Annotated in this window: 41 protein-coding genes (1 of these 41 cut by a window edge); 23 read left to right on the top strand and 18 right to left on the bottom strand. The window is 62.4% G+C overall.

Going from position 1 to position 57671, the window contains the following annotated elements; all coding sequences use genetic code 11:
• The 12 genes from G3N95_RS05605 to G3N95_RS05550 form a co-directional block, all read left to right on the top strand.
• On the top strand, window positions 1–498 hold the end of the coding sequence (locus G3N95_RS05605; RefSeq protein WP_205969061.1) for an efflux RND transporter periplasmic adaptor subunit. It extends 687 nt beyond the left edge of the window; the window shows 498 of its 1185 coding nt (coding positions 688–1185); the start codon falls outside the window, past its left edge; it ends in the stop codon at window positions 496–498.
• A 12-nt stretch (window positions 499–510) separates the two neighbouring features.
• Window positions 511–3669, top strand: a complete 3159-nt coding sequence (locus tag G3N95_RS05600) for an efflux RND transporter permease subunit (RefSeq protein WP_205968989.1) — start codon at window positions 511–513, stop codon at window positions 3667–3669.
• A gap of 11 nt (window positions 3670–3680) precedes the next feature.
• On the top strand, window positions 3681–5192 hold the full coding sequence (locus G3N95_RS05595; protein WP_205968988.1) for an efflux transporter outer membrane subunit: 1512 nt from the start codon (window positions 3681–3683) through the stop codon (window positions 5190–5192).
• Between the two features lie 189 nt (window positions 5193–5381).
• Entirely contained in the window at window positions 5382–6527 is a 1146-nt protein-coding gene (locus G3N95_RS05590) for an efflux RND transporter periplasmic adaptor subunit (protein ID WP_205968987.1), read from the top strand.
• Between the two features lie 27 nt (window positions 6528–6554).
• Complete coding sequence (locus G3N95_RS05585) at window positions 6555–9734, top strand: efflux RND transporter permease subunit (RefSeq protein WP_205968986.1); 3180 nt, start codon at window positions 6555–6557, stop codon at window positions 9732–9734.
• Between the two features lie 10 nt (window positions 9735–9744).
• Window positions 9745–12867 carry an efflux RND transporter permease subunit gene (locus tag G3N95_RS05580; RefSeq protein WP_205968985.1) on the top strand — a complete coding sequence of 1041 codons (3123 nt, stop codon included), beginning with the start codon at window positions 9745–9747 and terminating at the stop codon, window positions 12865–12867.
• The gene (locus G3N95_RS05575; RefSeq protein WP_205968984.1) at window positions 12864–14357 is read left to right on the top strand and encodes an efflux transporter outer membrane subunit; all 1494 of its coding nucleotides are present in this window, start codon (window positions 12864–12866) and stop codon (window positions 14355–14357) included. Before G3N95_RS05580 ends, G3N95_RS05575 begins: the two co-directional genes overlap by 4 nt.
• 128 nt (window positions 14358–14485) lie before the next feature.
• Window positions 14486–15304, top strand: a complete 819-nt coding sequence (locus G3N95_RS05570; protein WP_205968983.1) for an ABC transporter substrate-binding protein — start codon at window positions 14486–14488, stop codon at window positions 15302–15304.
• Window positions 15305–15311: 7 nt separating this feature from the next.
• On the top strand, window positions 15312–16043 hold the full coding sequence (locus G3N95_RS05565) for an amino acid ABC transporter permease (protein WP_205968982.1): 732 nt from the start codon (window positions 15312–15314) through the stop codon (window positions 16041–16043).
• Window positions 16040–16780 carry an amino acid ABC transporter permease gene (locus G3N95_RS05560; RefSeq protein WP_205968981.1) on the top strand — a complete coding sequence of 247 codons (741 nt, stop codon included), beginning with the start codon at window positions 16040–16042 and terminating at the stop codon, window positions 16778–16780. The genes G3N95_RS05565 and G3N95_RS05560 overlap by 4 nt, the downstream gene beginning before the upstream one ends.
• On the top strand, window positions 16758–18035 hold the full coding sequence (soxC, locus tag G3N95_RS05555; protein ID WP_205968980.1) for a sulfite dehydrogenase: 1278 nt from the start codon (window positions 16758–16760) through the stop codon (window positions 18033–18035). Before G3N95_RS05560 ends, soxC begins: the two co-directional genes overlap by 23 nt.
• Complete coding sequence (locus G3N95_RS05550; protein ID WP_205968979.1) at window positions 18028–18630, top strand: cytochrome c; 603 nt, start codon at window positions 18028–18030, stop codon at window positions 18628–18630. Before soxC ends, G3N95_RS05550 begins: the two co-directional genes overlap by 8 nt.
• A 44-nt stretch (window positions 18631–18674) precedes the next feature.
• Here the strand turns inward: G3N95_RS05550 and G3N95_RS05545 are convergent, their stop codons facing one another.
• The 8 genes from G3N95_RS05545 to phoU all read right to left on the bottom strand — a co-directional run bounded on the left by G3N95_RS05545 (window position 18675) and on the right by phoU (window position 26456).
• Complete coding sequence (locus tag G3N95_RS05545; RefSeq protein ID WP_346778359.1) at window positions 18675–20045, bottom strand: LLM class flavin-dependent oxidoreductase; 1371 nt, start codon at window positions 20043–20045, stop codon at window positions 18675–18677.
• A 49-nt stretch (window positions 20046–20094) separates the two neighbouring features.
• Window positions 20095–20952 (bottom strand): ABC transporter ATP-binding protein, encoded by an 858-nt coding sequence (locus tag G3N95_RS05540; protein ID WP_205968978.1) that lies wholly within the window; start codon window positions 20950–20952, stop codon window positions 20095–20097.
• Window positions 20953–20978: 26 nt separating this feature from the next.
• Complete coding sequence (locus G3N95_RS05535) at window positions 20979–21878, bottom strand: ABC transporter permease (protein ID WP_205968977.1); 900 nt, start codon at window positions 21876–21878, stop codon at window positions 20979–20981.
• 23 nt (window positions 21879–21901) lie between these two features.
• Window positions 21902–22759 (bottom strand): ABC transporter permease, encoded by an 858-nt coding sequence (locus tag G3N95_RS05530; RefSeq protein ID WP_205968976.1) that lies wholly within the window; start codon window positions 22757–22759, stop codon window positions 21902–21904.
• 11 nt (window positions 22760–22770) lie between these two features.
• On the bottom strand, window positions 22771–23853 hold the full coding sequence (locus G3N95_RS05525; RefSeq protein WP_205968975.1) for an ABC transporter substrate-binding protein: 1083 nt from the start codon (window positions 23851–23853) through the stop codon (window positions 22771–22773).
• 52 nt (window positions 23854–23905) lie between these two features.
• On the bottom strand, window positions 23906–24715 hold the full coding sequence (locus G3N95_RS05520) for a methyltransferase domain-containing protein (protein ID WP_205968974.1): 810 nt from the start codon (window positions 24713–24715) through the stop codon (window positions 23906–23908).
• A 208-nt stretch (window positions 24716–24923) separates the two neighbouring features.
• Window positions 24924–25544, bottom strand: coding sequence for a response regulator (locus tag G3N95_RS05515; protein ID WP_205968973.1), 621 nt, complete (start codon window positions 25542–25544; stop codon window positions 24924–24926).
• Between the two features lie 204 nt (window positions 25545–25748).
• The gene (phoU, locus tag G3N95_RS05510) at window positions 25749–26456 is read right to left on the bottom strand and encodes a phosphate signaling complex protein PhoU (protein ID WP_205968972.1); all 708 of its coding nucleotides are present in this window, start codon (window positions 26454–26456) and stop codon (window positions 25749–25751) included.
• Window positions 26457–26899: 443 nt separating this feature from the next.
• Here phoU and G3N95_RS05505 point away from each other — a divergent pair, with 443 nt between their 5' ends.
• Complete coding sequence (locus tag G3N95_RS05505) at window positions 26900–27115, top strand: hypothetical protein (protein WP_012406395.1); 216 nt, start codon at window positions 26900–26902, stop codon at window positions 27113–27115.
• A 180-nt stretch (window positions 27116–27295) separates the two neighbouring features.
• Here G3N95_RS05505 and katG read toward each other — a convergent pair whose 3' ends face one another.
• Window positions 27296–29560, bottom strand: a complete 2265-nt coding sequence (katG, locus tag G3N95_RS05500) for a catalase/peroxidase HPI (protein WP_205968971.1) — start codon at window positions 29558–29560, stop codon at window positions 27296–27298.
• 468 nt (window positions 29561–30028) lie between these two features.
• Between katG and G3N95_RS41000 the strand changes: the two genes are divergently transcribed.
• The gene (locus G3N95_RS41000; protein ID WP_205968970.1) at window positions 30029–30580 is read left to right on the top strand and encodes a PAAR domain-containing protein; all 552 of its coding nucleotides are present in this window, start codon (window positions 30029–30031) and stop codon (window positions 30578–30580) included.
• A 109-nt stretch (window positions 30581–30689) separates the two neighbouring features.
• On the opposite strand, the gene G3N95_RS05490 is transcribed toward G3N95_RS41000, so the two are convergent.
• From G3N95_RS05490 to G3N95_RS05455, 8 genes are all read right to left on the bottom strand, one after another.
• The gene (locus tag G3N95_RS05490; protein ID WP_205968969.1) at window positions 30690–31046 is read right to left on the bottom strand and encodes a DUF4150 domain-containing protein; all 357 of its coding nucleotides are present in this window, start codon (window positions 31044–31046) and stop codon (window positions 30690–30692) included.
• Window positions 31047–31088: 42 nt separating this feature from the next.
• Window positions 31089–32408 carry a DUF2169 domain-containing protein gene (locus tag G3N95_RS05485; RefSeq protein ID WP_205968968.1) on the bottom strand — a complete coding sequence of 440 codons (1320 nt, stop codon included), beginning with the start codon at window positions 32406–32408 and terminating at the stop codon, window positions 31089–31091.
• A 55-nt stretch (window positions 32409–32463) separates the two neighbouring features.
• Complete coding sequence (gene tssI / locus G3N95_RS05480; RefSeq protein WP_205968967.1) at window positions 32464–34668, bottom strand: type VI secretion system tip protein TssI/VgrG; 2205 nt, start codon at window positions 34666–34668, stop codon at window positions 32464–32466.
• Between the two features lie 86 nt (window positions 34669–34754).
• Window positions 34755–35792, bottom strand: coding sequence for a type VI secretion system ImpA family N-terminal domain-containing protein (locus G3N95_RS05475; RefSeq protein ID WP_205969059.1), 1038 nt, complete (start codon window positions 35790–35792; stop codon window positions 34755–34757).
• 89 nt (window positions 35793–35881) lie between these two features.
• The gene (tssG, locus tag G3N95_RS05470) at window positions 35882–36943 is read right to left on the bottom strand and encodes a type VI secretion system baseplate subunit TssG (RefSeq protein WP_205968966.1); all 1062 of its coding nucleotides are present in this window, start codon (window positions 36941–36943) and stop codon (window positions 35882–35884) included.
• On the bottom strand, window positions 36943–38835 hold the full coding sequence (tssF, locus tag G3N95_RS05465) for a type VI secretion system baseplate subunit TssF (RefSeq protein WP_205968965.1): 1893 nt from the start codon (window positions 38833–38835) through the stop codon (window positions 36943–36945). The genes tssG and tssF overlap by 1 nt, the downstream gene beginning before the upstream one ends.
• Before the next feature lie 27 nt (window positions 38836–38862).
• Window positions 38863–39339, bottom strand: coding sequence for a type VI secretion system baseplate subunit TssE (tssE, locus tag G3N95_RS05460; RefSeq protein WP_205969058.1), 477 nt, complete (start codon window positions 39337–39339; stop codon window positions 38863–38865).
• Between the two features lie 94 nt (window positions 39340–39433).
• Window positions 39434–39907, bottom strand: a complete 474-nt coding sequence (locus tag G3N95_RS05455) for a TagK domain-containing protein (RefSeq protein ID WP_205968964.1) — start codon at window positions 39905–39907, stop codon at window positions 39434–39436.
• Between the two features lie 368 nt (window positions 39908–40275).
• Here G3N95_RS05455 and tssH point away from each other — a divergent pair, with 368 nt between their 5' ends.
• The 9 genes from tssH to G3N95_RS05410 all read left to right on the top strand — a co-directional run bounded on the left by tssH (window position 40276) and on the right by G3N95_RS05410 (window position 57176).
• Window positions 40276–43002 carry a type VI secretion system ATPase TssH gene (gene tssH, locus G3N95_RS05450; protein WP_205968963.1) on the top strand — a complete coding sequence of 909 codons (2727 nt, stop codon included), beginning with the start codon at window positions 40276–40278 and terminating at the stop codon, window positions 43000–43002.
• Between the two features lie 25 nt (window positions 43003–43027).
• Entirely contained in the window at window positions 43028–43591 is a 564-nt protein-coding gene (gene tssB / locus G3N95_RS05445; protein ID WP_205968962.1) for a type VI secretion system contractile sheath small subunit, read from the top strand.
• A gap of 38 nt (window positions 43592–43629) precedes the next feature.
• Window positions 43630–45132: a type VI secretion system contractile sheath large subunit gene (gene tssC / locus G3N95_RS05440; protein ID WP_205968961.1), complete on the top strand. Its 1503-nt coding sequence runs from the start codon at window positions 43630–43632 to the stop codon at window positions 45130–45132.
• A gap of 75 nt (window positions 45133–45207) precedes the next feature.
• Entirely contained in the window at window positions 45208–45690 is a 483-nt protein-coding gene (locus tag G3N95_RS05435) for a type VI secretion system tube protein Hcp (protein WP_205968960.1), read from the top strand.
• A 79-nt stretch (window positions 45691–45769) separates the two neighbouring features.
• Window positions 45770–46282, top strand: coding sequence for a type VI secretion system lipoprotein TssJ (gene tssJ / locus G3N95_RS05430; protein WP_205969057.1), 513 nt, complete (start codon window positions 45770–45772; stop codon window positions 46280–46282).
• Window positions 46283–46295: 13 nt separating this feature from the next.
• Entirely contained in the window at window positions 46296–47642 is a 1347-nt protein-coding gene (gene tssK, locus G3N95_RS05425) for a type VI secretion system baseplate subunit TssK (protein ID WP_205968959.1), read from the top strand.
• 147 nt (window positions 47643–47789) lie between these two features.
• Window positions 47790–49031 (top strand): type VI secretion system protein TssL, long form, encoded by a 1242-nt coding sequence (gene tssL / locus G3N95_RS05420; RefSeq protein WP_241018275.1) that lies wholly within the window; start codon window positions 47790–47792, stop codon window positions 49029–49031.
• Between the two features lie 46 nt (window positions 49032–49077).
• Entirely contained in the window at window positions 49078–52959 is a 3882-nt protein-coding gene (tssM, locus tag G3N95_RS05415; RefSeq protein WP_205968957.1) for a type VI secretion system membrane subunit TssM, read from the top strand.
• Window positions 52890–57176 carry an RHS repeat-associated core domain-containing protein gene (locus G3N95_RS05410; protein ID WP_205968956.1) on the top strand — a complete coding sequence of 1429 codons (4287 nt, stop codon included), beginning with the start codon at window positions 52890–52892 and terminating at the stop codon, window positions 57174–57176. The genes tssM and G3N95_RS05410 overlap by 70 nt, the downstream gene beginning before the upstream one ends.
• Window positions 57177–57456: 280 nt before the next feature.
• Here the strand turns inward: G3N95_RS05410 and G3N95_RS05405 are convergent, their stop codons facing one another.
• Window positions 57457–57642, bottom strand: a complete 186-nt coding sequence (locus tag G3N95_RS05405; RefSeq protein ID WP_205968955.1) for a hypothetical protein — start codon at window positions 57640–57642, stop codon at window positions 57457–57459.
• Window positions 57643–57671: the final 29 nt, after the last annotated feature.

Below are 57671 nucleotides of genomic sequence, written 5' to 3'. Positions count from 1 at the left end.
AGCGGCCCGAACGCGGCGAAAGTCACGCTGATTCTCGAAGACGGCCGTCCGTACGTCGGCACGGGCAAGCTCGAATTCTCCGACGTGACCGTCGATCAGACGACGGGCTCCGTCACCGTGCGCGCGCTGTTCGGCAACGCGCAGCGCGTGTTGCTGCCTGGCATGTATGTGCGCGCGAAGATCGAAGAGGGTGTCAACGAACAGGCGTTCGTGGTGCCGCAACAGGGCGTCACGCATGACCAGAAGGGCGATCCGACCGCGCTCGTCGTTGGCGCGGACGGCAAGGTAGCGATGCGGCAACTGGTGACGTCGGGCACGTACGGTGCGAACTGGGTTGTCGAAAGCGGCCTGCAAACGGGCGACCGCGTGATCGTGCAAGGTGTCGACAAGGTGCGCCCCGGCATGAGCGTAAAGACAGTCGCGGCACAACTGCCCGCCGCCGATACGGCCACGCAGACGGCGGCAACGCCCGCGTCCGGCGCGCAGAACGCGCAGTAACGAGGACGCGCAATGGCAAAGTCTTTTATCGACCGGCCCATCTTTGCGTGGGTCATTGCAATCATCCTGATGCTCGCGGGCATCGCCTCCATCTTCAACCTGCCCATCGCGCAGTATCCGACCATCGCGCCGCCTGCCGTGCAGATCAGCGCGACGTATCCGGGCGCATCGGCGAAAACCGTTGAAAACACCGTCACCCAGGTGATCGAACAGCAGATGAGCGGTCTCGACCATCTGCTCTACATGTCGTCGAGCAGCGATGACTCCGGCAACGCGACCATCACGCTGACCTTCGCGGCGGGCACGAACCCGGACATCGCGCAGGTGCAGGTGCAGAACAAGCTGCAACTCGCGACGCCGCTGCTGCCCGAAAGCGTGCAGCAGCAGGGCACCAAGGTCACGAAGTCGAGCAGCAGCTTCCTGCTGGTGATGGCGTTCGTGTCGACGGACGGCAGCATGGACCGCTACGACCTCGCGAACTATGTCGCGTCGCACGTGGAAGACCCGGTGAGCCGCGTCAACGGCGTCGGCACCGTACAGCTGTTCGGCTCGCAGTTCGCGATGCGCGTCTGGCTCGACGCGAACAAGCTGAACCAGTACAGCCTCACACCCGTTGATGTCGAAACCGCGTTGACCAATCAGAACGTGCAGGTCGCGGCGGGCTCGCTCGGCGGCACGCCTTCGGTGCCAGGCCAGGTGCTGCAGGCAACCATCACACAGGCGACGCTGCTGCAAACACCCGAGCAGTTCGGCAACGTGCTGCTGAAGGTGAGTCAGGACGGCTCGCAGGTGCGCGTGAAGGATGTGGCGCGTATCGACCTGGGCGGCGAAAACTACAACTTCGACACCAAGTACAACGGCCAGCCGACGGCTGGCTTCGGGATCCAGTTGGCGACGGGCGCGAACGCGCTCGAAACGGCGAAGCTGGTGCGCGCGAAGATCGATCAGTTGTCGAAGAACTTCCCGCACGGCCTGGTCGTGAAGTATCCGTACGACACGACGCCGTTCGTGAAGATGTCGATCGAGGAAGTGGTGAAGACGCTGCTCGAAGGCATCGTCCTCGTGTTCCTCGTGATGTACCTGTTCCTGCAAAACCTGCGCGCCACGCTGATCCCGACGATCGCGGTGCCCGTGGTGCTGCTCGGCACGTTCGCGATCATGAGCGCGGCCGGCTTCTCGATCAACACGCTGTCGATGTTCGGTCTCGTGCTGGCGATCGGTCTGCTGGTGGACGATGCGATCGTGGTCGTGGAGAACGTCGAACGCGTGATGTCGGAGGAAGGCTTGTCGCCAAGGGAAGCGACGCGCAAGGCAATGGGCCAGATCACGGGCGCACTGGTCGGCGTGGCACTCGTGCTGTCGGCGGTGTTCGTGCCCGTGGCGTTCTCGGGCGGGTCGGTCGGTGCAATCTATCGACAGTTCTCGCTGACGATCGTCGCCGCGATGGTGCTGTCCGTGCTGGTCGCGCTGGTTCTCACGCCCGCGTTGTGCGCGACGATTCTCAAGCCGATACCGAAGGGGCATCACGGCGCGAAGACGGGCTTCTTCGGCTGGTTCAACCGTACGTTCGACAACGGCCGCGACCGCTATCACAGCGGCGTGCAACATGTGATCCGCCGCTCGGGACGCTGGCTCGTGCTGTATCTCGTCGTGATTGTCGCCGTCGGCTTCCTGTTCATGCGTCTGCCTAAGTCGTTCCTGCCCGATGAAGATCAGGGCACGATGTTCGTGCTGGTGCAGACGCCGCCCGGCTCGACGCAGGAAACCACGGCGCGCACGCTGAAGAACGTCACCGACTATCTGCTCAACGACGAGAAGGACATCGTCGAATCCGTCTTCACCGTGAACGGCTTCAGCTTCGCCGGCCGCGGCCAGAACGCGGGTCTCGCGTTCGTGCGGATGAAGGACTACTCGGTGCGCCAGCATGCGAACCAGAAGGTGCAGGCGCTGGTGGGCCGCGTGTACGGTCACTACGCGTCGTACAAGGACGCGACCGTGCTCGCCGTGAATCCGCCGTCCATTCCGGAACTGGGCACCGCATCGGGCTTCGATTTCGAATTGACGGACAACGCGTCGCTCGGTCACGAAGCCTTGATGGCGGCGCGCAACCAATTGCTCGGCATGGCCGCGAAAGATCCGTCGCTGGCGCTCGTGCGTCCGAACGGACTGTCCGATACGCCGCAGTTCAAGATCGATATCGATCGCGAAAAGGCGCAGGCGCTCGGCGTCACGGTGTCGGACATCGACCAGACGTTCTCGATTGCATGGGCGTCGGCGTATGTGAACAACTTCCTCGATACCGATGGACGGATCAAGAAGGTCTATCTGCAAGGGGACGCGCCGTTCCGCATGACGCCGGAAGACATGAGCAAGTGGTACGTGCGCGGCAGTTCGGGAACCATGATGCCGCTGACGTCGGTGGCGTCGGGCCACTGGATCTACGGCTCGCCGAAGCTCGAACGCTACAACGGCATCTCATCCGTCGAAATTCAGGGCCAGGCCGCGGCGGGCAAGAGTACGGGCCAGGCAATGTCCGCGATGGAAGCGCTGGCCACGAAGCTGCCGCAAGGCATCGGCTACGAATGGACGGGCCTGTCGTTCCAGGAGCGCCAGTCGGGCTCGCAAGCGCCGATTCTGTACGGCATTTCGATTCTCGTCGTGTTCCTGTGTCTCGCCGCGCTGTATGAAAGCTGGTCGATTCCGTTCGCGGTGATTCTGGTGGTGCCGCTCGGCGTGATCGGCGCGCTGCTCGCCGTGACGATGCGCGGGCTCGAAAACGACGTGTTCTTCCAGGTCGGCTTGCTGACCACGGTCGGTTTGTCCGCGAAGAACGCGATTCTGATCGTCGAGTTTGCGCGCGAGTTGCAGATCAAGGAAGGCATGACGGCCGTGCAGGCCGCGCTCGAAGCGTCGCGTCTGCGGCTGCGCCCGATCCTGATGACGTCGCTTGCCTTCGTGCTCGGCGTGCTGCCGCTCGCGATCAGCAACGGCGCCGGTTCGTCGAGCCAGCATGCGATCGGCACGGGCGTGATCGGCGGGATGCTGACGGCCACGTTCCTCGCCGTTTTCATGATCCCGATGTTCTACGTCGTGATCCGCTCGAAATTCTCGCGCGACGGCGCGACACCTAACAGCACGGAGCCGGACGTCGAAGAGGAAACGGCTCAGTGAGGACAAAGCAAATGAACAGAACGATACTGACGGCGCTCGCCGCAGCGCTCTTCGCGAGCGGCTGCACGCTCGCGCCGACTTACGAACGGCCGGCCGCGCCCGTCACGGCGACGTACCCGCAAGGCGGCGTCTACGATAACCAGCCGGCGAAAGGCACGGCCACGCGCACGGCCAACGATCATGCCGCCACCGACATCGGCTGGCGCGAATTCTTCGTCGATCCGCGCCTGCAACGCCTGATCGAACTCGCGTTGCAGAACAACCGCGATCTGCGCGTGTCGGCGTTGAAGGTCGAAGAAGCGCGTGCGCAATACCGCATCCAGCGCGCGGACCTGATGCCGTCGGTTTCCATCGACGGCACGGGTACGCGCAGCCGTACGCCGAAGGATCTGTCCTACGTTGGACGGGCGACAGTGAGCAGCGACTATCAGGTCGCGGCGAGCGCGTCGTGGGAACTCGACTTCTTCGGCAAGGTGCGCAGTCTCACGCAACAGGCGCTGCAAACCTATTTCTCGACGGCGCAAGCGCGCAAGGCCGAAGAAATCCTGCTGGTTTCGCAGGTCGCGGATCAATACCTGACACTCGTCGCCTATGACGAAATGCTTCAGAGCACGAAGAACACGTACGACACGGCACGCCGCTCGTATGAGCTGACGAAGCTCCAGTACAACACGGGCACCGGCTCCGAACTCGATCTGCGCGAAGCGGCGGGCACGATGCAGCAGGCGCAGGCGAGCTACGAAAGCCAGCAGCGTTCGCGCGCACAGGCCGAGAACGCGCTCGTGCTGCTGGTCGGCGCGCCGTTGCCCGCCGACTTGCCGCAAGGCTTGCCGCTCGCGAGCCAGCAACTGCTCGCGGACATTCCTGCGGGCTTGCCGTCCGATCTGCTGACGCGCCGTCCCGACATCATGGAAGCCGAAGCGACCTTGATCGGCGCGAACGCGAACATCGGCGCGGCGCGTGCGGCGTTCTTCCCGAGCATCTCGCTGACGGGCGACTTCGGCACGGCAAGTGCGAGTCTCGGCACGCTGTTCAAGCCGGGCCAGCTTGCCTGGAGTTTCGGCCCGACCATTTCGGTGCCGATCTTCAAGGGCGGCGAGAACCGCGCGAATCTCGATCTTGCGAAGCTCGAAACGAACGTTGCCGTCGCGCAGTACGAAAAGGCGATCCAGACGGCGTTCCGTGAAGTCTCCGACGGTCTCGCCGCGCGCGGCACGTACGACCGGCAGATCAAGGCGTTGCAGGAGAACGTCGAGTCGCAGCAGCGTCGCTATGACCTGTCGGATCTGCGCTATCGCAATGGCGTCGACAGCTACCTGAACGTGCTGACCGCGCAGACCGATCTGTATTCGGCGCAGCAGTCGCTGATTACGGCATCGTTGAACCGCCTGACCAATCTTGTCGATCTGTATCAGTACCTGGGCGGCGGCTGGATCGAGCATTCGGGCGACACGCCCCGTGCTGCCGATGCGCCATACGCACAGCAGGCGCAACAGACCACGCACGTCGCTTCGCAGCAGTAACACGCGGAAACATCTGCTAAGCGCGCTAAACCTGGGCGCGCTTTCCCGTTGCTACATTCCCCTCACCTGCACGGCACTCGCCGGTTTCTCCTGGCGGCGCAGTGCCGATTTCCGGCGACGCCCTCGCGGCGTCGTCCTTTTCATTCCTTCCGTTCCGTGTTCAGCGCCTGAGCGCCGATCCATCATCGCGTGAAATTCAATCGTCCATCCCGTCGTCTTCTGGTTGTCGCGTGCATTGCCGCTGCCGGCGTCATCGTGTGGCAGGCGTACGCTGCGTTCCACAAGCCGCAGCGTCCGGCTGCGCAAGAAACGCCCGTCACGATCGGCACGGTTCAGCGCGCCGACGTGCCGCTGCAACTCGACGCACTCGGCACCGTCACGCCGCGCGCAACCGTCACCGTCAAAACGCAGGTCAACGGCACGCTCGAAGCCGTGCTCGTGAAGGAAGGCCAGCGCGTGAAAGCGGGGCAGCCGATCGCGCGGATCGATTCGCGCGCCTTGCGCGCGCAACTGCTCGAAGCGCAAGGCACGCTCGAACACGACGAAGCGCTGCTCGCGAACGCGAAAGCCGACCTGACGCGCTATGAAACGCTGATCGACGGCGGCTCGATCTCGCGTCAGACGCTCGATACGCAGCGCGCCACGCTGCGCCAGTATCAGGGCACCGTGAAGGCCGATCAGGGCAGCGTCGCGAATCTGCGCGTGCAGGTGAGCTATTGCGACATCGTCGCGCCGATGGACGGCACGATCGGCCTGCTCTCCACCGACGCCGGCAACTACGTGACGACGAGCGACACGACGGGCATAGCGACCATCACGAGCGACTCGCCGACCACCGTCGTCTACGCACTGCCCGAAGACAAGATGGGCGACGTCGTGGATGCGTTCCGCGACAAGGGCGCGTTGCCCGTCGAGATTTTCGCGCGCGACAAGCGCACCGTGCTCGATCACGCGACGCTCGCCGCCATCGACAACCAGGCGGACACGACGACGGGCACCGTCAAGCTCAAGGCGAGTGCGCCGAACCATGACGGCCGCCTGTTCCCGAATCGCTTCGTCAATGTGCGGATGACGGTCGGCACGCTGCACGACGCGTTGACGGTGCCGACGGTCGCGATCCAGCACGGCGCGTCGGGCGATTTCGTGCTGACGATGAACGCCGCCGACGTGAAGAAGAACGCCGGCAAGGTCGCATTGCGCCACGTGACGGCGGGTGTCTCGTACAACGACGCCACCGTGATCGAGCAGGGCGGCCTGAAAGCGGGCGACGCAATCGTGCTGGACGGTGCGGACAAGCTCGACGACGGCAGCGCCGTGAAGATCGTCCGCAACTGACGCGCGCTTTCAGACCGATAGAAACCGATGGATATTTCCCGCCCGTTCATTCGCCGTCCCGTCGCGACGGGATTGATGACACTCGCCCTGTTGCTGATCGGTCTGATCGCGTATCGGCTGATGCCCGTGTCCGCGTTGCCCGAAATCGACTACCCGACGATCCAGGTCTACACACAATATCCGGGCGCATCGCCCGATGTGGTGAGCACGTCCGTTACCGCGCCGCTCGAAAAGCAGTTCGGGCAGATGGCGGGGCTCAAGCGCATGAACTCGACGAGTTCGCTCGGCGTGTCGCTCGTCACGCTGCAGTTCCAGACCTCGACGAACCTCGACGAAGCCGAGCAGGAAGTGCAGGCCGCGATCAACAGCGCGAACAGCACGCTGCCGTCGAACCTGCCTTATCCGCCCGTCTACAGCAAGGTCAATCCCGCCGATACGGCGGTGCTCACGCTCGCCGTCACGTCGGATGCGTTGCCGCTCACGCGTGTCGAAGACCTGACGGACACGCGCATTGCGCAGAAGCTTTCGCAGGTGTCGGGCGTCGGGCTCGTCACGCTGTCGGGCGGCGCGCGGCCCTCCGTACGCGTGCAGACCGACACCCGTGCGTTGAACGCGATGGGCCTGTCGCTCGAAGACGTGCGCACGGCAGTCGGCAACGCGAACGTGAACAGCGCGAAGGGCACGATCGACGGGACGCTGCAGGCCTTCACCATCGATGCGAACGATCAGCTCACGTCCGCCGAGGATTACGCGGACCTCGTGCTCGCGTATCGCAACGGCGCGCCCGTTCGGCTGTCGAATGTCGCGAAGCTCTCGGAAATGGCGGAGAACCCGCGTCAGGCCGCATGGAGCGGCGCAACGCCTGCGATCATCATCAACGTGCAACGCCAGCCGGGCGCGAACGTGATCGACGTCGTGAACCGGATCGAAGCGCTGTTGCCGCAATTGCGCGCGTCGGTGCCCGCGACGGTGAAGATCAACGTGCTGAGCGACCGCACACAGACCATCCGCGCGTCGGTGCATGACGTGAAGATGGAACTGGCGGCGGCGATTGCGCTTGTCGTGATGGTCGTGTTCGTATTTCTGCGCCGGCTCGAATTCACATTGATTCCTGCGGTGACGGTGCCGTTCGCACTCGTGGGCACGGTCGCCGGCATTTACGCGCTCGGCTTCTCGGTCAACAACCTCACGCTGATGGCGTTGACGGTGGCGACCGGCTTCGTGGTCGACGATGCGATCGTGATGCTCGAAAACGTGATGCGTCACATCGAAAACGGCGAGACGCCGCTCGATGCCGCACTGAAGGGCGCGCGGCAGATCGGCTTCACGATCCTGTCGATCTCGGTCGCGCTCGTCGCCGTGCTGATTCCGTTGTTCTTCATGCCGGATGTGATCGGCCGGCTGTTCCGCGAATTCGCGCTGACGCTCGCGATTGCGATCGTGATTTCAGCGTGGGTGTCGCTGACGCTCACGCCGATGATGGCGGCCCGCATGCTGCGCGCGGATCACGCCGCAAGCGACAGCGACGCGAACGCGAACGACTGGCTCGCGCGGCTGAACCGCGGTTATCTGCGCGCGCTCGACTGGGCGTTTGCGCATCGCCTGGCCGTGCTCGCGCTCGTCGGGCTGGCGACGCTGCTGACGGTCGCGCTGTTCATGCTGCTGCCGAAGGGGCTGTTTCCGCAGCAGGACACGGGTTTGATCGAAGGGATTTCGCTCGGCTCGCCGCGCACGTCGTTCGAACGGATGGCGGCGTCGACGCGCACGCTGGCGGGCCGCATTGCCAGCGATAGCGCGGTGGCAAGCGTGTCGTCGTTCGTCGGCATCGATCAGAACAATGCGACCCTCAACCAGGGACGCATGCTGATCAGCCTGAAAGAGAACGGCGGCGCGTCGAGCCGAGACGTGATCGACAGGCTCACACGCGATGCGGCGCAGCGCGCGGATCTCAAGCTGTATCTGCATCCCGTGCAGGATCTGACGCTCGATGACCAGATCAACGCAAACAGCTACCGCGTCGGCGTTCAGGCCACCGACCGCGCCGAACTCGCCGAATGGACGCAGCGCCTGCTCGCCGCGATGCGCGCCGATCCGCTTTTCACCGACGTGCAGAGTCAGGCGCAGCAGCAAGGCAATGTGCTGAAGTTCGACTTCGACCGTGCGACGGCATCGCGTCTCGGGCTGTCGGCGCAGGACATCGACAATGCGCTCTATGACGCGTTCGGTGACCGGCAGATTTCGACCATCTATACGCACGTGAACCAGTATCACGTGACGCTGGGTGCGGATGTGCGGCTGGTTGGCGAGTCGCCGCTCGCATTGCTCGACGGCATGTATGTGGGGACGTCGAGCAGTTCGTCGTCGTCTTCTTCATCTTCTTCTACGTCTTCCACGTCTTCCACGTCTTCCACGTCTTCCACGTCTTCCACGTCGACGTCTTCTTCTACGCTCGCGCCGCTGTCGAGCATCGCAAGCGCGTCGGTGGGCGCAGCGCCGTTGACGATTCAGCGCCAGGCGCAGTTTCCGTACGCCGACGTGTCGTTCAATCTCGCGCAAGGCGTGACGCTCGGCACGGCCATCGACCGCATCGAAGCCATCGAAGCGAAGCTGAATCCGCCCGCGAGCGTGCAGATGAATCTCGAAGGCGCCGCGCAGTTGTATAGCTCGTCGCTCGGGAACGAAGCGTTGCTGCTGGTGGGCGCGCTGGTGGCCGTCTACATTCTGCTCGGCATGCTGTACGAGAGCCTCGTGCATCCGCTGACCATTCTGTCGACCTTGCCGTCCGCCGCGTGCGGCGCGCTCGCCGCGTTGCTGCTGTGCGGCGGCGAACTCGACATCATCGGCCTGATCGGCATCGTGCTGCTGGTCGGCATCGTGATGAAGAACGCGATCATGATGGTCGACTTCGCGCTCGAACAGGAACGCACGCTCGGTCTTTCCGCGCTGGACGCGATGCGCCGTGCGTGCGAACTGCGCTTCCGCCCGATCCTGATGACGACGTGCGCGTCGCTGTTCGGCGCATTGCCGCTCGCGCTCGGCACGGGCATGGGCCACGAGTTGCGGCAGCCGCTCGGCATTGCGATCATCGGCGGCCTGGTGGTGAGCCAGTTGCTCACGTTGTTCTCGACGCCCGTGATCTTCCTCGCGTTGCATCGCTTCGCGACGCGCGCCGCGATCACGCCGTCCGACGACGCGAACGCGAGCTAAGGGGCGCACGATGAACCTGTCCGCTCCGTTCATCCGCCGGCCGGTGGGCACGATGCTGCTGGCGCTCGGTCTGGCGCTGTTCGGCATCGTCGCGTTCCGGCTGCTGCCCGTCGCCGCGCTGCCGTCCGTGGATTTTCCCGTCGTGATGGTCAGCGCAACGTTGTCGGGTGCGAATCCCGACACGGTCGCGAAGACGGTGACCGCGCCGCTCGAACGCGCGTTCGGCTCGATTGCCGGCTTGACGCAGATGACCTCGCAAAGCTCGTCGGGCTCGTCGCAGATCGTGTTGCAGTTCGATCTGAACCGCGATATCGACGGCGCGGCACGCGACGTGCAGGCCGCGATCAACGCGGCGCGCAGCAATCTGCCGACGACGCTCACGCAAACGCCGACCTATCGCAAGATGAATCCTGCGGCGGCGCCCGTGATGATCGTCGGCCTCACGTCGGATACGGTGGGCGTCGGGCAGATGTACGACTATGCGTCGTCGGTGCTGCAACAGAAGCTGCTTCAGGTGCCCGGCGTCGGCGATGTGACGGTGGGCGGCGGCGCGCTTCCCGCCGTGCGGATCGAACTGAATCCCGATCAACTGAGCCATTACGGCATCGCGCTCGATACCGTGCGCACCGCGCTGGCGAATGCGAGCGTCGATCTGCCGAAGGGCGCCGTCAGCATGAACGGCGAGCACTACGTGGTGACGGCGAACGACCAGCTGCCGAACGCCGACGACTACAAGCCGCTCGTGATCCGCACGCATGACGGGGCGATCGTGCATGTGTCGGACGTTGCGCAAGTGGTGAAGTCGACGGAAGACCTGCGCAACTACGGTCTCGCGAACGGCAAACCTGCCGTGCTGCTGATCGTGTCGAAGCAGCCGAATGCGAACGTCATCAAGACCGTCGATGCAATCCGCGCCGCGCTGCCGCAGCTCTCGGCGAGCCTGCCGTCGACGGTGAAGCTCGGCGTCGTGCTCGACGGCACGCAGACGATCCGCTCGTCGGTGCTCGACGTGGAACTCTCGCTGCTCGCGTCGGTGCTGCTGGTGACGGCCGTGTCATATGCGTTTTTTCGCGACTGGCGCAGCACGCTGATCCCCGCGATCACCGTGCCGCTCGCGTTGGCGGGCACGTTCACGGCGATGTACTTTCTCGGCTATAGCCTGAACAATCTGTCGCTGATGGCGCTGACGATCTCGACGGGCTTCGTGGTCGACGATGCGATCGTGGTCGTCGAGAACATCATGCGGCATCTCGATCAGGGCAAGACCCCGCTCGCCGCCGCGCTCGACGGCACGCGCGAAGTGGGCTTCACGGTGCTGACCATCAGCGTGTCGCTCGTGGTCGTGTTTCTGCCGCTGATCATGATGAGCGGCATCGTCGGTCGGTTGTTCCGGGAGTTTTCCGTATCGCTCGCCATCGCGATCATGATTTCGATGGTGATTTCGCTGACGCTCGCGCCGACGCTGGGCCGCCTGCTGCTGCGCCACGCGCCGTCGAAGCATGGCGAAGCGGCTTTGGGACAGCGCGTCGAGCGCGGGTATGGAAAGAGTCTGCGCTGGGCGCTGCGTCATCCGAAGACGATGCTCGCCGTCACCGTGCTGTTGCTGTTCGCGAACGTCGGCGTGGTCGCCGTGATGCCGAAGGGCTTCTTTCCGACGGAAGACACCGGGCGGCTGATGGGCAACATCCAGGCATCGCAGAGCATTTCGTTTCAGGCGATGAAGCAAAAGTTCGACGAAATCAACAAGCGCATGTTGCAGAACCCCAATGTGCAGTCCGTGTCCGGCTATGTCGGCGGACGCAATGCCGTCAGCAACAGTATGATGTTCGTCACGCTCAAGCCGCTGTCGGAGCGCACGCAGAGCGCCGATCAGGTCATCGCGGATCTGAGCCGCCGCACGGCCGATCTGCCCGGCGTGCGCCTGCTGCTGCAATCCGCGCAGGATCTGATGTTCGGCGCGCGGCAAAGCGCGGCGCAGTTTCAGTACACGGTGACGGCGGAGAACCAGACCGAACTGGATACATGGCTGCCGCGTATCGAAGCGAAGCTGCGCGCGTTGCCGCAACTGCGCGACGTGAATGCCGACGTGCAAAGCGCGAGTCTTTCGATGATGCTGCAGGTGAATCGCGACGCGGCGGCGCGCATGGGCGTGCCGTTCGAAGCGATCGACGATACCTTGAACGACGCGTTCAGCCAGCGCCAGATCGCGACGATCTACGGGCCGGCGAATCAGTATCACGTGGTGATGGAAGTCGCGCCGCAGTACTGGCAGGATCCGAAGACGCTGGATACGCTGTATGTGCCTGCCACCACGGCAAGCAGTTCCAGCAGCAGTACGTCTTCGTCGACCTCGTCGAGTTCTTCGACAAGTTCTAGCGCCACGCTCGTGCCGCTGTCCGCACTTGCCAAGCGCACGCTGTCGCATGCGCCCGTCACCATCGCACACGACAACCAGTTTCCCGCCGTCACGCTCTCGTACAACCTGCGCGAAGGCGTATCGATGAGCGATGCGAACGCGGCAATCAAGAGCGCTGTCGCTTCACTGCATCTGCCGAACACGGTGTTGCCGTCGTTCGCGGGGCAAGGCGCGCAGATGCAGCAATCGGGCGGCAGCGAACTGCTGCTTATCGTTGGTGCGTTGATTGCGGTGTATATCGCGCTCGGCATTCTGTACGAGAACCTCGTGCATCCGCTGACGATACTCTCGACCCTGCCTTCAGCAGGTCTCGGCGCGCTGATCGCGCTGTATGTATGCGGCTACGAGCTGTCGATCATCGCGCTGATCGGCATCGTGCTGCTGATCGGCATCGTGAAGAAGAACGCGATCATGATGGTCGACTTCGCCGTCACCTACGAGCGCGAACATGCGGCCAGCGCGGAGGAATCGATCTACCAGGCGTGTCTCACGCGCTTCAGGCCGATCATGATGACGACGCTTGCCGCTTTGCTCGGCGCGGTGCCGCTGATCGTCAGTTCGGGCTACGGGCACGAGTTTCGTCATCCGCTCGGCGTCGCGATCCTCGGCGGCCTGATGGTCAGCCAGGCGCTGACGCTCTTCACGACACCCGTGATCTATCTTTGGCTCGACCGCTTCAACGGCCGGCGCGCCTCACGTAACGGAACCCCATCATGATGGACACACCGACGCGCACGATGCGGCGTCTGCATCGAACGATCGTGGCTGCGGCCATTGCGGCGCTGTGCGCGGGCTGCGCGGTCGGCCCCGACTACAAGCGCCCGGATGTCGCCGTGCCCGCGACGTTCAAGGAAATGAACAGCCCCGATGCGAGCGGTCTGTGGCAACAGGCGCAACCCGATCCCGCCGCCGCGCTCGACAGCCGCTGGTGGACGATGTTCGGCGACGACACGCTGAACGAACTGTGCGAACGCGCGCTGAAAGCGAACCAGACGCTGGCGCAATACGACGCGGCGTATCGCGCGGCGCGCGCGCAGGTGTCGTCCGCGCGCGCGAGCCTGTTTCCGACCGTTTCGTTCGCCGGTTCGGGCACGCGGTCGGGCAGCGGCAGCACGACGCAGGTTTCGTCGAGCGGCAGCGTGAGCAGCTATGCGTCGAAGAGCGTGTCGGCGGAACTCGAAGCCAGTTGGGAGCCGGACCTGTGGGGCAGCGTGCGGCGCTCGGTCGAAGCCAGCGAGGCGAGCGCGCAGGCGTCCGATGCGCAACTGGCGGGCGAACGCCTGAGCGTGCTCGCCACGCTGGCCGTCGATTACTTCACCGTGCGGGCTGCCGATGCCGATCTCGCGCTGCTCGCGGAAGAGCGCCGTATCGACGCGGAACTGCTCGCGCTGACGGAAGCGAAGTACAAGCAGGGCGTTTCATCGTATGACGATGTGCGCACCGCACACAACACGCTGCAAACCATCGACGAGAGCATCGCGAGCGCGCAGCTCACGCGGCGTCAGTACGAGCATGCGCTTGCCGTGCTGGTCGGCGAAGCGCCCGCCGCGTTTTCGCTGCCGGTTCAGGCCGACTACCGCTTCGCGCTGCCGACAATGCCGGCGGCGTTGCCGTCCACGCTGCTCCAGCGGCGTCCCGACATCGTGCAGGCGGAACGCACGGTCGCGCAATACAACGCGAAGATCGGCGTTGCGAAGGCGGGCTATTTCCCGACCATCACGCTGTCCGCCGATGGCGGCTGGAGCGGCACGTCGCTCGCGCATCTCGTGTCGCTGCCGACGCGTTTCTGGTCGCTCGGACTCGACGTGGCGCAGACCGTGTTCGACGCGGGCGCAACGGCTGCATCCGTGCGCAACGCGAAGGCCAACTACGATCAGGAAGTGGCCGCGTATCGGCAGACGGTGTTGAGCGCGTTTCAGGACGTCGAAGACTATCTGAGCGCGGTGCAGATCGCGTCCCGCCAGGCGGCGGCATCGAACGATGTCGCGCAGCGCAGCGGCGAACTTGCGGTGAGCCAGCAGCGCAATTTCGCGGCGGGCACGTCGAGCCGCATCGACATGCTCGATACGCAGTTGACGCAAGTGCAGGACCGCAAGACCGCGCTCGATTACAGCAGCACGGCGCTGCAGAACTCGGTGATGCTGGTGAAAGCGCTGGGCGGCGGCTGGGATGGCCAACTGAAGACGGCGGACTCTTCTGAGAAGTAAAGCGCTGCGTACGCAGCGCATATGACGTGTACCGCTTTGCTCGTGACGATTTATTGGTTCGTCGCGAGCAGGCGCGTTGCTAAAGTCGCGGCAACTCGCTACACGCATAACCATCAGAAGGCCACAACATGAAAATCCGATTCGCCGGCGCAGTCATCATGGGGTTGATGCTCGCCGTCTCCAGCGCGGCGCACGCCGACCGTCTCGACGACATCAAGAAAGCGGGCGTGCTGCGCGTCGCGACCTTCGACAGCAATCCGCCGTTCGGTTTCGTCGATCCGAAGAGCAATCAGATCGTCGGACTCGATGTCGACTATGCGCGCGCCGTGGCGAACAAGCTCGGCGTGAAGCTGGAAATCCAGCCGACCAATCCCGCCAACCGCATCGCGTTCCTGAAGTCGGGCAAGGTCGACTTGGTGTTCGCGAACTTCACGATCACCGACGAGCGCAAGAAAGAAGTCGATTTCAGCACGCCGTATTTCGCGTCGGGTACGCAGTTCATCGCGAAGAAGGGTGTGCTGAAAACGCCGCAACAGCTGAACAGCCTGCGCATCGGCGCGGACAAGGGTACGACGAACGAACAGCAGGTTCGTGCGCAATTCCCGGGCGCGACCATCGTCGCCTACGACGACACGCCTTTCGCCTTCGCCGCGTTGCGCACGGGCAACGTGCAGGCGATCACGCAGGACGGTCCTAAGCTCGTCGCGCTGCTCGCGAACGTGCCGGACAAGGGCAACTACGAGATTTCTCCGTTCACAATTTCCAACGACTACGAAGGCGTCGGCGTGCCGAAGGGCGAGACGCGTCTGCTGAACGTGGTCGACGACACGCTCAAGGGCCTCGAAGCGAACGGCTCGGCGGGCAAGATCTACGACGAGTGGTTCGGCCCGACCAGCCGCGCGCCGCTGCCGCGTCTGTTCAAGATCGGCGATCCGCAGAAGAGCTGATCGCGCGATGAACGCCTGGCTGGAACCGAAGTACGTCGCGTGGCTCGTACACGGCTTTGGGCTGACGTTGCTGCTCTCCGCATGTGTGATCGTCACGGCGACGATGCTGGGCTTCTCGCTCGCGTTGGCGCGCAATGCCCGCAGCGGCGTCGTGGCTCGTGCGGCATCGCTCTATGTGCTCGTGTTCCGTAACTCGCCGCTGCTGGTGCAACTGCTGTTCTGGTACTTCGGTGCGGCGACGCTGCTTCCTCAATCCACGATGGAATGGCTGAACGCGCCGCATGCGATTTCGCTGGGTGTGTTCACGCTCGCATGGCCGCCGTTCGAGTTCGTCGCGGGCTGGGTAGGTCTGACCTGCTATGCGACGACTTTCGTCGGCGAAGAGTTTCGTGCGGGCATACGTGGTGTCAAGACTGCGCAATATCAGGCAGCGGCCGCGCTGGGGCTTACGCCGTTCGCCACGTTCCGCCATGTGATCCTGCCGCAGGCGATCCGCATCGCGACACCTCCGCTTGCCGGGCAATACATGAATATCGTCAAGAACTCGTCGCTGACGATGGCGATTGGTCTCGCGGAACTGTCCTATACGTCGCGACAGATCGATACCGAAACGTTCAAGACCTTCGAGGCGTTCGGCGCCGCAACCGCTCTCTATATCGCGACCATTGCAGCGATCGAAGTCGCGTTGCTGCTGTGGAAGCGCCGCAGCGCGCACGCATGGCAGCGGGGTGCGACATGAGCGAAGTCGACTGGCTGCCGACGCTGCGCTATCTGCTGCTCGGCACGTTTCCCCATGGTCCGCTCGGCGGCGCGGCGTTGACGCTGGTCATGTCGGTCGTGTCGGCGCTGTTGTCCGGTGTGATCGGCCTCGCGGCAGGCATCGCCTTGTCGATGACGCGCGGCGCTGCACATCTCGCGCTCGTCGCGATCGTGGGCTTTTTCAGGGCCATTCCCGTCCTGATGCTGATCTTCTGGACGTTCTTCCTGATGCCGATGCTGCTGCATATCGACGTGCCCGGACTCGCGACGGTGGTCTGCGCATTGGCGCTGATCGGCGGCGCTTACCTGTCGCATTCGGTGCAGGCGGGCATCGCCGCCGTCGGCGCGGGTCAAGGACAGGCGGCGGCATCGCTTGGCCTCACCCGTTGGCAGGCGCTGCGCTATGTGCTCTTGCCGCAGGCAGTACGGATCATGACGCCGTCGTTCGTGAACCAGTGGGTGTCGTTGATCAAGGATACGTCGCTTGCGTACATCGTCGGCGTGCCCGAGTTCACGTTCCTCGCGAACCAGGTCAACAATCGGTTGATGGTGTATCCCGTGCAGATCTTCCTGTTCGTCGGTCTGGTTTATCTGCTGCTGTGCTCGGCGCTGCAGTTCGTCGCGACGCGTCTGCTCGATGGCGGGCGGCGTCGTTCTGCCTCCGGCGCTCGCTCGCGCATCACCGGGTTCGCTCATGTCCAATCCGCCGATTCCTGATTCGAAGACTGCTCCCGTTTCGCCACGCCGCCGGATGCTCGGCGGGCTGGCGCTTTCCGCGCTCGTCGCGCCGAACGTGAAGGCGGCGACGCTGTTGCGTCCGCTGAGTGTCGATCCGTGGACGCAGACGCCTGGTGCGCCGATTCTCGACCATCCATACGGGCAACCGTCGCCGCGTGAAGCGAACGTCGTACGCCGCGCAGCGCGCGCGTGGCCGATGCCGGGCGCGGCATCCTCGCTCACGCCGCTCGCGGACCTGCACGGCACGATCACGCCCAACGGTCTCGTCTACGAGCGCCATCATGCGGGCGTGCCGGATATCGATCCCGATCAGCACCGGCTCGTCGTGCACGGGTTCGTGCGCGAGCCGAAGCTGTTCACGATGGACGATCTGTTGCGGCTGCCTTCCGAGTCGCGGATTCATTTCCTTGAATGTTCGGGCAACACCGGGAGCGAGTGGAAAGGGCCGACCGGGTTGCCCGTGCAGATCACGCACGGACTGCTGTCGTGCTGCGAATGGACGGGCGTGCGTCTTTCCACCTTGCTCGAAGCAACGGGCGGACTCGCGACGGCGACGGATGGGCGCTCGCCTAAATGGCTGCTCGCGGAAGGCGCCGATGCTTCTTCGATGACGCGCAGTCTGCCGCTCGACCGCATTCTCGACCGCGCGCTCGTGGTCTATGCGCAGAACGGCGAGCGTTTGCGGCCGGAGAATGGGTATCCGTTGCGGCTGATCGTGCCGGGCTTCGAAGGTAATACGAATGTGAAGTGGCTGCGGCGACTGAAGATCGTCGATGCGCCGCTGGAGACGCGCGAGGAAACCTCGAAATACACGGGGCTGCTGCCGGACGGACGCGCGCGCCAGTTCGTGTTCGAGATGGATGCGAAGTCGGTGATCACGCGGCCTTCGGCGGGGCATCGGCTGACGGTGCACGGGTTCTATCCGATCGTCGGTCTCGCATGGTCGGGGCGCGGCGCGATTCGGCGCGTCGAAGTGTCGACGGATGGCGGCAAAACATGGCAAGACGCGGCGCTCGACGAACCGGCACGCGATCGCGCGTTGACGCGCTTTCAATTGGGCTGGGTCTGGAACGGCGAACCGGCCGCGATCCTGTCGCGCGCGACGGATTCGACCGGCTACGTGCAGCCGACGCGCGAGGCCCTGGTGCAGGCGCGCGGCCTGAACTCGAACTACCACTACAACGGGATTCACCAGTGGCGCGTCGGCGCCGATGGAAGCGTGAAAAATGCCTAAGCCTGTGTTCCGCGCTTCCCGGCCGATTCGCGGCGTGGTGAGCGTATCGTTATCTGCGGCATTGCTGGCGGCGTGCTCGGCTTCGTTGACGGCATCGAAGCAGCCGGCGCTGGACGATCATCTGCGCAAGTCCGCCGATGCGATCGGCACGTCAATCAGCGATGCCGACCTCGCCGTATGGAACATCGACGTCGCGCCCGATGGCCGCGGTCTACCCGCAGGCAGCGGCGATGTCGCGATGGGCGGCAAGATCTTCGCGGCCAAATGCGCGGCGTGTCACGGCGCGAAAGGGGAAGGGCTGATCGGCGATCAGCTGGTCGGCGGACGCGGCACGCTCGCGAGCGCGAATCCGAAGCGCACGGTGGGCAGCTACTGGCCGTATGCGACGACGCTGTTCGACTACATCCGTCGCGCGATGCCGTACAACGCGCCGCAATCGCTCAGCGCCGACGAAGTGTATGCCGTCAGCGCGTGGATCCTGAATCAGAACGGCATCGTGCCCGACGATGCACGTCTCGATGCACATTCGCTGGCGTCCATTCATATGCCGAACCGCGATGGGTTCGTTGCCGATCCGCGTCCGGGACGGCTATAGGGCGACAATGGTGCGGCTTTGAAAGCCGCACCATTAGATTGAGATCAGGCAGTCTGCGCAACCGGCGTTTCTTGAGCCGCGAACTGATTCTTCGGTCGCGGCAGTCCGAGATGGTCGCGCAGCGTATTGCCGGAATACTCCGTGCGGAACAGGCCGCGACGCTGCAACTCGGGCACGACGAGTTCGGCGAATTCGCTCAGTCCGCCGGGCAGCCACGGCGACATGATGTTGAAGCCATCGGCGCCTTCTTCTTCGAACCATTGCTGCAACTGGTCCGCGATGCTCTGCGGCGTGCCGATCACCTGCTGATGTCCGCGTGCGCCGGCAATGCGCAAATATAGCTGGCGTATCGTCAGATTGTCGCGCCGGGCGAGATCGAGCAGCAGCCGCTGCCGGCTCTTGCCGCCATTGGTCTCGGGCAGTTCGGGCACGGGACCGTCGACGGGATACTTCGACAGATCGATGCCGCCCGACATGTTCGACAGCAACGACAGGCCGACGGTCGGATGAATCAGGTTCTGCAACGCGTCGAATTTGTCTTGTGCTTCCTGCTGCGTTCTGCCGATCACGGGAAAGATGCCGGGCATGATCTTCAGATGCTCGGGGCGACGGCCATAGCGCGCGAGCCGGCCTTTCACGTCGCGATAGAAGGCCTTCGCTTCGTCCAGCGTCTGATGTGCGACGAAGATCACTTCCGCCGTCTGTGCGGCGAGTTCCTTGCCCGCGTCGGACGCGCCCGCCTGAATCACGACGGGCCGTCCCTGCGGCGAACGCGCGACGTTCAACGGTCCGCGTACCTTGAAGTGCTTGCCGCGATGTTCGAGCACATGCAGCTTGTCGGCATCGAAGTAGACGCCGCTTTCCTTGTCACGGATGAACGCGTCGTCGTCCCAGCTGTCCCACAGGCCCGTCACCACGTCGTGAAATTCCTTCGCGCGCTCGTAGCGCTGCGCGTGGTCGGGATGCCGGTCGAAGCCGAAGTTGTGCGCTTCCGTTTCGGTGCTCGACGTGACCAGATTCCAGCCCGAGCGGCCGCCGCTCAGATGATCGAGCGAGGCGAACTTGCGCGCCACGTTGTACGGCTCGTTGAAGGTCGTGGAGACGGTGGCGATCAGGCCGATGTGCTTCGTGACGACGGAGAGCGCGGACAGCAGCGTCAACGGCTCGAAATGATCGGCACGCGCCGTGCGCGATAGCGAAGGAAGATTCGTGTCGCGCACGCTGACGCTGTCGGCGAAAAAGATCGCATCGAACTTTGCGCGCTCCGCGATCTGCGCGAGTTCCGCATAGTGCGCGAAGTCGAGGCCGCCAGTCGCGTGCGTGTCGGGATGACGCCAGGCGGCGATGTGGTGTCCCGTTTCCATCAGGAACGCGCCGAGGCTGATCTGTCGTTGATGGGGTCGTGCTTCGCTCACTGTAGTGTCCTTGATCGACGTCGAAAGAACTCGGGTTTTGCTTCGGATGTCACCAGGCTAGACGCCATTCGCCGATGCGCGGTTCATGCATGGTTGCGCTATGACCGTTGCGGGGCGTGTCGTTTGGGGCGGACGCCGGCCGCTCGGTGAAGTCGGCCAGTATCTGCTCGCGCAATTGCACAAAACGCGTATCGCTGCGCTCGCGCGGACGCGGCAGATCGATCTGCGCGATACGCTTCACGCGGCCGGGACGCGGCGCCATCGTGACGACGCGATCGCCAAGGTAGATCGCCTCGTCGACGTCGTGCGTGACGAGAATCATCGTGATCCGTTCGTGCTGCCAGATGCGCTGCAACTCGTTTTGCAGACGGCCGCGCGTGAGCGCGTCGAGTGCGCCGAACGGTTCGTCGAGCAGCAGCACGCGGGGCCGGTTGACGAGCCCTCGGGCAATCGCGACGCGCTGCGCCATCCCGCCCGACAACTGATGCGGATACGCATTCTCGAAACCTTCCAGACCGACGAGCGCGACATGCTCGGCGACGGCCTCGCGCTTTTGCTGCTGCGAAAGCGGCGCGTTGCGCAACGCGGCGAGAATGTTCTGCGATGCGGTCAGCCACGGAAACAGCCGGTGATCCTGAAACACGATGCCGCGTTCGAGCGACGTGTCGCGCACACGCTCGCCATCGACGCTGATGTCGCCGCGATAGTCGCTGTCGAGTCCCGCGACCAGACGCAGCAGCGTCGACTTGCCGCAACCGCTCGCGCCGAGCACGCTGATGAATTCGCCTTGCGCGATATCGAGTGAAATGTCGTCGAGCACGAGCAGCGTGCCGGTTGCCTCGCCCTGTTGCGTGTAGCGTTTGCTGACGCCACGAATGCGGATGCCTTCGGAAACTGTCGTTGTCATATGTGTTACCTGATGAAGTGTTTGCGTCACGCGGCGGCGCGCTCGCGCGATGGGCGAGTGCGCTGCGCGAATACTCGACGTTCGATGCCTCGTGCGAGCGCGTTCAGCGCCCAGCCCGTGAGACCCACGACGATGACCCCGAACAGCACGAGATCCATCCTGAACTGCTCGCTACCGTCGATCAGCGTGTTGCCGATTCCGCTGCCCGCGACGAGCAGATACTCGGCGCCGAGTGTCGCGAGCCACGAGTAGATCAACGCGAGGTAGATGCCCGTGAAAATCGACGGCAGCGCGGCGGGCAAAATCACGAAGCGCGCCATCTGCAAGCGCGAATAGCGGAACGCGCGCGCCACTTCGACATAGCGCGGCGGCACGGCGTGAATGCCGTCGCACGTGTGCGCGGCGACGGGCAGCAGCGCGGCGAGCGAGAGAAACACGACTTTCGCCATGTCGCCGAGGCCGAACCAGACGGAGATCAGCGGGATCCACGCGAACAGCGAAATCTGCTTGAACGTATCGAAGGTCGGACCGACGACGCGTGTGGCGATGCGCGAGAAGCCGAGCGCCGCGCCGAGCAGCAGGCCACCCGCCGTGCCGATCACGAAGCCGCTTGCCTCGCGCGCCAGCGAAGCGGACAGCGCGCGCAGCAACGCGCCGCTTTGAATCTGCTGCCATGCGGTATGTGCGACGTCGACGGGACTGACGAGCAAGCCGCTCTTCACGACATGCAAGGCCGACACGATCCACCACACCGCGAACGCAGCAAGCGGCAGGACGAGGCCGCGCCAGTTGAACGCCGAAAGACGCTTCTTGAACGCAGCGCTGCGCGATGGTTTGACGGGCACATCGCAACTGCATGGCGGCGGACCGCTTGCGTTACGCGACGCGAAAAGGCGTGATGGTGACAACGAACGTGCGAAGGACATGACGTGTTCCCCGATCGAATGATTCACTCGCGAAAGGCCGAGGGTTGGCCGCGCCGCAGCCGTGCTTCGAGCGCGTCGAGCAGGCGGTTGATCGCAAAACCGATGGCGCCGACGATCACGACGGAAGCCATCACCAGGTCGAGCTGAAAGAGCTGACGTCCGTATACGATCAGATAGCCGAGCCCTTCGGACGAGGCGACGAGTTCGACTACGACGAGCGCGAGCCACGCCTTCGTGAAAGCGAGCCGCACGCCTGTTGCGAGCGTCGGCACGGCGGCGGGCAACACGATCCGCACGACGCGCTGCCAGCGGCTGTAGCCGAACACGCGTGCAACCTCATCGAGCGACGTGGGCGTGTTGCGCACGCCTTGCATCGTGCTTAACGTGACGGGCACCAGCGCGGCATGCGCGATCAGGATGTACTTGAGCGGCTCGCCGACACCGACGAGCAGCAGCAAAAACGGCAACCAGCCGAGCACGGGAATCTGCACGAGCGCATTGAACGCGGGCAGCACGTAGGCTTCGACGGTACGCGACAGACCCAATGCGGCACCGATCAGCAGCCCGGCGAGCGTGCCCACGCCGAAACCGACGAGAACCCGTTGCAGGCTGACGAGCGTGTGATGCACGAGATCGCCGCTCGCCGCGAGTTCACGCAGCGTGTCGAACACCTGCTGCGGCGGCGGAAGAATTTGCGGCGCGATCCAGCCGCGCGCGCAGCCGACGCTCCACAGCGTGAACAGCGCGGCGGGCAGCAGCCACGGCGCGAGATGCCACGCGACGGCTCGCACGCGCCGCTGTGAGGTATCCGATGCGCCGCTTGCCGTGCTGTGCGTGGCGCGCTTCGAGATTGCTGACCACTGGTCTATCGCCTTGCTCATTGCGGCCTCCGTCAACCGAGCGGTTTGCCCTGCGCGTCGTAGCGCGTCCAGTAGTGTTCGAGCGACTGCGCGCGCAGCGCGTTGTCCAGGTAGCGCGTCTCGAACCAGCCGTCGACTTCGACGGGCTGGCGGATCAGCTTGAGCTTGAGCGCATCGCTCGCCACGGCCTTGTAGCGCGCGACGATGAACGGATCGACGAGTGGCGAATTGCGCGACTTCAACGGTTGATCGGCGAACTCGGCCTGCCACGATGCATAGCTCACGCCGCTCTTCGCCCATAGCTTGAAGAGCGCGTCGCGGTTCGCTTCGTCGGACGACCATTGCGCGCCTTTGACGAACGCATTCACCACCCGTTGCACGATGTCGGGATGCGCGCGGTCGAAGTCATCGAGCACGAGCAGATGCGACTGACGCGTGAATTGCGGCCCGTCCTTTTGCGATTCGTAGATGATCTTCGCGAGACCCTGGTCGCGCAGCTTGTAGAGGTGATAGTCGTTGACCGACGCGTCGATGCCCTTCGACGACAACGCGGCCAGCGAACTCGCGGAATCGAGATTGATCACGCGCAGGTCGCGTTCGTCGAGCTGGTTGGCGGCGAGCACGTTGTCCGCGACGAGTTGCAGATTGGTGCCGCGAAAGATCGACACGCGCCGGCCCTTCAGATCTTTCACGGACTGCACGGACGAGTCGGGCGGCACGGCGATCTTCACGCCGACGCGCACGCCGGATTCGAGCAGGATGCGCGTCTTGAGTCCGTTCGCGCGACCCAGCACGGAAGGCAGATCGCCCTGAAACGCGAAGTCGAGCGATTTGTCGGCGATCGCTTCGTTGACGGCGGGGCCCGCGCCCTTGAAGAACAGCCATTCGACTTTGATGCCGTCGGCGGCGAATTCCTTTTCGACCAGTTGCAATTGCTGCACGGTCGCAGCGGGCGAGCCGCCGAACGTGGGCGGATCGCCCGCGCCTTGTTGCGCGACGCCGATGCGGATCACGGCGGGTTTGTCTGCGTGTGCTTGCGGCACGGTGAAAGCGAGCGCGGTCGCGAGCAGAACGGACTTCACGAGCGTGAAGGTACGTCGGATTCGATTGGCCATTGAATGAGTGTGGATTGCGGTCGGGAGAGTGGGCAGCGCAAGCAGCGGAATTTCAATGCGCAAGCGGTTTGCGTCCGGTCACGAAGATCATGCGGCGCGTCAGTTGCAGGCCACGCGGTCCGCGATGCGCTTCGAGCGCTGTGGCGAGGCGCTCGCGCAACCGTGCGATATGCGGTTCGTCCAATGACGACAGGAAGTTGCCGAACGAGCTTGCGCGGCTGAACGTCAGCACGTCGTCGACGTTATCGAAGGCATCGTCGAATGTGCGGATTTCGTTGAGTGTCAGTTCGAAGCCCACCGACGACAACAGGCTTGCGGCGCTGTCGCGCGTGAGCTTGTTCGGCGCGCCGATCTCCGCGCGTGGCGACTGCGGGTCATCGACGATCAGCGTATGCAGCACGCGATGCAGATCGTGTGGCACGTCTGCGGGCATCGTCGTGAAGCCGAGACGGCCGCCGGGCTTGAGTACGCGCCACGCTTCGCGCAACGCTTGCGGCTGGTCCGGTATCCAGTGAATCACGCTGTTCAGATAGACCACATCGAAGTGCGCGTCGGCGATATCCGCGAGTTGTTCCGCGCGGCCGACACGCGCCGCGAACTGCCCTTGCGCGCGTTGCAGCGCACGCTCGACGCGCAGCGGCAACGGATCGATGCCGAGTACGTCGCCTTGTACGCCGACGCGCTGCGCAGCCGATTCCGTCAAGCGCCCCGTGCCGCAACCGATGTCGAGCACGCGCTCGCCTTCACGCAGGCTGAGCGCGTCGAGCAGTTGCAGACCGTGGTTGAACTGGCGGATGCCGAGACGATCGTATTCATCGGCGAGCGTGGCGGAATCGAGTTGCAGGCTGGGAGCTTTCGACATGGGAATGAGCGGAGTCGTCGTTGTTGAGCGCTCATTCTTGTCGACGCAACACGTCAGGACAAGGAAGCAATCTTGCTATCCATATGCGTCACGGTGCTTTCCTGCGACGCTCGCGCGCGCCGTGTTCGTTATCGCGGACAGATCGATGCATGGATGAATGACGCAGACGCTGTGTGCCGCAAATGCGACGTTTGCGTGCGTTGACGGATCAGTGGTGCGGAGACGGCGCGTTATGCCCTTTACCCGAAAAATTCAGTAACGGCTTGCTGCAATGACAACTGCACTCGAATTCGACAAGCGCGGCGACGCTCCCCTGCATGCAATCGTGCAATTCCTCTGCAACGCGCGTGTCGACGCCGAGGCTACGAAGCTTCTGCACGCGTCTCCCCTGTGCATCGGCGAGTTCGATACTGCGGCGGATGCGCTCCTGACACGCACCTTCGCGGCAGACGTTTTCGTCTTCGTGCGCCTCTGCGTCTTCGGAGATCCGACCCACGCCGTCGAGCAGTTCCAGCAGTTTCTCAGGAGGGAATGGTTTGCGGAGCATCGCAACGACGGGGACGGATGGTGTAGTCACCATCGCCGACATCAGAATGACGGGCACTTTCTGAAAAGCAGGCATCGATCTGATTCTGCGTACCATATCGGGGCCATTCATCGTAGGCATCATGACGTCCGATACGATCACCTGCGGATGGGTCACGAATGCCAGACGAACCGCTTCCCTGCCGTCGTGCGCGATGGTGACGTCGTGGCCCGCGCCGTCGAGCACCGCGCCGAGTGCGTCACGCACATTCGCATCATCGTCGACCAGTAATACGCGGCTCATCGAAATATTCCTGGGTTCGATGAGTGCATATGTGCATCGCGTATTCCTGATTCGCGAGTCCCGTTCGTGCCGCGTGAAATCCCGATGCATCGGCGGCGCGACCACGCTTCGCCGGTATCGGCAGAAGGTAATTTGTACCCTTTACCCACCGAACGACATGTCGTGTCGGCATCCGCAAGACGTGGTACGGCAAATGCTGTGCGCTCAGTTGGCCAACGCCTCGCGTTCGAGTTCGCCAAGCGGAATGTGGCGCACATCCCGGCCTTTCACGACGAATACGACAAATTCAGCGATATTCTTCGCATGATCGCCGATTCGCTCGAGCGCTTTCGCAATGAACAGATACTCGAGTGCGATGGAAACGGTGTGGGGCGACTCGCTCATCTGTGTCACGAGCCTGCGGACGAATGCGCGGAAGGCCTCGTCGATGGCCTTGTCGTCTCGCACGATCTGCGCGGCGGCGACGGCGTCCATGCGCGCGAACGCATCGAGCACGCGGTGCAGCACGGACGCCGCCATTTCGCCGGAGCTGCGCAGTTCGGCCAGCGGGATGACAGATGTGCCGCCGTTTTCGTCGATGCGCCGCAAACGCTTCGAGATCTTGCGCGCTTCATCGCCCATGCGTTCGAGATTGGTCACGCATTTCGACATTGCCATCAGCAGACGCAGATCGCGTGCGGCAGGCTGCCGGCGTGCAATGACGCGATGGATCTCTTCGTCGATTTCGATTTCGAGGGCGTTGAGCTCGCGTTCGCTGTCGCGGATTTCTTGAACCAGCGCGGGATCGTAGTCGTCGAGCAGCGTCAGGCAGCGGGTAATCTGCCTTTCGACCATGCCGCCCATGGCCAGCAGATGAGTGGAGAGCATGTTGAGCGCAGCGTCGAACTGACTCGAGAGATGCTTGTCGGACATGATGCGCCCCCTTTGCCGCGCAGGCCGAATGATGTATTGCGGTGTGGTCTCCGGGTGATGTGGTCAGCCCGCTTCCGCCTTGTTGAAAACCGTATATATGGTTTCATGGTAGCGGTGCAAAATTGCATGTGCAAGCGAAGAGACAACTACGCCTTGCTTCTCGTTGCCCGAAGGCCACTATTCGACTGAACCGCAGCTGCTTTTATCTCCAGACGCATGAAGACAGAAGCCAGCCGGAACGCGTCGCTTTCGTACAGACCTGCTGTCGTCTGCGTCGCCGCCTTCCTTTTGGAACACCGCATGCATTCACGGCAGCCAGTTGCGAGCGGTCGTGCCGCAAGCGGTTCGTACCGTCGCCCAATGGCATGTCGATTGCTGAAGCGTTGGCCAGAGTCCAATGCGCTCGCATGACAACCTCATCGACGAACCCAGGGAGCACAAACATGGAGATAACCTATTCATCTTGCACCCTCGGCGTAACGGCAGGCGTCGCGGACGGCAATGTGGTCGCCAATGTGCGCATCTATCGGCCGGGTGCCGAAGACATTTCCGCGGAGACATACGAGTTCCAGGTGCCGGGACACTTCGTGGATGGAAAAGAAGCGATCACCTTCGCAACGGAGTGGGCCAAGGAGTGGATCGACGAGCATTGCGTGTAGACATCGTTACAAGCGCCGCCGGGCCGCCTCAGGTTCCGGAACGTGGGCGTGACGGGTTGCGCATCCAGTGCAAAAACAAAACGGCGCGATGCCGCGTGAACGGCAATCGCACCGTGCGTCGAACGTCGGGATTCGCGCGGCAATGGAGTTCCCGCACTGCCGCGCGATTGTTTCAGCGTTTCAGCCCAGATCGAAGCGGTCGAGGTTCATCACCTTCACCCACGCAGCAACGAAATCGCGGACGAATTTCTCCTGCGCATCCTCGCTCGCATAAACCTCGGACAACGCGCGCAACTGCGCATGCGATCCGAAGATCAGATCGACGCGCGTGCCTGTCCACTTCACTTCGCCCGTTCTGCGGTCCGCGCCTTCGAATACGTCGCGCTCGGGCGAGGTCGGCGTCCATTCCGTGCCCATATCGAGCAGATTGACGAAGAAGTCGTTGGTCAGCGTTTCGGGGCGCTTCGTAAAGACGCCGTGCGCATCACTTCCCGTATGGACGTTCAGCACCCGCAAGCCGCCGATCAGCACCGTCATCTCCGGCGCGGTCAGCGTCAGCAACTGTGCCTTGTCGATCAGCAAGGTCTCGGCGGGCACGCGGAACCTGCCCTTGAGGAAATTGCGGAAGCCATCGGCGACGGGTTCAAGCATGCTGACGGATTGCACGTCGGTCTGATCCTGCGACGCGTCCATGCGACCTGGCGTGAACGGCACGCTGACCAGTTGACCGGCGCTCTTTGCCGCCTGCTCGATTGCCGCGCCGCCTGCCAGCACGATCAGATCGGCGAGTGAAATCTTCTTGCCGCCTGACGCCGCGCTATTGAACTCGCCCTGAATGCCTTCGAGAACCTTCAGCACCTTCGCAAGCTGCTCGGGCTGATTGGCGGCCCAATCCTTCTGCGGTGCGAGCCGGATGCGCGCGCCATTTGCGCCGCCGCGCTTGTCAGAGCCGCGGAACGTCGATGCCGATGCCCACGCCGTCGACACCAGTTGCGAGATAGAAAGCCCCGAAGCCAGGACCTTCTGCTTCAGCGCGGCGATGTCGTTCTCATCGACCAACGGATGATTCACAGCGGGAATCGGGTCCTGCCATACGAGTTCTTCTGCGGGCACTTCCGGGCCCAGATAGCGCGCGCGCGGACCCATGTCGCGATGAGTCAGCTTGAACCACGCGCGCGCAAAGGCGTCGGCGAATTCGTCCGGGTTCTGCATGAAGCGCCGCGAGATCTTCTCGTACGCGGGGTCGAAGCGCAGCGAGAGATCGGTGGTGAGCATCGTCGGCAGCAGTTTCTTCGACGGATCGTGTGCATGCGGAATCGTTGCCTGCGCACCCTTGGCGACCCACTGGTTCGCGCCCGCAGGACTCTTCGTCAGTTCCCATTCATGACCGAACAGGTTCTGGAAGAAGCCCATGCCCCATTGCGTCGGCGTGCTGGTCCACGTGACTTCGAGGCCGCTCGTGATCGTGTCGCCGCCTCGGCCCGTGCCGAAACTGCTCCTCCAGCCGAGTCCCTGGTTTTCGAGTTCGGCGGCTTCGGGCTCGGCGCCGACATGATCGGCGGGACCGGCGCCGTGCGTCTTGCCGAACGTGTGGCCGCCCGCGATCAGCGCGACGGTTTCCTCGTCGTTCATCGCCATGCGACCGAAGGTTTCGCGGATGTCGTGGGCCGCCGCGACAGGATCGGGATTGCCATCGGGGCCTTCCGGGTTCACATAGATCAGGCCCATCTGTACCGCGCCGAGCGGGTTCTCCAGATTTCGCCCGCTATCCGTGCGGCTGGCTTCCTCGCCATGTATTTCCTCGTCGGCGACGAGCACGCCTTCGTCGCTTTCGTCGCGTGGCGCGGCGCCCTTGCCATAGCGGACATCGCCGCCCAGCCAGGCTTTCTCGTTACCCCAGTAGACGTCCTGATCCGGTTCCCATGTATCTTCGCGGCCGCCGGCGAAGCCGAAGGTCTTGAAGCCCATCGTTTCGAGCGCGACGTTGCCGGAGAGGATCAGCAAATCGGCCCACGAAATCTTCTGGCCATATTTCTGCTTGATTGGCCATAGCAGGCGACGTGCCTTGTCGAGGCTGACATTGTCCGGCCAGCTGTTGAGGGGCGCGAAACGCTGCTGGCCGCGACCGCCGCCTCCGCGCCCGTCGCCTGTCCGGTATGTGCCGGCGCTATGCCATGCCATGCGAATGAAGAGCGGACCGTAGTGGCCGAAGTCGGCGGGCCACCAGTCTTGCGAATCCGTCATCAGCGCCGCGAGGTCCTGCTTCACCGCGGCGAGGTCGAGGCTTTTGAATGCCTCGGCGTAGCTGAAATCCTTGTCCAATGGATTGGACCTGCTGGAATGCTGGCTGAGCAGGTCCAGCCGAAGCTGCTTCGGCCACCAGTCGCGATTGGTCGTTCCGCCGCCGGCAGCGTGAATGAACGGGCACTTTGCATCGTTTGACATGCGTCGTCTCCTTGGGAGGATGTCTCCACTCTGTGTTTTACGATGGTGTGGGGCTTCCGTGACAGTTTGCCGGTTGTTCGCGCGGCACGCGGGCGATGCAGGGCGATACGAAGGGCATGTGCCATTCGGCATATCGCGGAGAACCGGCGCAACTGTTCCAATTCACTATATGCGACAGCGGAGCGCAACTGAATTCGAATGCGGCAATGTCGGCAATAGATAGCGGCTATAGGTCCACCGCGCGCTCCCGCGAACTGCACAGGCGAAACTGCATCGCGACACCGGTCGAAGCCTGGACCGGCTGTTGCGCGGCTGATGCGGATGGCGGCGTCAGAGTGGCCGCTGCACGCTGCCGGTCAGAATGGAACTGACCTTGATAGAGGTCATGGATCGTCTATCGAATTATTTGCGATACCCTCCATGAATAAATAGGCATGCAAAATATAAATAATAAGAAAGGAGGTTTTAATGGCGTCAGTGCCAGAGGGGTCGAGCAGTGCCAAACCTGACGGAACAGGACCCAATAAGCCTGCGGACCCGCCCACGAGCCAGGAACTTCCGCACAGTCATCTGGTGATCAATGCCTCGCATCGGAGGCTCATCCTCGTCGGCGACATAACGGATCACTGGGGATTGGTGATTACCGGATCGGATACCGTCAAACTGTTCGGACATGGCATCGTCAGAAAGGGAGATCTGGTCCAATGTCCAATACTTACCCCCTATGCGCACGGTATCAATCAGATTATCGAAGGCGACCCGCGTTGGACTGCCGATGGGCGTCCTGTCGCGATGATGGGGCATCGCAGCGAATGTGGCTGCAAACTGATTGCACACCTCGGTCTGGCATTGGGTTCTGAGGCGCATAAAAAGTACTTTCCACAGGACTATTACCGTTACACCGATCCGAACTATCAGGACTTATACGAGGAGCCTCAGGTCGGCGTCACGCCGGGCCTCATGCCTGGCCAAGGTGGCGCCGCGATCCCGTCTGATGCGGGAGTGCCGGATGGAGATTGACTGCGTGAACCAAACGGATTCGCAAGAAGGCGCCTGGCACGAGCGTTCATGCACGCGCCCGGTCGGATTGGGACACAGCGATACACATTGAGCTTGACCACGCTTGTTGTTACGGCCCATTCATCCAGAACAGGTCGTTGGCGCGAACGATTGATTTGCCTTGAAACCTCACCGTGCCGCTATGCTGCAATGGCCGTGTTTTCTGCGCCGTCGTTCCGCTCTTGACGCCGCCGAGCGTTCCCGCCTCGTCTCCCTGGGTCGTCGGAACAAAACTGGTGTCGAAGACGACAGCTGCGTTTCCGTTCACGTTGACGGTCGTTGTCGTAAGTTGTGCCGCCTGCAGCGATGCGACGACCTGATACGGCACGGGAACAGGGATTCCTCCCAAGGGCGTCAGGCAAACGTCCGGCGCCAGGCTGACGATCAGCCACGCACCGTCCTGGCGTGCAATGAGTTCAGTAGCCATAGTTTCAGGGTCTTCAGAAAATCTTTAGTGCCGGGGCCGCTCTTACGCCGTATCGGGTTCGCGGTGCAGACGGGCTTCGACGCTCCTGACAGCAGACTTCTCGCTGAACTGAAAACGATGCGTTAGCGTCACCGTCATGGTGTCTGTGTCGATCACCAGGGTATCGGTCTTCATGACCAGAGGCAGGCATATGTCGTCGTCGCGACGTAAGAGTACGAGCGGCCAGTCACCTGGCAAGTCGAAGCACAGGTATCCATTCGACGTCGAATCAGGATCGGCGAGGTTCCAGAGTTCAATACGCGCATCGGGAGGAAGTACGTCAATCTGCTGATCCCTCGGCGCACAGTTCCAGTACCCAAAGTCGAAGTCATCGGGCAGCAAGGGCCAACGTTCGTTCTGCCACTTTGCATCGTAAGTGCCCGCCATTTGCAGGCGCGGTACCCATGATCGTCCAACAGCGCCGAACCCAGCCGGAGACTCACCATAAGTTTGCGCAGTGCGGATGAAGTCGTCCGGGTTGGTCGCATCGATTCGATCGGGGTGTCGAATGACGGCAGGCTTCAGAATCGGTCGCTCAAGGAGTGCGATCTGCGGCGCGGGCAGTCGTTCAGGTGGCTTCTCACCTGCCTTTCGCAGGGTTTCGAAATAGCGATTCTCGATCCATCCGCAACCCAGCGGATTCGTGTAGCACACTTCGTTCAGCAGGAACTCGGGGTTGCTACTGTCTTGGGCGTGCAATGGATTACGCACCGCACTGGTTCCGCCGAAAGCATGTTCCCAACGTAGGGGAACATGGCTAGTCGGGCGAGATTCACTAAGACGCCATCCGCCTCGATAGAAAAATTCGCGCGGCCCGGTAATCTGCAGCGCCTTGTCGAGCAATACCTGATTGACGCCATGTCGATGGTCTCTAAAGCCCGCTTGCACGGGATGCGTCCCGCGTTCGGGATAGCGCGCATCCAAAACCGGTCTCAAACCGAGCTTGGCTGGCAACTGGAAGGTCCGAAACAGCGTCTGCAAAGTCGCTTGCGTCGCACTGACTTTAATCCGCGCGCTCCATTGCGCTGCTGCGACACCCTTTGGCGCGTACGCGCTGCCGCGAACAATCACGTCGCATCGCGGCTTGTAGTGTGCGAGATCGCTTTCTTCCCGAATACTGCTCGCGTTGACGGCGCCGTAGTGCTCGTCACGCAAACAAAGCAAAGCCGGTTCCTTCAGGGTCTCCGCGACGAACTTGCCTGCGATATTCGTCGGATTCAGCTTGTACCCGACCTTCACTACGACAACGCGAAATTCATCGTCTGCCAGATCCAGGCCGCTAAAACATAATGCGTCACACGATGTCTGGTTCAGGAACCTCATGTGAATGCTCTCCCAGCCTTACCGGTCACGCTTGGTGGTTTCAGCATCTTTCCAATTAGTTGAGGTCCACGATCGCGCCGCTGATGCCAACATGTTGCGCACCTTGAATACCGATAACCGTACCGCCGATCACGACGTTCCCGTTGCTTTCGAGCGTGATGGAAGCCTGTCCGCACTGCAGGACCAGTTTGTCCTGTGCGATGTAGCTGGCCGTTCCGCCCGACTGCACATTCACCGCTTTGCCCGCATTCATGGCCAACGTTTGCTGTACCGCATGCGTGTGGTTGTTTCCAACCTGGCTGGCCCAGTTCGCGCCCACCTCCAGTTGGTAATTGGCGCCGACCGTTTCATCCCGCATCGCCCCTACCGTGAACATCGCGTCGATGCCCACCTGCACTTCCTGACTGAAACCCGTCGTGATCATCCGGTTGAGACCGACGACCACCGTTTCGTTCATGCCCACCGCCTCGGTCCTGTTCATGCCGACGGCAATGGTTTCGTTCATTCCAACGGTCTCAGTGCGGTTCATGCCGACCTTGACCGTTTCGTTGCAGTCGATGGTTTTGCGCCGGTCATTTCCGACCCAGTGACTTTCGTCGTGCTCGACCTCGATCCGCTGATCCTTCTCCGCATGCAGCCAGACTTCCTCAGACCCTTTGCGATCCTCGAAACGCAGCGCGTTGGCATTGTCATATCCGCCGTTTTTCGTGGAGCGAGTCAATATTCCGCTTTGCGTCGCGTTGCCCGGCAGCGGCCACGGCGGCATCGACTCGGCGTTGTACACACGGCCGATCACGATGGGCCGATCAGGATCGCCATTCTCGAAGTCGACGATGACCTCCGTGCCGACGCGCGGAATGTGGACGGCGCCGTAGTTCGGCCCTGTCCACGGATAAGCCACGCGTATCCAGCAAGACGAACTCTGATCCTTGATGCCCGATCGATCCCAGTGAAAACTCAGCTTGACTCGCCCATACTGATCCGTCCATATCTCCTCCCCGGGCGGTCCCGTGACGATGGCTGTTTGCGGCCCGCTGGTGCGCGGCTTGGGGTAAAGATTGCGTGGTGGCCGAAAAACGGTCGTCGCGGGCTGCGTCACGAACGATGCAGCAAATGAATAGTGACCGGGTCCACTCGTCAGATCCACCTCCGACGCCGCGATCGACGAGCCAATCACCAGGTATTCCCGATTCGCCGTGTCGTGGGGATGACCCGCCAGGCGGAACGTGGTCCCGCAAACGACGTCACGCACATTGCCTGCGCCCCGTTCCCGCTCGCCCAAGCCACGCATCTGCTCCATCCGCCAACGGGCGAACTGCTCGCCATGCGAAGGGTTGGTGTAGTCGCCTGGCCATTCATAGCGCTCGAGGTCGTTGTGCGCCGTTTGCTGGGTGAGCTCGTTCTGCCGGAGCAACACGGCAGCCGGCTTCTTGAAATCGAAGTCGTTGGTGGTCCATCGGCCCGACTGGAGACTGCCGTCCAGATCGAAATGGTCGATGTACTCGCGATCGATCTTGTGTCCAGGCGGGTAGTACCACAGCGTGCGATACGCAGCGCTTTCCACGGGCCGGTGCGCGCCGAGGTGATCGACCAGAATCAGCCGGTGGAACCCATCGCTATGCTCGAAGAACCAATAAATGCCATGCTCGGCCATCAGACGCTGGATGAAACGGAAATCGGTCTCACCGTATTGGACCTGATAGTCGAGTACCGGATACGTCTCGCTGAGCCGCGTCTCGTACGAGTACATGTATGTGTCGAACGCCTGCTCGATGATTTCCACCACCGTCTTGCCCTGAAAGATGCGGAAGTCCGAGCGCTGATCGGTGAGCCACAGCCACGGTTTCATGATCAAACGATAGTGGCTTTGCTGGCTCGTTTGACCGACATAGTGTGCCTGCGTGACGATACCGCTGATCTGTCGTGTGCCCGCGCCGATACGGGATGTACCTGCCGCCCCCGCGACGCCGGGCGTATCGCTCCCCATTCCGTCGAGCTGGATCGAAACGGTAAGTTCCTTGCCGATCATCGATCTGAGATCGAGATTCGCCGCGGCGCGTTCCGGCATCGAGGAGTTGAGGGGAGTGCAGCAGTCGAGCGTATAGGAGTAGATCTCCGACAGAGCCTCTGTGCCCTGAATGCGCCGCAGCAGCAGCGCCGGCTCGCCGCTCGGCGCGAGCGGAATCGCAGCGCCAGCAATGGTGATCGTGTGTTCCGCATAACCCTGAGACGGTGAGCCCGGTTGCTTCGTCGATCGCATGGGCGAACCTGACACAGCAGCGTTCGCACGATTCTGCGTCCTTTCGCCGGACGCTGTCGAAGTCGGAGTGAAGGTGATCTGATCCATCATGATGCGTTTTCCCACTCGGTCAGCAGTTCAGGCGGAATCGCTCTCACCACTTCCGCATAGCGTTTGCCCACGAACTGCTCGGCGCGTCGCAGCAATAGGGGGATTGGACTACTGGGTTCGTTGGCCTCGAACCAGTGCCGCGCTTCACGAATGTTTTGCAACACTGCTTCACGGTCGAGCTGGACGGCGTGCGAATGCGAGCGTTCGGACGTAATCTCCGGTTCGGTCCAGATTGCATCCAATGCCGGCGAGCCAGGTTCGGCTGCATGGAGCGTCGCCGCATCGGATTCGGACACCGCCGTTGCGGCATCGCTGGCTCGACCGGCCATCCCGGTTCCAGAGACCGTGAGGCGATCTCGCGCGAGAAGCCCGAGAATTCGCGTGAGATCCGTCAGGTCTGGGGTGAAACCCTCAAGGCGCTCCCGATTCCATGCGTCGACTGCCTCAAGGTATTCGAGCGCCTTGTGAAACGCGGCGAAGATGTCGGGGTTCTGGACGGACAAGTGATCGAGCTGGCGGCACACCGATTCGATCGGAAGTGCATCGTCGGGGCGCGGCTGGACGAAGGCGCGCTCGACCTCTCGCACGGTCAGAACAGGAGAGGAGGACTGCGAAAGCTTGATGCCGCGAACGTCCGCGAGCAGACCGTTCATATCCGTCAAGACCTGAAGCGCATTCATTCGAATTTCCAACGCGGCTTCGCGGTCGCCATCGACTTCCGGTTGCGGATGAACGGAATCCGGATAGGCACGCAACCATGCCTCCAGCAGCGCCAAACCCTCAACCAGTCCTGCCGCCGAGCGTTGGCGCACGCAGCAGCGCGTAAACAGCACAGCCAGCCGGATGTCCTTGGTTCGATCCATCAACTGCCGGCACTTCCGTTCGATTTCATTCCAGTTGACCGGCTCGGGATCGCTTTTGAAGTCGCCGTATTGCACGTCCATTCTGGCGGCCACCTGCGCGAACAGCAGCACGAACTCGCGGTCGTACTCCAGATCTGCGCCACAGCATGCAGACGGATGAACTGGCGCCAGCCAATCCTGCGTCGCGCCTTCCAACTTCGATTCGATCAGTGTGTTTCCGTAGTCGTCGCTCATCCGGCATCCTCGATACTCGCCAACGGTCAAATCCGGCTACGCCGTGGCGTGCCGGGCTTCATGCACTGCTCCGGTTCGAAGCGCATGCCCACGACGGGCGCGCCATCGGGCGAGTTCCCGAGCCACCCCGACCACCCCAGCTGCTGCGGACCGCCGATCACGGCGGGCAACTCGCGATCAGACCGGACACGTAGTTCCAGTTCCCAGGAAAATTCATGGCCTACGAAGCTGCGCACCCAGTCCACCAGTTCGGGCAACGCCGCGCCATGCGGCGTGAAGCTCAGATAGGTATCGAGCCTCACGGGACCGATCACGATTCGAAACCTGAACTGGCGATCGGGAATCAGCTGCCCGAGGATTGCTCCGTCGCCGATGCATGCGCCCGCATTCTGTTCGCCGAGATGCGACTGTCCATCCCGCGACACGGGCATCCAATGAAACACATATTCTTCGATCCTGACGGGCACGCCAAAATAGTGTTCAAGCGTCAGCCGCAGTCCGTCGGGGTCTCGTGCTTCGCGCAGCACATTGGCAGATGCCGACAACTGCGCGTGCACGGGCAGAGCCCGGTGGGCTAGCTCGTCGAGATCGTGGCCAGTGAGGCTCGCTACATAGAAGGAGAACCGTTCGTCATCGGCACGATCGAGACCGGCAGTAGCCTGCGCCGAAGCCCATGCACGGTATAGAAGCGCAAGGTAGCGATGGTGGAAAACATCCAGGAATCCCGTCAGCGTGCGGTCACGTCGGCTTTCCTCCTGTTCGCGGGCGATCTCGGTCACGTGGATCGGCAGCGGCCCGTTCGGCCCCAGTGTCCCCAGTCCGAACAGGCGCACAAGCAACCGCTCGCCGATTTCGCCGACACTCGCAATCTCCCGGGGCGCAAACGTGAGGCTGGGTTGCTGTCCCAGTCTGAAGGGTTCGGAAGAAGGGCGTGCCGCGGTGCCGACAGAATCGATGCGCGTATCGGCGGCGATGCGGCGCATCAGGGAGAAAAAGCCGAACTCCCAGGGCCGCGCCTGCAACCGCGCAACGAAGTCCGCCGAGAGGGGCCCGTGCTGACGTTCATCGGTAACGGACGTCTTTATCATCACGCGATTCCGCGCGTACCGATACGAACGGGCCAACGCATGATGTGACCACGTTGCATGGACAGCAGTTCGGTTTGCGTGAACGAATTGATCGACACATGCCTTGCCAGGTAATGTTCGAGAATCAGCCCGAAAAGATAGGGGCTCGTTCCGGAGAACCCTCTCTCGTCGACGGTCAGTTGACACTCGATCCCACGCCCGAACACCAACGGACCGTGACCGGGCAGCTTGCGCGCAATCGGGCTGGTTTTCACACCGACAAGACTCTCGATCTGACGCGCGTGCTCGGTGTCGTCGCCGCTCAGAAAGAGCCTCAGCATGTCGCGCAGTCCCTGTCCTCCGGGCCGGTGGTCGAACGATTCGAAGGGCAGGTAATTGAAATTCAGTTGCCGGATCAGACGCCATGCCGCCTCGCCCTCCGCGTATGGCGGACGTGGCGTGCTGGGCGGCCGGATCAGCCCGATGGATTCGACGGGTGCATCGTTTTCCGGCTTCTGAAAGTCATTCACACCGTCGCGCGGCACGAGCATCGGGAGATCGCGATTGGTCAGCCATGCAACGGCGGACAGATAGCGCATGCTTTCGTGGTATGGCGCTTCGTGCTGATCGACGAGAGAAACGAAGGTCTCGGTGCCGATATACGGCGTACGCGTTCCATAACGTCGTGCCGAATCGGACAGGAGCCGACGCTCGCGCCGTACCGAGAAATATCGCCCGTAGTTGCCTTCGTCGTTGTGCAGGGTCTGATAAAGCGGCCGGAATTCAAGCTTTTCCGAACTCTTCGCGACTTGCGCGTACAGTTTCTGAACCGAAAATACCTCGTACTCGAGTGGTGCCTGACGCTTCGGTACAAGATGAAACTCGGTGTTCGCCTCCGACAACTCGATGCGATCCAGTCTCTGCTCAAACAGATTGATGACAGGTGTGCAGAAGAGCGCAAAGCGGGAGGCTTCGACAAGACTCGCCAGCCGGTCCGGCGACCGGCTCAACAGCACCACGATCTCTACTTCCTCGCCTTGCGTCTTCCTTAGGCCGGCAGCCAGACCCGTGAGCGTGAAAAAATAGAAACGCGCAGGGCACGCAAAGTATTCATGCAGCAGGTTGTGTCCGTGGAATTTGGACCAGCCTGGCGGGAGCATTGTCTGGTCGAGTCCCAAGCCCTCGTGCACCACGGCGCCCGATGTCACCACGGCATAGGGGTGCTCCGGCGAGCCGAATCCACCCGGCTCGCCAATAACCGATCCGACTCCCGCCGCATGCACGAGTTCGAACAGGTTCGACGCCACCTGCTCGTCGCCGGCCAGGTAGATCGGCAAATTGTCCAACCCTTCCAGCGCGGCGATCTTCGCGTGGTTCGTGGACCGGATTCGCAGCCGCAAGGCGCCACGCACCTGAACGTTGGACGGCAAGTGCCTTTCGAGTCCGGTAATGTCCGGCGGTACACCCGTAAGCCTGGCGCTCACGATCTTCAGGGGATACAGCACGACGTCCTGCGTCGTCCGGAAGGTGCAGGGCGTGTGTTCGCCGTCGGGTATGCGGGTTTTGAGCGTCATTCCGCGCGCTACGCGAAACCCCGCGTTCAGGTTCCCCTTGGTCTGCGCGGGATACATTCTCACCACGGCCATCGACGGCGTGGGCGCGTCGTAGTTCGGATAAACGACTTCGAGCAACCGCTGGGTAAAGCGCGGAAATTCGGCATCCAGCTTGATCCGCATGCGCGCCGCCATGAAGCAGAATGACTCGATGAGCCGTTCGACATACGGATCGTTCATTTCACCAGCTTGCAAGCCGAGGCGCCGCGCAATCTTTGGATGCGCGTGCGCGAATTCACCCGCGCTTTCGCGCAGATAAATCAACTCCTGGTTGTAGTATTCGAGCAGTCGCGGATCCATATCGATTCAAACCTCGGGCGAGACGATTCAAGCCCGATCGAGATCGAACTGCACCCGGCTCGTTTCCAGGTCGAGCGAACTTTGCACGATGAACTCAAGCGGGTAGGGCTCTATACGGACCAGCCCGCGAATTTCAAATGCCATTCGGCTGTGACGCCCTTTGCGATCGGCGTCGCTGAGTGGAACGAGCTGGATCGACTCCGGTATCAGCCGGGGCTCGAATCGCGCCAGGGCTGACTGGACGGCCGCTTCGATATCCGACCACCGGTATGCAGCCGTGAACGCGCCCGCAAGCGGCGGCACGCCGAAGTTCACCGTCGAACCTGCAGCAAGCGCGTGGCGCTTCGAGTCGATCTGGTCCGTGAGATTGGTCGTATTCAGCAAGTAGGCGATGTCGCGCTGGATGATCTCTCTCATGCGTGCGCGCGTGACGGCATATTCGGCCGGTATCTCGGTCTGGCGATGCGGAGCGTCGTCGCGCAAACGGTCGATCAGAGTCGGCATCAGATAGCCTCCGCTCGCACGCAACGATTGCGGCGTGTTCGAAGCGGCCGCACTGTCATCGAATGTCTTCACAAGCGTTTCCCTCATCACGTTGTCAGTCCCACCGATGCAGCGCATGAACAGGTTTCTGCATCGGGCTATCGATTGCGGGAGCATGATGCTCACTGCGTGCCAGTTCCGGTGGTACGGGCCAAGGTCGCAGTGTTTCGTCCAGGTGCGGTTCGCGTAACTCGAACAGGCTCAGTATTTCAAAAGGCCCTTCAAAGGCCGGTTCGGAATGTCCCGGCGCACCGCCCGGCACCAGCCGATCGATCAGATCATCCAGCCGCTGCCCGTGCGCGTTCAGCACGCCCAATCCGTCGTCTGGGGTGCGGCTCGTATCGATTGTCGGCTCGGCGCTTGCCGCAGCATGCGCCGCCGCAATGTGCATGCCATCACCCATCCCTGTCGACATGCGATGAGGCGACTTCAATGCCTCGCAGTAGTACGCATGGAGCGATTGAATCAATTCGTCTCCGTCCGGAGAAGACGGCTGCGGACTAATGGGCGCCGCTGTCGTGTCTTCCATGCTCGCCCGCTCAACCGGTCGATCCGGCCAATCAGGAATGCACAAGCGTGCTTTCATCGAAACCGATGTGAAATGAAGACGTCTAGCGGAGAACTGCATTGGGTGCCATAGAAGTCGTGAATAAGCCGCGAGTCATTCGACCACGAATCGCAATGCATTGTCCAGTAATCCTACCTATTCTTATGGACGATAATCAAACGCGCAATCACAATGCTTGAGTTTTTCACGCTGGCAAGTTGAATTGGATAGTGCCACTGCGTATCCTGACGATCCATCATCGGACATCAATCTGATCGCTGTCTATGACGATCTTGCTTCATGTTCCTGGTCAGGCTTTATTTAGTTCGTCGTACTGAGTATTTAAAGCAATGATTCCACGCCACGCGCTATACGGAAAACTCGGAACCACGTTGTTTCGCAGCATCGAATCTGCAACAGCGTTCAGCAAGCTGCGTGGGAATCCGTATGTGGAACTGGTGCACTGTATCCAGCAGATGCTGCAGATCGCCGACGGCGATCTGCACCGCATCGTGCGGCATGCAGGTATCGAGCGGGAAACGCTTGATCGCGATCTCACCCGCGCATTGAAAGCATTGCCGGCCGGGTCGGGCTCGATCCTCGATTTTTCGCATCACGTCGAAACGGCGATCGAGCGTGCCTGGGTCCTGGCGACACTCGCGTTCCAGGATCGTTTGATTCGGGGCGCCTGGCTCATCGCGGCAATCGTGACAACGCCTGAATTGCGGCGCGTGCTGCTGGCGATTTCGCCTGAGTTCGCGAGTATTCCCGTCGATGGGCTCAAAGATGCGCTGCGGTCCTGGATCGACGGCTCGCCCGAGGCAAACGACTTGCCACACGACGGCAGCGACCTGACGCCATCCATACCTGGCGAGGCCTCGAACGCACTGAAGCCACCGACCCGCAACGTGCTGGACCGCTACTGCACGGATCTCACGGCGCTCGCACGCGCCGGTGAACTCGACGCGGTGATCGGCCGGGACGAGGAGATTCGTACCGTCGTCGATGTGCTGCTGCGGCGGCGCCAGAACAATCCATTGCTCACCGGGGAAGCCGGCGTCGGCAAGACGGCGGTAGTTGAAGGACTCGCAATTGCGATCGCCGCGGGCGAGGCCTCTGCGAAGCTTGCCGACACGCGACTGCTTTCGCTCGACGTCGGTGCGTTGCTCGCGGGCGCGAGCATGAAAGGAGAGTTCGAGGCGCGCCTGAAGGATCTCCTGGAGGCGGCCAGCAAGTCGCACGTGCCCATCATTCTTTTCGTCGACGAAATTCATACGCTCGTCGGTGCGGGTGGTCAGGCCGGCACCGGCGATGCCGCCAACCTGCTCAAACCAGCGCTCGCCCGTGGCGCGGTGAGAATGATCGGCGCCACGACCTGGTCCGAATACAAGCGCCACATCGAAAAAGATCCCGCGTTGACGAGGCGCTTTCAGATGCTGCAGGTCTGCGAGCCGGAAGAATCTGCCGCCATCGATATGGTGCGCGGACTGGCCCCGACTTTCTCGCGCCATCACGGCGTGATCGTGCGTGACGAAGCAATCCGCGCGGCTGTCACGCTCTCGCATCGTTATCTCCCGTCGCGCCAGTTGCCGGACAAGGCTATCAGCCTGCTCGACACCGCCTGCGCCCGCGTCGCGCTTTCCCAGCACACGCCACCGCACGAACTGCAGAATACGCGTCAACGCCTGCAGGCTGCCTGCGTGGAATACGGGCTGCTCGAACAGGAGGCGCGCATCGGATTCGAATCCGATCGGGAACTGAGCGGCGCACAGTCGCGCATCGATACGCTCCTTGTGGAACAAAGCGAACTCGAAGCACGTTGGCACACACAAACGGCAGCGGTGCAAGCGCTCATCCGAGCGCGCGAAACAGCGTTGGATGCGTCGTCCGTGGTTCACGCATCGGGATCGGCGCTTGATGACGACTCCGCAGCTGAGCGTCTGCAAGCGCTGCTGGCCGATGTCCGTACGCTGCAGGGTGAAACGCCGCTGGTGTTTCCCGACGTCGATCAGGCCGTCGTAGCGGAGATCGTTTCGGACTGGACGGGTATTCCCGTCGGCCGCATGATCACCGACGAGATCGCCGCCGTGCAAACGCTGTCCGACATCCTCGCCTCGCGCGTGACCGGACAGCCTGACGCGCTCGCACAGATCAGCGAGCGCGTCAGGACGGCTCGCGCAGGCCTTGCCGATCCGAAGAAGCCGCTCGGCGTTTTTCTGCTAGCCGGGCCGTCCGGTGTCGGCAAGACCGAGACCGCGCTTGCGCTCGCGCAAACGCTGTACGGCGGTGAACAAAACCTCATCACCATCAACCTGAGCGAGTACCAGGAGGCGCATACGGTCTCCGGGCTCAAAGGCGCACCGCCCGGATACGTGGGTTATGGCGAAGGCGGCGTGCTGACCGAAGCGGTACGGCGGCGGCCCTATTCCGTCGTCCTGCTCGACGAGATCGAAAAAGCCCATCGGGACGTACACGAAATATTCTTCCAGGTGTTCGACAAAGGCTACATGGAAGACGGCGACGGGCGCTTCATCGACTTCCGGAACACGATCATTCTGCTTACCAGCAATGCCGGGGCGGAGATGATCTCAAGCATGTGCGACCGTGCCTCCCCCGCGCCCGATCACGCCGAGTTGCGCGCCGCGCTGACGCAAGAATTGCTCGGTGTCTTTCCGGCCGCGTTTCTCGGCCGGATCGCCGTCGTGCCCTATCGGCCGCTCACGCACGCGGCGCTAGTGAGCATCGTGCGTCTTCATCTCGATCGTGTGGTGCAGCGTATGGACGATGCACACGCAATCGAACTTGGCTACGACGTCAGCGTGGCCGATTACATCGTCGGTCAGTGCGTCGTTGGACAGACGGGCGCGAGGGCGTTGATCGACTTCATCGACCAGCATGTCCTGCCGCGGCTGTCCGCGCTGTGGCTCGATGCGCTTGCCGCGAACCGTCGCATCGCGGGCATCCGGATCGGCACCGCCGACGATCGAACCACACCATGCACGGCCATCACCTTCGACGTGACCGATACCGACGCGGCAGCAGACCGGTCCGGCTCGCGCCAGCCAGCCCTTACTTAAACACTCTTTTCACACGGAGAAACGCATGTCTTCATTCGACAGCTCCCAGAAGTTCATCGCACGCAACCGCGCGCCGCGCGTGCAGATCGAATACGACGTCGAGGTCTACGGCTCCGAAAAGAAAGTGGAATTGCCGTTCGTGATGGGTGTTCTCGCTGACCTGTCCGGCAAGCCGGGCGAGCCGTTACCGCCCGTAGCCGAACGGCGCTTTCTCGATGTCGATATCGACAACTTCGACGAACGCATGAAGGCGATCATGCCGCGCGTAGCGTTCGCCGTACCGAATACGTTGACGGGAGAAGGTCGGGTGATGGTGGATATGACCTTCGAGAACATGGACGATTTTTCTCCTGCCGCCATCGCACGCAAGGTCAGCGCGCTACGCCAGCTGCTCGACGCACGAACCCAGCTGGCGAACCTGCAGACCTATATGGACGGCAAATCCGGCGCCGAGTCGCTCATCAACAGTCTGCTGACCGACCGGGCATTGCTCAATTCGCTCGCCGCGGCGCCCAAGCCAAAGTCCAACGTGCAAAGCGAGGCTCAGGACGGTTCATCGGGCGAGGCGGAAGCGCCTTCGGACCTTTAACGACTCGCGCCGAAACATACGCTATTCCAAGGAAATCCATGACAGTCGATCAGGCATTTGCCAACGGTGTCACTGCCGCAGCCCACAACACGCAAAGCGAGTTCTCGCAGCTACTCGAACGCGAGTTCCGCCCGAAAACCGACGAAGCCCGCGTAGCCGTCGAGCACGCGGTCCAAACTCTCGCCGAACAGGCCTTGCGCCACGCGATCACCGTCAGCGACGACGCATACGACAGCATCGAAGCGATCATCGCGCAAATCGATCACAAGCTGTCGGAACAGATCAACCAGATCCTGCATCACGAGGCATTTCAGAAGCTCGAATCCGCGTGGCGCGGGTTGCATCATCTCGTGTCGAACACGGAGACCGACGAACGGCTGAAAATCCGCTTCATGGACTTATCGAAGGAAGATCTGCATCGCACGCTCAAGCGCTACAAGGGCATCGCGTGGGATCAGAGTCCGCTCTTCAAGCAGATCTATGAAGAAGAGTACGGTCAACTCGGCGGCGAGCCTTATGGCTGCCTGGTCGCGGACTACTACTTCGACCATACGCCGCACGATGTCGACCTGCTCGCTTCCATCGCGAAGATCGCGGCGGCGGCACACACGCCGTTCATATCGGGAGCATCGCCTTCCGTACTTCAGATGGAATCGTGGCAGGAGCTCGCGAATCCCCGAGATCTCACCCGGATCTTTGCGCAGAACCTCGAATATGCGCCGTGGAATTCTTTACGAAGCACAGAAGACGCTCGCTACATCGCGCTCGCCATGCCGCGTTTCCTCTCGCGCTTGCCGTATGGTGCAAAAACGAATCCCGTCGACGAGTTCGATTTCGAAGAAGAGGTCGGCGGCCCCGACCATCGCAAGTTCGCCTGGTCGAACGCGGCCTATGCGATGGGCGCGAACATCAACCGCTCGTTTAAGCGCTACGGCTGGTGTTCGCTGATTCGTGGCGTGGAGTCCGGCGGCACCGTGGCCGACCTTCCCTGCCACACGTTTCCGACCGACGACGGCGGCATCGATATGAAATGCCCCACCGAAATCGCGATCTCCGACCGGCGCGAGGCGGAGCTTTCGAAGAACGGGTTCATTCCGCTCATTCACCGCAAGAACACCGATCACGCGACGTTCATCGGCGCGCAGTCGCTGCAGCGTCCGGCCGAATACTACGATGCCGACGCCACGGCAAACGCGAATCTCTCGGCACGCCTGCCATATCTTTTCGCCTGCTCGCGCTTCGCGCACTACCTGAAGTGCATCGTGCGCGACAAGATCGGCAGCTTCCGGTCGCGGGAGGAAATGCAGAGCTGGCTCAACGGCTGGGTCATGCATTACGTCGATGCCGATCCGACCAATTCGTCTCAGGAAACGAAGGCGAGCCGCCCGCTTGCAGCCGCCGAAGTCGTGGTCGAGGACGTCGAGGGCAATCCCGGCTACTACCAGGCGAAGTTCTTCCTGCGTCCGCATTTCCAGCTCGAAGGGCTGACGGTCTCGTTACGACTCGTCACGCGCCTTCCTTCGGTGAATCAGGCCGCGTGAGCTGCTGATCCAGCTTGCCAGGACCGACCTGCCGGCTAGCGCCGGCTTCACTTTCCGACCCCAGGAGCCTCAAAAATGGCACAAGACATCTTCATGAAAATCAACGGCATCGACGGTGAGTCGCAGGACTCGACGCACAAACGTGAAATCGAAGTCCTCAAATGGGGCTGGTGCGTTGCGCAGGACTCCACCATGCATACCGGTAGCGGTGGCGGCGCCGGCAAGGCACGTGTGGACGACCTCCAGTTCGAGCATCTGGTCGACCGCGCCAGCCCGAACCTGATGAAGTACTGCCTGACGGGCAAGCACGTCGATTCTGCCGTCCTCTCCGTGCGCAAGGCGGGCGGCAACCCGCTCGAATACCTGAAGCTCACGATGAGCGATGTGATCATCACCCAGGTGCGACCGGCCGGCAGCAACGATGACAACGGGATTCTGGAGCAGGTCCGCTTGTCGTTCGCGAAGGTGAAGCAGGAATACGTGGTTCAGAACGAGCAGGGCGGCAGCGGCGGCGCCGTGACGGCCGCCTATGACATCAAGGGAAACCAGGAACTGTGAGTTGCGTCTAGCGCTCGACATGCGCTGCCCGGTACGTGAATGCCGGGCAGCAGGCCCGTTTTTATTATCGCGGTTCCTGATGCGAATACTTCGCTTCTTCGGCGTCCTGTCATGCGCGCTCGCACTCGTCTCCTGTGCGGGCAACAATCGCTCGCCCATGCGCGAGCCCGTGAAACTCGACATATCGCTTCATGCAATGCATGACGTCAATCCCGACGGTCAGCAGCGTGCTGCGCCGATTGTCGTGCGTCTGTACGAACTGCGGAGCACCGACGCGTTCGCGCAGGCGGACTTCTACTCCCTGCAGGACAAGGACAAGGCAGTCCTGGCTGACGATCTGGTCGTGCGCGATCAGTTCCTGCTGCGTCCGGGCCAGAGCCAAACCGTTACCCGCGCGGCAAACGATGCCACCACTGCGCTCGGCGTGATCGCGGCGTACCGCGACCTGCCGAATTCCGTGTGGCGCACCGTATGGCCGCTGCCTTCCCGGCCCGCCGTCAGTTGGTACAGCCGCGCTCCGCAACTGCGAATCACCGTCGATCTCGACGCAAACGCAGTCAGGATCACCGACATTTCATCGAAAGCTCAATAGATATCTGCACCGTATGAGTTGGTATAACAAGGTTACCTGGAGCGAAGGACTCTTCCTTCGTCCTCAATTGTTCCAGCAGCAGGAGCGCTATCTCGAGCATTTCGTGAACAAGCGCGCAACGCCGCTGTCGCCGTTCTTCTTCGGCTTTTCCCATTGCGAGATCGACACGGAAGCGCTGGCGCTGGGCAAGGTGCTCGTCAAGTCGGCGAGCGGAGTGTTCGGAGACGGCACGCCCTTCGATATGCCTGGCAGCACACCGCCGCCTGCGCCGCTCACGATCCGTCAGGAGCACCTGGAACAGGTCATTTACCTCGCCGTGCCGATACGCGTACCTAATGGCGAGGAAACCACCTTCGACAATCCGACCGAGTCGCTCGCCCGCTATGCCGTATTCGACGCCGACGTGCGCGACGCGAACTCCGTCGGCCACGGATTCCAGGCCGTGCAACTGTCCCGCCTGCGGCTGCGGTTGCTGCCCCGCAAGGAATTGGCCGACGCATGGATCGGTCTGCCACTGACACGCGTGAAAACACTGCGCGCCGACGGCAGTATCGAACTCGACGAAACACTCGTGCCGCCCGTCAGCGGCTTTGGGGCCAGCAAGCTGCTCGCGAGCTGGCTCGGCGACATTCACGATCTCACCCGCATGCGTGCCGACCGGCTCGCCCAGCGTTTGACGGGCGATGACGGCCAGCCCGGTTCCGTCGCCGAGGTCTCGGACTATCTGCTCCTGCAAACGCTCAATCGCTACGAGCCTCTGCTGCAGCATCTGCGGCGTATCCCGACGACTTCTCCAGCCGAACTCTATGCGTTGCTGACGAGCATGGCGGGCGAGTTGTCGACCTACGTGCGTCCCTCGACGCGCAGGCCGCTCGCCACGCATCCGCCGTACCAGCATGAAGAGCCATACCTGTGCCTCAAACCGCTCGTGGAAGATACGCAGTGGCTGCTCAACGCGGTACTCGTCCGCTCGGCGCAGAGTATTGCGCTTCACGACGCAAGCTATGGCATGCGCAACGCCGTCGTCGATCCCGCCGAAATGCGCAGCTTCACCGCGCTCGTTCTGGCTGTATCCGCCCAGATGCCGCCCGATGCGCTGGCTCATCAGTTTGCCACCCAGGCCAAGGTCGCTCCGTCGGAGCGCCTGCCCGATCTCGTGCGCGCCCATTTGCCCGGCATTCCCATACAGGCGATGCCCGTCGCGCCGAGACAGATTCCGTTCAACTCGGGCTACGTGTACTTTGAAATTCTGCGTAACGGCCCGCTATGGGAACTGGTCGAGAAGCATGGCGGGATCGCACTGCACGTTGCCGGTGAGTTTCCTTCCCTGCAACTGCAGTTGTGGGGCGTACGCGGTTAAGCGTGTTCAGCAAGGCTTCACGACAAGAAGCGCCATGCGCAGGGTCAAGCTTCGCGTGGCACGAGCATAGGTAGAGCAAGTATGAATCAGGCAGATGCGTCCCTGTCACCGGGGTGGCGTGACAACCCCATGGCCGGGCCGGCCGTGATGACGCCGGCGGCGATCAAAGCGACTTATACCGATTACCGCACTGGCGATTCCGCGCGGAACATTCCATCCGGCGAGCAGCACGCGACGCGTCTGCACGCCGTGCAGGAAGCGCGCAACCCGCTCCTCGAGGCTGCACGGCCGCTGCTGCGGGCGCTCGCCGAAATGCCGGACACGCTCGATACGACGGAGATCAACGCGCTTCACAGGCTGCTCGAAGAAGAGATGCGGAATTTCCAGCGTCTGTGCGAACAGGCGAATGTACGTCGTGAGCATATGTTCGGGGCTCGCTATTGCTTGTGCACGGCGCTCGACGAAGCTGCGATGCAAACCCCCTGGGGACAACGCGAAACGGGCGTTGAATGGATTTCCCGAGGCCTCGCGACCGAATTTCACGAAGATCGCCACGGTGGCGACAAGATCTATCTGCTGATCGGCCGTCTGATGAGCCATCCGCATGAGCATCTCGATCTCATCGAAGTCATCTACCGGATCTTGAGTCTGGGCTTCATGGGACGCTACCGGCATGAGGCCGATGGCGCGCGCAAGCATGACGCCATCCGGCAACGGCTTCATGCAGAAATCCGCTCGCAGCGCGGCATTGCCGCGTTTGCCCTGTCGCCTCATGCAGGTTCGGACGTCGGGAAGAAGCGGTTGTCGTTTTACGACTTCCCGGTGTGGATCACGTTCGTCGTGCTGGGCGTGATCCTTGCCGCGCTGTTCGCATGGTTCAAGTATCAGTTGCTCGATCGCGGCGCGGTCATCGAAAACCAGATCATCGAGATCGGCAGCCAGACACCGCCTCTGGCTCCGCGGTTGCCGCATCTCAAGGAGTTGCTCAGAAATGAAATCGCGGCAGGTACGGTGAACGTCGACGAAGACTCGCACCATAGCGCCGTCACGTTCCGGGGCGACTCGATGTTCGCGCCGGGCGGGTTCGAAGTGAATGCGTCGATGGTGCCCATCATCAGAAAGGTCGCCAATGAGGTGGCCAAGACACCGGGCAAAGTCACGGTTACCGGCTATACCGACAACGTTCCGATCAGGAGCCGCCAGTTCCCGTCCAACGACGCGCTGTCCCTCGCCCGTTCCACCCAGGTCAAGCAGATGCTGCGGGAAGACGGCGTTGCAGCTGCCCGGCTCGAAGCGATCGGCAAGGGCCAGTCCGAGCCAATCGGCGACAACGCCACGCTGCAAGGGCGTGCGAAGAACCGCCGCGTCGAAATAAACGTCACGCCCTGACCGGCGTGACTCGCCTGATTACCGCTGCGCCCGTAAGGATTGCTGGATGAAGAGGTTGTCGTTTCTCATATCGCGCTGGTTTCTCGCACTACTCGTTGTCGTCGTCCTTGGATTGCTGATCTGGTTTCTCGGCCCGTTCGTGGCGTTCGGCGGGCTGCGACCGCTGTCCGGCATGGCCATGCGGGTAATCGTGATCGTGCTGCTGCTTGCGGGCATGCTGCTGTGGCTCAGGGGACTGCCTGTCAGCATCGTGTTCGGCATCCTGCTCTGCCTTTTGATCTGGTACGCCGCGCCCTTGCTGAGCATCGGGCACATCGAGCCATTTGCATCCGTCGCTGCGCGGGTCGCGGCCGTTGCGTTGGTTGCCGCCTGTTTCGCCGTCTGGGGGCTGTGGTGGCTCTGGCGAAAGATGCGGGAAGACGAAGCATTCCTGAAGAAAGCGCTGGCGTTCGGAACACCCAAGGAAGCGTCGCCCGCTGCGGATCGACTGAAGGACGTCGAGGCGCGCTTCGACGATGCGCTCACGCGGCTTAAAGCGATGCGCACGGGTGCGCGCGGCATGAGCCGCCTTCTCCAGGGCGGCCGCTACCTTTATGAAATTCCGTGGTACATCGCGCTCGGTTCGAGTACGTCGGGGAAAACCAGCGCGCTGCTGAACGCCGGCCTGCCGTTTCCCGTCGATACGGGGACTCAGCGCGCAGTGGGTTCCCGCGTTCGCACGAAGAACGTCGACTTCCTGCTGTCCAACGAGGCCGTTCTGATCGACACGGCAGGTCATTACACGCGCCATGACGAAGGCCCACTGGACACCGGCTACGACGTCACTGCAGGCGACGAAAGCGAGCGCATCAACGCGGCCGAATGGAGCGGCTTTCTGGCGTTGCTGCGCCGGCATCGTCCGCGCACGCCTATCAACGGCGCCGTCTTGTCGATCAAGATCGACGTTCTCACGGCGACCGACCCGGCCGTGCGGGCGACCGAAGCCTCGGCATTGCGCACCCGGCTCGCCGACCTGCGCGCTGTACTCGGCATACGTTTTCCGGTCTATCTGTTGATCACACAGACGGACCGTCTGACCGGCTTTGCTGACTATTTCCGATCGCTCACCGACGAAGATCACGCGCAGATATGGGGTTTCACGCTGCCGTTCGCGGAAGGCCCCGCGCCAGCGGGCTTGTCCTTGCGCTGCGGCGAAGAACTTCGCCAGTTGGCCGCGAGCCTCGCCAGCAACGTCAATACGCGACTCGAAGACGAGTACGACAGCAACAGGCGCCGCCGCCTTGCGGCGCTCCCCGACGCCTTCTCCGCGCTCGTCGCGCCGTTGACCGACCTCGTTTCACAGATCTTCCTCGATTCGCGCTACGACGATACCCAGTCGCACGCGTCGCCACGGGGCGTCTATTTCACCAGCGCGACGCAGGGCGGCGCCACCGTCATCGCCGAGCCGCTCACCATCGTGCAACGCCTCGCGACCGGACTCGGTACGAAGCTCGCCGCGTATCCGCTGCAGCCCGAGGCCAGCTCCGCCTATTTTCTGCGCGATCTCTTCACGAAGGTTGTTTTTCCGGAAGCGCATCTCGTGACGCCGAACCTGCGCTGGCAATATCGCTTTCGCGCACTGCGTCTGTTGGGCCACATGCTTGCTGCCGTGTTGTTCGTATGGCTGATCGCCGGCATGTATGTCAGTTTCGGCAATAACAGCGCGTATCTCGATTCGATCCACCGCAAGACCCAGACTCTGGCGGCGCAGGTCGGGCATTACTATCGCGATCCCAAACCCGACGCATTGCCCGGCATGCTGAGCGACGCGCGCTACCTGCCGGCCCTGAGCGGCCTCGACCTCTCCGATCCGGACGGCAGCTACCGCTATGGCCTGTACGCAGCCCCGGGCGTCGTCGATGCCGCTCATCGCACGTACCTGGCGCTCGACGATAATCTCCTGCTGCCGCGCATCGTTCATCGCATGGAAGACGTCATTTCGCAGTCGATCGCGAACAAAGACGCTCAACGCACCTACGAAGCGCTACGCGTTTATCTGATGTTGTACGACAAGGCGAAGTTCAAAGCCGAAGACGTGAAGGCGTGGGTGATCGACGACTGGTCGAAGACCGACAGCGCATCCATGTTCGGGTACCAGGCATCGATGGTCGAACATGTCGGCCAACTGTTCTCGGGCGAACGCGTCGTGCAGTCGCCGCTGCCACGCAACGATGCGCTGATTCAGGACGCCCGCACTTTTCTCGATTCGACCAACACGATCCAGCGTCTCTACGACCGCGCGAAATCGGCAATGCAAAATGAAGCGCCGGATGACTTCACGGTCCTGCGCGTGATCGGTCCGCAAGCGGGCGCTGTGTTCACGCGTGCGAGCGGCACACCGCTGTCTCGCGGCGTACCAGGACTGTTCACCTACGACGGCTATCACAACGTGTTCGACAAGCGCTTGCGAGACTTCGCCCGGTCGGCTCGCAACGAAGATGCGTGGGTGATGGGACGCTTCTACAACAGCGAGGCAGAAAAAAAAACGGCTGAATTTGCCGATTCCCTCATGGATGTCGACGATCCTGTCGCCGCGGCGATTCGCCGTCTCTACCTGACCGAGTACGTGCAGCAGTGGGATGCGCTGCTCGTCGATATCCGAGCTGTAACGGGGTCCAGTCTGTCGTTCAACCTGCTGGTCTTACGTCAGCTCGCCGCACCCGACTCGCCGCTCACGCATCTCGCACGCGCCGCCGTGCGCGAAACCACACTCACGCGGCCGCCGGGCGGCGACGGCTCCCTTCTCGCCCAGACGGCCGGCAAACTCAGCCAGAAAGCCCAGAGCACGTTCGGCAGCCGCACGGAAGAACACGTCGAAAAGGAAATCGTCGATCGCCACTTCAGCGCGCTGCGTCAGATCGTGACGGGCAATGCGGACGTTGCTTCAGAGCATCCCAACGACGCCGCGGTCAACGTGAAATCCAGCCTCGATGGAATCGTCAGCATGCTGGGCGATTACTACACCACGCTGACGATCTACGACAATGCGATCAACAACAACAGCCTGCCGCCCGCGAGCGATATCGCGACAAAACTGAAAGTTCTCGCCGACACCTTGCCCGATCCTTTCCAGCAGGTTTTGCTGGGGCTTTCGGTGGAGGGCTCGCGCGAAGTTCATCGCGGGGTCGGGCAGTTTCTGTCGCATCAGATGCAGACCGGCGTGGGTGAGACATGCCGCCTCGCTGTGGAAGGCAACTTTCCTTTTTCCCCGGGCAGCACGCGTGAAGTCAGCATCGACGACTTCACGCGAGTCTTCGCGAAGGGTGGCCTGATCGACTCGTTCTTTACGCAGACTCTCGCGCCGTTTGTCGATACGGCTTCCAGACCCTGGCGTTATCGCGCGCTGGCGGGGGCCGCCGATCCCGTGCAAGGCCCCGATCTTGAACCGTTCGAGCACGCAAAGGCGATCCGCGACGTCTTCTTCGACGACCAGGGCAAACAGCTTGCCTGGAAAGCGGGGATTCGTGTCCCTGAACTCGATCCGACCATCACGAGCCTGTCCGTCGATATCGATGGTCAGACCATGCAGTATCAGCATGGCCCGGTTACCACCTTCAATGTCGGTTGGCCCGGGCCGCGTGGCGGGGTTCACGCCGAGATCACGGCGAACCCGCGTATCCGGCTCGACACGTCCACCATCGCTGCGGACGGACCGTGGGCCCTCCTGCATCTGATTCGCAAAGGCGAGGTGGTCCAGACGGCTTCAGCGGGCCGTACGCGCGTCGTCTTCAGCTTCGATGGACGCAAGGCGGTACTGGATATAGCAAGCGCGGCCAGTGTGGCCAATCCGTTGACGAGCAATCTTCTGACGACCTTCCGGTGCCCTGGCTCGTTATCCGTCCCCGGTCTGCCGGACAGTGGACCACCCGCGGGCCTGCCGCCGGCATAGAACAACCCGTCTTCAAAAAACCAAGAGGAATCCGAGTCATGCCGCGTACCAAGTGGACCCCAGAGCGTGTTCAGAACTGGGCTGACCAGAGTTCGACTCCGGGGAGCGACACGAACAGCAACGCGGGTAGCAACGCGAACGCAGGCTCGGGTTCAGGCACGCCGCCAGGCAATACGCTGGGCAATCCCGCCATCGGTCCGATGATCCAGAATGCGCCGATCGGCGAGTACGGTCTGCACAAGGGCGTGAACCTGAAGGCCACCGATCCGGACTGGCGCGAGCATTTCCACGAGATCATGGAGATGTTCGGCAACATACCGGTGATCGGTTCCTTGTTCAACGCAATCAATGCGGGCGTCTATCTTGCCGAGGGCAATGTTGCAGGGGCGACACAGGCGCTCGTGAGCGTGGTGATGGACCTGGTGCCCGGCGGCGGAGAGGTCTCGTCTTCGGTGAAGGTGGCGGAGGATGTCGGCAAGCTGGCAGAAACGACGGGCGTGAAGGTGACCGGTGAAGAGGCGACAAAGGCCGGGGAGCAGGTCGTCGGGAAACAGATGGAGAAACAGGGCGAAAAGCAGACAGGGAAGCAGGAGGGAAAACAGGCGGAGAAGCAGGACGAAAAGCAGGAACAAAAGCAGGACGAAAAGCAGGACGAAAAGCAGCCGGGCAAGGACAAGGAAGAAGACGGCGGCAAGGTGGTTCAGGACAAGAAATCGGCTTGCAAGGATAGCAAGGGCGTGGGCCATCCGGTCAATCCGGTGACGGGCGTCAAGTTCCTGAGTGGAGACGAAGATCTGGACTTCAGCCTGCCTGCCCGACTGCCTCTGCACTGGCAGCGCAGCTATTTCTCGGACCAGATGGGCAACGGCTGGCTCGGTCAGGGCTGGTCCTTGCCGTTCTCGCTGCATCTCGAGCGCGTGGGCGATGCGGTGTGGCTGGTCGATCATCAGGGGCACGAGACGCGACTGCCGACCCTGGGTCAGGGCGAGCGCAGGCGCATGGGCAGCATCGGCTTCGACGTATGCCGCGAAACGAAGGTGCGCTATCGATTCACGTCCACTGACGGCAGCACACAGTATGTCCTGGCATCGCCTGACGTCGGCGGGGATGATCGCGCTGCCGCGCTGCTGCTTGTCGGCATCGTCGACCGTCATGGCAATTGCATGCGGCTGGTGTACGACGATGACGGCCTCCCGGCGATGATCCATGATGCAGTCGGCCGTGTGCTGCAACTGCAGTTCACCTCGATGCGGTTGAGCAACGGCAACAGCGTGCAGCGGCTGCATCGCGTAATGCTGGAGACACGGGCGCTGGTCTCATACGAATACTCGTCTGAGGGCGATCTGACGCGCGTGCGCGATGCCGACGGCCAGGCCGTGCGCGAATACCGCTACAACAATCACATCCTGATCGAACACAGCCAGCCCGGTGCACTCGTTGCGCGCTACGAATATGACGGGTACGGCCCGCAGGGGAAGGTGCTGCGCATGGAGAACAACCTCGGGCAGAGCTGGCAGTTCCGCTATCTGGCGGGCAGGACGGAGCTGACCAATCCGCTGGGCCGGACGGAGTGCTACCTGTTCAATGACCAGCAGGTCGTAGTGGGCCGCATCGATGCCGCGGGCAACATCACGCGCACGGACGTGGACGGGCGGGGCAACCCCGTCAGGGTGACGGATCCGGCCGGACGCAGCCGCCTTGCCACGTACGATGCACACGGCAACATGACCTCGCTTACCGACGCCGCCGGCGCTCGCACCGAGATCCTGTATCACCCGCAGTGGTTGCGGCCCACACAGATCACCGATGCGACGGGTGCGACCACGCGTTTCGAATACGACGCCACGGGCAACCTGAGCCGCAGAACGGACGCGCTGGGGCATGCGACTTCATACGCCTACGACGGGTCGGGTTGCCTCGTTCGCATCACCGACGCGCACGGCAGGCCCCAGCAGTTCGAATACGACCATTGCGGACAGGTCGTCGGCCATACGGACTGCTCCGGACAGACGACCCGCTACGAGCGCGACGACTGGGGGCATCTGCAGTCGGAGACCAATGCTGCGGGCGAGACGAAGCGTTACACCCACGATCGGCGCGGACGCCTGCTGAGGACCGAGCGTGACGGCGCGGGCAGCGAGCAGTTCACTTATGACCTTCATGGACGGCTGATTGAACATGTCGACGCGTTGGGCGCGAGAACGCGTTGGGAGCTTGCCCCGGACGGGTTGCCTGCGGCGCGCATCGATGCGCTGGGGTATCGGCTGGGCTATGCGTATGACGCGGCGCGGCGCCTGCGGCTGCTGGTCAATGAGAACGGCGCGCAGTACCGCTTTACCTATGATGCCAACGGGCGGCTGGTCGAAGAGCAGGGCTTCGATGGGCGTCTGATTCGTTATCGCCACGACGCGGCGGGGCTGACGCAGGAGAAGATCGAACTGGGTACGCACGCCCCCGACGCCGTACCGGACGAAGCTCACCCGGACACCTTGCGCACCACCTATGAGCGGGACAGCGCAGGACGCGTGACCGGGACGACGATCACCCGTGCCGGCGATGGCCGTACCGAACGCAGCGCGTGCCGGTACGACGCTGTCGGACGACTGGTTGCCGCCACCAACGACTGCTGCCGCATCGAGCGCAGCCATGACGCGCTCGGTCAACTGGTCGGCGAGACCTGCCATGTCGACGGCCAGGCCATGAAGCTGACCTACGATCATGACGCGCTGGGCAATCATGTCTGCACCACGCTGCCCGATGGACGCCGGATCAACTACCTGTTCTATGGTCCCGGCCGTGTGCACCAGATCAATGTCGACGGCGAACTGGTCTGCGACTTCGAGCGCGACGCGCTGCACCGTGAGGTGAGCCGCACCCAGGGGGCGCTCGTCAGCTTCTACCGGTATGACCGCGCAGGCCGCTTCGTGGCGCAGCGCTCGCTCATCGCGCCGACGGAAACGGAAGCGGCCGTGTCCGTCATCGCGCGTACCTACGGCTACGATGCGGCGGGCAATGTGCTTGAAGCACATGATTCGGATGGTGGTGTGCGCCGGTACCGCTACGATGCGCTCGGTCAGATGGTGCAGGCCGGCAGCGAGACGTTTGCGTTCGATCCGGCGCATAACCTGTTGGGCAAGGCGGATGCTGCCGAGGTCATGGACAATCGCGTCACGCAGTTCGCGCACATGCACTATGCGCACGATGCGCATGGCAATGTCGTGGAGAAGGCGAACGGGGCGGGCCAACGCGTGCGTCTGGACTACTCGCTGGCGCACGAGATCGTCGGGGCGGACATTATCAGCGGCGACGATGTGCAGCGCGTGGAGTACGGCTACGACGCACTGGGCCGGCGCGTGTGCATGAAGGACGCGAGCGGCGCGACACTGTTCCTGTGGGAATCCAATCGCCTGCTGCGCGAGCTGCACGGCGACCGCAGCTTCGACTATGTGTATGAGCACAACAGCTTCGTGCCGATCGCGCAGATCGAGTCGCATGCAACCCGCGACCACGGCGCGGGCCGTGCAGCGACCATCCTCTACTACCACAGGGACCAGATCGGCATGCCGCTCGACCTGACGGGCGCCGATGGCCGTGTGAAGTGGCGCGCCCGCTACAGCGCGTGGGGCAACACGCTCGATGCGCGCTGTAACGAGGGCGTGCATCAGCCGCTGCGCTTCCAGGGGCAGTACCTCGATACCGCGACGGGGCTTCACTACAACCAGCACCGTTACTACGATCCCGATACGGGGCGCTTCGTGACGCAGGATCCTATCGGCTTGATGGGCGGTGTCAACCCGTATCGCTATGCGCCCAATCCGACGGCATGGATCGATCCGCTGGGGCTGCAGGGCGTGGATATCAACATTCACGCTCCGGGAGTCAACAGCGATGTTGCTGGCCGTATTCCTAACGATCCAAATATCTTTTCCGTTGCAGGTCACGGCTATTGTGACTATCCCGCTCTACAAGAGGGGAGTGGGCGGCCCGTCGGTGCTCAGGAGATGGCAGGCCGCATCAGGAACAACCCGAAATATCGTGAGGGAATGCCAGTTCAGGTATATGCCTGTTATGCCGGCAAGGGGTCCGACTGCTTCGGTCAACAGCTCGCCAATGAACTTCGTTCGACAGTGTATGCATCGAACGGAAGGATGCGTCCAATCGATGGGCCGCAAGTGATTGAAAACGCGGGAGCATGGATCGGATTCAGACCACGGTAGCGGAATGCGACGCGTGCTCGGCGTGCCCTGATCGACAGACGTTGCCCGGATACAACAAGGAGCGAAAGACGCCGCGAACCCCGCAGGCTGGGCGTCGGCAGGTTTGGCGGGGATCGGAAGAGGGCGGATGTTGCTGTTGCGACACATCGCGCTTGCATTATTGAGATAGGGGTTTATACTTAGAACTGTCTCCTCCATGTCTCCTCTTGATATGGATTCGGCCCACCAGCTTGGTGGGCTTTTCTTTTTGTCCCCTCGGTTTGCGCGAACGGCCTACTTCTCACGGGCCGAAGAACGTCTCGCAGAAATGGCCTGGCACACTGCACGACGGCGACTCCGCATGGCTTGTCATGTGTGGCTGGCTCGGCGTCGAACAACCGGCGAACGCGCACGCGAATAACCCGATCAGTCCCAATCGCGCGATGGCATCACGTGCCTCCAGGCTTCGCTGGATGAACGGGAACATGCTGCCTCTCCTGATGAGTCTGACTCGCC

Source organism: Paraburkholderia sp. Tr-20389 (genome assembly GCF_017104565.1).
In the GTDB taxonomy this organism is placed as follows: Bacteria; Pseudomonadota; Gammaproteobacteria; order Burkholderiales; family Burkholderiaceae; genus Paraburkholderia.
The sequence above is the reverse complement of the archived record's forward strand: the minus strand, read 5'-3'. Positions and strand labels throughout refer to the sequence as shown.

Coding starts and splice junctions, on each gene's coding strand:
- G3N95_RS05585 (WP_205968986.1), top strand. CDS start 6,555: ATGGATATTTCCCGCCCGTTCATTCGCCGTCCCGTCGCGACGGGATTG.
- tssB (WP_205968962.1), top strand. CDS start 43,028: ATGTCTTCATTCGACAGCTCCCAGAAGTTCATCGCACGCAACCGCGCG.
- G3N95_RS05515 (WP_205968973.1), bottom strand. CDS start 25,544: ATGAGCCGCGTATTACTGGTCGACGATGATGCGAATGTGCGTGACGCA.
- G3N95_RS05530 (WP_205968976.1), bottom strand. CDS start 22,759: ATGAGCAAGGCGATAGACCAGTGGTCAGCAATCTCGAAGCGCGCCACG.
- G3N95_RS05550 (WP_205968979.1), top strand. CDS start 18,028: ATGCCTAAGCCTGTGTTCCGCGCTTCCCGGCCGATTCGCGGCGTGGTG.
- phoU (WP_205968972.1), bottom strand. CDS start 26,456: ATGTCCGACAAGCATCTCTCGAGTCAGTTCGACGCTGCGCTCAACATG.
- G3N95_RS05580 (WP_205968985.1), top strand. CDS start 9,745: ATGAACCTGTCCGCTCCGTTCATCCGCCGGCCGGTGGGCACGATGCTG.
- G3N95_RS05490 (WP_205968969.1), bottom strand. CDS start 31,046: ATGGCTACTGAACTCATTGCACGCCAGGACGGTGCGTGGCTGATCGTC.
- G3N95_RS41000 (WP_205968970.1), top strand. CDS start 30,029: ATGGCGTCAGTGCCAGAGGGGTCGAGCAGTGCCAAACCTGACGGAACA.
- G3N95_RS05600 (WP_205968989.1), top strand. CDS start 511: ATGGCAAAGTCTTTTATCGACCGGCCCATCTTTGCGTGGGTCATTGCA.
- tssI (WP_205968967.1), bottom strand. CDS start 34,668: ATGCGATCGACGAAGCAACCGGGCTCACCGTCTCAGGGTTATGCGGAA.
- G3N95_RS05570 (WP_205968983.1), top strand. CDS start 14,486: ATGAAAATCCGATTCGCCGGCGCAGTCATCATGGGGTTGATGCTCGCC.
- G3N95_RS05565 (WP_205968982.1), top strand. CDS start 15,312: ATGAACGCCTGGCTGGAACCGAAGTACGTCGCGTGGCTCGTACACGGC.
- tssL (WP_241018275.1), top strand. CDS start 47,790: ATGACGCCGGCGGCGATCAAAGCGACTTATACCGATTACCGCACTGGC.
- G3N95_RS05405 (WP_205968955.1), bottom strand. CDS start 57,642: ATGTTCCCGTTCATCCAGCGAAGCCTGGAGGCACGTGATGCCATCGCG.
- tssC (WP_205968961.1), top strand. CDS start 43,630: ATGACAGTCGATCAGGCATTTGCCAACGGTGTCACTGCCGCAGCCCAC.
- tssE (WP_205969058.1), bottom strand. CDS start 39,339: ATGCCGACTCTGATCGACCGTTTGCGCGACGACGCTCCGCATCGCCAG.
- G3N95_RS05520 (WP_205968974.1), bottom strand. CDS start 24,715: ATGTCGAAAGCTCCCAGCCTGCAACTCGATTCCGCCACGCTCGCCGAT.
- tssH (WP_205968963.1), top strand. CDS start 40,276: ATGATTCCACGCCACGCGCTATACGGAAAACTCGGAACCACGTTGTTT.
- soxC (WP_205968980.1), top strand. CDS start 16,758: ATGTCCAATCCGCCGATTCCTGATTCGAAGACTGCTCCCGTTTCGCCA.
- katG (WP_205968971.1), bottom strand. CDS start 29,560: ATGTCAAACGATGCAAAGTGCCCGTTCATTCACGCTGCCGGCGGCGGA.
- G3N95_RS05525 (WP_205968975.1), bottom strand. CDS start 23,853: ATGGCCAATCGAATCCGACGTACCTTCACGCTCGTGAAGTCCGTTCTG.
- G3N95_RS05505 (WP_012406395.1), top strand. CDS start 26,900: ATGGAGATAACCTATTCATCTTGCACCCTCGGCGTAACGGCAGGCGTC.
- G3N95_RS05595 (WP_205968988.1), top strand. CDS start 3,681: ATGAACAGAACGATACTGACGGCGCTCGCCGCAGCGCTCTTCGCGAGC.
- G3N95_RS05560 (WP_205968981.1), top strand. CDS start 16,040: ATGAGCGAAGTCGACTGGCTGCCGACGCTGCGCTATCTGCTGCTCGGC.
- G3N95_RS05540 (WP_205968978.1), bottom strand. CDS start 20,952: ATGACAACGACAGTTTCCGAAGGCATCCGCATTCGTGGCGTCAGCAAA.
- G3N95_RS05455 (WP_205968964.1), bottom strand. CDS start 39,907: ATGGAAGACACGACAGCGGCGCCCATTAGTCCGCAGCCGTCTTCTCCG.
- G3N95_RS05535 (WP_205968977.1), bottom strand. CDS start 21,878: ATGTCCTTCGCACGTTCGTTGTCACCATCACGCCTTTTCGCGTCGCGT.
- tssF (WP_205968965.1), bottom strand. CDS start 38,835: ATGGATCCGCGACTGCTCGAATACTACAACCAGGAGTTGATTTATCTG.
- G3N95_RS05435 (WP_205968960.1), top strand. CDS start 45,208: ATGGCACAAGACATCTTCATGAAAATCAACGGCATCGACGGTGAGTCG.
- tssK (WP_205968959.1), top strand. CDS start 46,296: ATGAGTTGGTATAACAAGGTTACCTGGAGCGAAGGACTCTTCCTTCGT.
- G3N95_RS05485 (WP_205968968.1), bottom strand. CDS start 32,408: ATGAGGTTCCTGAACCAGACATCGTGTGACGCATTATGTTTTAGCGGC.
- tssJ (WP_205969057.1), top strand. CDS start 45,770: ATGCGAATACTTCGCTTCTTCGGCGTCCTGTCATGCGCGCTCGCACTC.
- G3N95_RS05575 (WP_205968984.1), top strand. CDS start 12,864: ATGATGGACACACCGACGCGCACGATGCGGCGTCTGCATCGAACGATC.
- tssG (WP_205968966.1), bottom strand. CDS start 36,943: ATGATAAAGACGTCCGTTACCGATGAACGTCAGCACGGGCCCCTCTCG.
- tssM (WP_205968957.1), top strand. CDS start 49,078: ATGAAGAGGTTGTCGTTTCTCATATCGCGCTGGTTTCTCGCACTACTC.